The organism is Cellulomonas sp. NEAU-ZC6, assembly GCF_056844425.1.
Window position 1 is genome coordinate 171,834 of record NZ_JBXFYH010000004.1, and the last position, 57,671, is coordinate 229,504.

Genomic DNA, 57,671 nt, shown 5'->3' on the forward strand with positions numbered 1-57,671 from the left:
CTGGATCAGCGGCACGACCACGGGCTCCGCACCCGCGGCGCGCAGCGCGATCACCAGCGGGTCGGGTCCCGTCGTCTCGCGCGGGACCAGCACGGTGACGCCGGCGAGCGGTCCGGCGGGCGGCAGGCCGGTGACGTCGGTGCCGCCGGTCGTGCCCTCGGTGGCCGTCACGCGCCGAGCTCCGCCAGGTCGGCGGCACCGGCGGCCAGCAGCTCCTCGGCGAGCCGCGTGCCGAGCGCGGCGGCGGCGAGGGCCGCCCGGCCGTCGTCCGTGCCGGCGCCGCCTGCGGCGAGCGTGGTGCGCGCCGAGCGGCGCAGCGTCGCGGACCCGTCCGTCCGGGCCACGACCGCCTCCAGCGTCAGCACGTCGTCGTCACCCAGCCGCGCGTGCGCGCCGACCGGGGCGGCGCACCCGGCCTCGAGCCGGTTGAGCAGCGCGCGCTCGGCGACGACGGCGAGGTGCGTCGGCCGGTGGTCCAGGGCAGCGAGCGCCCGGGCCAGGGGACTGCCGTCGACGGCGTCCTCCGACCGGACCTCGACGGCCAGCGCGCCCTGCGCCGGCGCCGGGACCATCACGTCGAACGGCAGCGCCTCGGTGACCGCGTCCAGCCGGTCCAGCCGGGCCAGGCCGGCGCGGGCCAGCACCACGGCGTCCAGGTCGTCCTCGATCCGGCGCAGCCGGGTGTCCACGTTGCCGCGGATGTCGACCACCTTCAGGTCGGGGCGCGCGGCGAGGAGCTGCGCCGCCCGCCGGGGGGAGCCGGTGCCCACGGAGGCGCCCTCGGGCAGCGTGGCGAGCGTGCGGCCGTCGCGGGCGCACAGCGCGTCCCGGGGGTCCTGCCGCAGCGGCACGGCGGCGACGACGAGCCCGGGTGCGACGGCGGTCGGCAGGTCCTTGAACGAGTGCACCGCGACGTCGCAGCGGCCGTCCAGCAGGGCGTCGCGGAGCGCGGTGACGAACACCCCGGTGCCGCCCAGCGTGGCCAGCGAGCCGGTCAGCCGGTCACCGTCGGTGCGGACGCGGACCAGCTCGTGCGCGCCGGCGCCCAGGGCGGTCAGCGCGTCCGCCACGTGTCCCGTCTGGGTGAGGGCGAGCGCACTCGCACGGGTACCGACCCGGACCGTCTGGGGCATGCCCCCAGTCTCGGTCTTCTCCGCGCGATCTGTCGAAAGCGGTGCCCGGGACCTGGGGACGACGCCGGTCACCCGGCGTCCCGGGGGACCAGCGCGGCCGCGGTGGCCCGCGCGTCCGGCACGACGGAAGCGAGCCCGTTGCCGGCGACCCACGCCCCGACCACGGCCAGGCCGGGCACCTCCCCGACGGCCGCGCGCACCTGCTGCACGGTCCGGCGGTGCGCGGCGCTCGGCACCGGCAGCCCCTGGCGCCAGCGGACCCGGGCCGTGGCACGGACCTGGTCCGCGCGCAGCGGCACCTCGAGCACGGCCGCCGCGTCGCGCAGCGCGAGGTCGGCGAGCGCCGCGTCGTCGGCGGGCAGCGGCGCGTCCTCGCCGGCCCGGCCGTAGGACAGCCGCACGACGTGCCGGCCCGACCCCGCGGCCTCGGCCAGCCAGCCCCACTTCGCGGTGGCGTGGGTCAGGGCCTTGGCGCGGACGCCGGTCACGCCGCGCGCGACCAGCACGCCGGTGCCGCGCGGGGCGCCGTCCAGCTCGGGGGCGTCCAGCACCAGGGTCACCAGCACGATGTCCGCGCCCGGGTCGGTCTGCAGCCCGGACAGCGCCGGGGCCACGCCGGCCAGCAGGTCCAGCGCCCGCGGCGTGGCGACGACCAGCCGCCGGGCGTCCAGCTCGTGCGTGCCGGCGGCGGTCTCGACGGTCAGGCGGAAGCCGTCGGCCGTCCGTGCGACCGCGCGCGTCGTCGACCCCGTCCGCACGGTCCCGCCGTGCGCCTCGACGTCGGCGACCAGCGCGTCCACCAGCACGTGCAGGCCGCCGCGGAACCCGGCGACCGCCGACCCCGCCGGCACCAGCGCCCGCTGCGCGCGGACCGCGCGTCCCAGGGAGCCCTCCCGGAGCACCGCCGCCCGCAGCCCGGGGGCCACCGCGTCGGCCGCCACGTCGTCGGGCTCGGCGGCGTGCACGCCGGCCACGACCGGGCGGACCAGGCGGTCCAGCACCCGGCTGCCGTACCGGGCGCGCACCATGGCGCCCAGGGTGGCGCCGTCGGCCGTGCCGACGCGCGCGGGCAGCACCCGGTCGACGGCGGCGCGCAGGGAGCCGAGCGTGCCGATCGTGCGGCGCACGTCGGGCGCCCACGGGTCCGCGGGGATCCCCAGCAGCCCGGTGCGCGGCAGCGGGCCCGCGCCGCCGGGCAGCCGCACCCACGCGCCGTGCGGCTCCGGGACCACCACGCGGTCGCCCAGGCCGAGCTCGTCCGCCAGGGCCGCCACGACGCCGCCCCGCGTCGCGAAGGACTCGGCGCCGGCGTCCAGGCGCAGCCCGTCGACCTCGTGCCGCCCGACCACGCCACCCGGTGACCGCCAGGCCTCCAGCACCAGCGGGCGGAGCCCGGCCAGCGCCAGCTCGCGCGCGGCGACCAGCCCGGCGACGCCGCCGCCGACCACGACCGCGTCGTGCGTCCCGGACCCGTCGTGGTCCGCGGGTGCGCGGTCCTCGTGCTCGCTCGTGGCTGCTCCTCGGCTCGTCGGTGTCGTCGTCCCCAGCACTCTGCCGTGCCCGCCGGCGCGCTGGGTGGGGCGGCGTGCCCCTGGGTGGTCAGATGCTGTGCACCAGCTCGACCACCCGGGTCAGCACGGCGGGGTCGGTCTCGGGCGGGACGCCGTGCCCGAGGTTCACCACGTGCCCCGGCGCGACCGCGCCGCGCGCGACCACGTCCCGCACGTGCGCCTCGAGCACGGGCCACGGCGCGCCCAGCAGCGCCGGGTCGACGTTGCCCTGCACCGGCACGCGGCCGTCCAGGCGGCGCACCGCCTCGTCCAGCCCGATGCGGTGGTCCACGCCGACGACGTCCGCGCCGACGTCGCGCATCGCGGCCAGCAGCTCGCCGGTCCCGGTGCCGAAGTGCACGCGCGGCACCCCCAGGTCGGCGACGTGGGCCAGGGCGCGGGTCGAGGCCGGCGCGACGCGCTCGGTGTAGTCCGCCAGCGACAGCGAGCCCGCCCAGGAGTCGAAGAGCTGCGCCGCGCTGGTCCCCGCCAGCACCTGCGCCCGCAGGAACGCGCCCGTCACGTCGGCGGCCCACTCCGTCAGCGCGCGCCACGTGGCCGGGTCCGCGTGCATCAGGGTGCGGGCGGCCAGGTGGTCGCGGGACGGCCGGCCCTCGACCAGGTAGGCGGCGAGCGTGAACGGCGCGCCCGCGAACCCGATCAGCGGGGTGCCGCCGAGCGCGGCCGTCGTGAGGCGGACGGCCTCCGTGACCGGTGCCAGCACCTCGGCGGTCAGCGACTCGACCGGGTGCTCGGCCCGGAGCCGGGCGACGTCGTCGGCGGTCCGGACCGCCGAGCCCATCACCGGGCCGACGCCGGGCTGGATGTCCACGTCGACGCCCGCGAGCCGCAGCGGGATGACGATGTCCGAGAAGAAGATCGCCGCATCCACGCCGTGCCGGCGCACCGGCTGCAGCGTGATCTCCGACGCGAGGTCCGGCGTCAGGCACGCGTCGAGCATCGCGGTGCCCCGGCGGGCCTCGCGGTACTCGGGCAGCGAGCGGCCGGCCTGCCGCATGAACCACACCGGCCGGCGCGCCGGCGTGCGGCCGCGGTAGGCGTCGACCAGCGGCGCGTGCGCCGTGCGGCCGTCGACCAGCGGGTGGTCGGCGGGCAGCCCGGTGCCGTCCGGGAGCGACGGGAGGACGGGGGCGGGGGTCGCCGGCGCGGCCGAGGGCGCGGAGGGGCGTGACGTAGTCGACATCACCGCGATTGTGCCCCCTCTTCCCTGGAGTGATTAAATTCTGGGCGTGGTGATGCTGTCGTTGGTGGCCAGCCATCACGACCTCGACCTGTCCGTGCTGGAGCGGTTGTCCGCCGACACCCACGCCGTCGGCCGGGAGATCGTGACGGGCTCGGACTCGGTCGCGGGGGCGGTCGTCCTGGCGACCTGCAACCGCTTCGAGCTGTACCTGGACGTCGACGACGCAGCCGACGCCGAGGCCGCCCGGGACGCGGTCGCCGCCACCGTCGCCGCCCGCTCCGGCTACTCCACCCAGCGCGTCGCCGACGCCCTCGCGCCCGCCACCGGGCCCCGGGTCGTCGAGCACCTGTTCGCCGTCGCCTCCGGCCTGGAGTCCATGGTCGTGGGGGAGCGCGAGATCGCCGGGCAGGTGCGCCGCGCGCTCACCACCGCCCGCCGCGACGGCACCACCACCTCCGACCTCGAGGGCCTGTTCCAGGCGGCGTCCCGGACCTCGCGCGCCGTCGAGGGCCGCACCGGGCTGGGTGCCGCCGGGCGGTCCGTGGTCGGCGTCGCGCTGGACCTGGTCGAGGACGGGCTGCCCGACTGGGCCGACGTGCGCTGCCTGCTGATCGGCACCGGCTCCTACGCCGGAGCCAGCCTGGCCGCGCTCAAGGCGCGCGGCTGCGCCGACGTCCTCGTCTACTCCGCCAGCGGCCGGGCCGGCCAGTTCGCCGCGCAGCGCGGGGTCACCGCCGCCACCGACGACCTCGCCGCGAGCCTGGCGGGCGTCGACCTGGTCGTCGCGTGCAGCGGCGCGGCCGGCGCGGTGCTCGACGTCGACTCGCTGATCCGGGCCCGGTCCGCCGAGGCCGCGGTCGGCGCGCGCCCCCTGGCCGTCGTCGACCTGGCGCTGCAGCACGACGTCGACCCCGCCGTGGGCGACCTGCCCGGGGTGCGGCTGGTCAGCCTGACCACCGTCGCCGAGCACGCCCCGGACGGGCACTCCGCGACCGTCGCCGACGCCCGCGCGCTGGTCGCCGAGCAGGCCGACACCTTCGACCGCGAGCTGCGGACCCGGCAGTGGAACCCGCCGGTCGTCGCCGAGCGCCGTCGCGTGCACGAGGAGCTCGCCGCCGCCGTCGACGGGCTGGACGAGCGCGCCGCGCGGGCGCTGCGCCGCCGGGTCCGGTCCGCCCTGCACGGCCCGACCGTGCGCGCCCGCGAGGCCGCGCGCGACGGTGACGCGGCCGCCTACGCCGCGGCGCTCGCGGACCTCGCCGCGGTCACGGTCACCCCGGACCTGGCGCCGGCCCCCGCCCCGCGCTGACCCGACCGCCGCGTCGGCGAGGGCACGCGCGGGGGTGGGTCAGCGGTCGAGGTAGGTGACCAGGTCGCCGGCCAGGCCCGTGTACGAGGCGGGGGTCAGCGCCTGCAGGCGCGCCGCGACGTCGTCCGGGAGCCCGAGGCCGGCGATGAACTCGCGCATGTCCTCGGCCGTGAGCCGACGGCCGCGGGTGAGCTCCTTGAGCCGCTCGTACGGGTTCTCCATCCCGGTCACCCCGGCGACGGAGGCGGCGCGCATCGCCGACTGCACGGGCTCGCCCAGCACCTCCCAGTTCTGGTCCAGCTCCCGCGCCAGCAGGTCCCGGTCCACCGAGAGCGCCGCGAGCCCGCGCCGCACGTTGTCGACCGCGAGCAGCGAGTGGCCGAACGCCGGGCCGATGTTCCGCTGGGTGGTGGAGTCGGTGAGGTCGCGCTGCAGCCGGCTGGTCACCAGCGTGGCACCGAGCGTGTCGAGCAGGGCGCTGGACAGCTCCAGGTTCGCCTCGGCGTTCTCGAACCGGATCGGGTTGACCTTGTGCGGCATCGTCGACGAGCCCGTCGCGCCCGCGACCGGGATCTGCGTGAAGACCCCGCGCGAGATGTACGTCCACACGTCGGTCGCGAGGTTGTGCAGCACGCGGTTGAACCGCGCGACGTCCGCGTACAGCTCGGCCTGCCAGTCGTGCGACTCGATCTGGGTGGTCAGCGGGTTCCAGGTGAGGCCCAGGTGCTCGACGAACGTCCGGCTCACCTCGGGCCAGTCGGCACCGGGCACGGCGACGACGTGCGCGCCGTAGGTGCCGGTCGCGCCGTTGAGCTTGCCCAGGAACTCGGCGCCCTCGACCCGGCGGAGCTGACGGCGCAGGCGGTGGGCGAGGACGGCCAGCTCCTTGCCGAGCGTCGTCGGCGTCGCGGGCTGCCCGTGGGTCAGCGCCAGCAGCGGGACGTCCGCGAGGTCGTGCGCCATCGTGGCCAGGTCGTCCACCAGGCCGTGCGCGGCGGGCAGCCACACGTCCTGCACCGCGCCGCGCACCATCAGCGCGTAGGACAGGTTGTTGACGTCCTCGCTCGTGCAGCAGAAGTGCACCAGCTCGGAGACCGACGGCAGCACGGTCGACGTCCCGAGCACGTCCGGGGCCGCGGCGATCCTCTCCTTGAGGAAGTACTCGACCGCCTTCACGTCGTGCACGGTGGTGCGCTCGAGCTCGGCGAGCCGCGCGACGTCCGCGGCCCCGAACCCGGTCACGACGGCCCGCAGGTACGCCTGCTCCTCGGTCGACAGCGCCGGGGCGCCGGGCACGACCTGGTGCGTGGTCAGGTGGATCAGCCACTCCACCTCGACGTGCACGCGCTCGCGGTTCAGGGCCGCCTCCGACAGGTGGTCGACCAGCGGCGCCACCGTCCGGCGGTACCGGCCGTCGAGCGGGCCGAGGGCGATCGCCGGCTCGACGTCCGCGAGGGACGTGCGCGGCGCGGCGGGCGGGGTGCTGTCGTGCGCGGGCATGGGCCGCATCCTTCCACGCCCCGCGCCGGCCGTGCCGTCCGGGTCCTGCGGGTGGTCGACCGGGTGAACGCCGGAGCCGCCGGCGCGGGGCGGCAGGGGCGCTGACCTGCATCGACCCGCGCCGGGGGGTGACGTCCGGGTCACCGCGCCGTCCGGGCCCTCACCCGAACCACTCAGACCGCGCGGGCCGGGACCGATCGGGAGGCCACCCGAGGGGAGGTCGTGCGGAGAAGTCGCATGCCCGGGCGGGCGAGCAAGGGGAACGACATGGCGGGACTGAAGGGGCGACGGGGCCGCGCGGTCGGACCGGCGCAGGAGGACACGGACGTGCGCCGGGAGCTGCGGGCCCTCGACGAGGTCGTGCGCGTGCTCGGCACCATGGCCGGCCGGTCCGGCCTGCCCGAGCTCCTCGAGGTGATCCGCACGCGCCTGGGCTTCGACTACGCCTCGGCGTGGGTCGTGGACCCCGCCCAGGCCGACCTCGCGTTCGTCGCGCAGTCCGGCGAGCTGTCCGCCGAGCTGACCCGGATGACGCCCGGATACCGGATGGCCAAGGGCGTGGGCCTGTGCGGCATCGCCTGGCAGCAGGACGGCGTGCTGCCGGTCGCCGACCTGCGCGAGCACCCCACCAACTGCGTCCGCGGCGAGGCGTTCCTGCGCGGCGGTGCCCGCGGTGCGATGACGATGCCGCTGTGGCACGACGGCGAGGTCGTCGCGGTGCTGGACTTCCTGTCCCGCCAGGTCCGCTCCGAGGGCCCGGACCAGGTGCTCGTCCTGGACGTCCTGGCCCGGACGGTGTCCCAGGCCCTGGCGTCGCAGCGCGCGACCGAGGAGATCGCCCAGGTGGCGCGGGACCAGCAGGCCGTGACGACCTCGGTCGCCCGGGTGGGGGCCTGCCGCGACGAGGAGGAGGCGCTGCGCACCGCCCTCGACACGGTGCGCGAGGAGTTCGGCTGGGACTACGGCTCGTACTGGATCGTCGACCCGGAGGCGCGCGTCCTGCGGTTCCACGTCGAGTCCGGCACCGCGGGCGAGGAGTTCCGCCGCGTGACGCTGGCGGCGAGCTTCGCCGAGGGCGTCGGTCTGGCGGGACGCGCCTGGCGGGCCCGCGACCTGGTGTTCGTCCGGGACCTCGGCGAGCTGACCGACTGCGTGCGGGCACCCGCGGCGCAGCGGGCCGGTGTCCGGTCCGGCGTCTGCATCCCGGTCATCGTCGGCGACGAGGTGCTGGGCACGATGGACTTCTTCACCACCCAGACCATCGAGCTGAGCGACAGCCGGCGCGGCTCGCTGCGCAACGTCGCCCGGCTGGTGTCCCAGCGCCTCGACATCCTGCGCGCCGCGGCACGCGACCGCGGCGCGTCCGAGGCGCTGCTCGGCAGCGTCGCGCGGCTGTCCGAGAGCGCGTCCGAGGCCGTCCGGGTCGCCGAGGAGGCCGTCGCGCAGACCTCGGCCATGGCCGACGAGGTCCGCACCCTGGAGGCGTCGTCGTCCGCGGTCGGCGACGTGATCCGCGTGATCTCCTCCATCGCCGACCAGACCAACCTGCTCGCGCTGAACGCGACCATCGAGGCGGCGCGCGCCGGGCAGGCGGGCCGCGGGTTCGCGGTCGTCGCCACCGAGGTCAAGGACCTCGCCGGCGGCACGTCGACCGCGACCTCCCGGGTCGAGCAGCAGGTCGCCGACATCCAGGCGAACACCGCGGCGGTCTCCCGCGGCATCGAGTCGGTCAGCACCACGATCCGCCGCATGGACGAGGTCCAGGCGCGGATCGGCGAGGTGCTGGACGAGCAGCGCGAGATGGCGCGGTCCTTCCGGGCCTCCTGACCGCCCGGGCCCGGACGCACCGGAGGTCGGCGACGGACCCGCATCCGTCGCCGACCGTCGGTGATCGGGTGGTGCTCCTTTCGACGCGTCGAGCGCCTCGACGCCCCCGGCACCGGAGGGTGTGGTGCGTCGTGTCGCTCGCTGCGGGAGGTCAGGACGTGTCAGCGAGTCCATCGGCCGGCGGAGGTCCCGCACCCGCCGCCGGCCGATGGGATCAGGGGCGGGCGGTCAGCCGAGGACCACTCGCGGGAGGCGGCGGAGCAGGAGCCCCAGGCCGATCAGGCCGGCCGCCGCCAGGGACACCAGGCCGGCGGGGCTGCCGGTCGTGGCCAGAGCCGCGGGCGCCGTGACGCCCACGGAGCCGGCCTGCTCCAGAGCCGAGGCGAGCTCCGCCGCGGCGAGCACCTCCGAGCCGAGGACGGCGCCCGCCACCAGGGCGATGCCGCCGGACGCGCCGGTCGTGCCCGTCGTGCCGGTGCCGTCGCCGGTGACCGGGGAAGCGCCGATGCCGTCACCCGTGATCGGGCCGGAGCCGGTGCCGTCACCCGTGACCGGGCCGGAACCCGGGTCGGTGGTGCCGGGGTCGGTACCGGGGTCCGTCGTGCCCGGGTCGGTGCCCGGGTCCGTGGTGCCGGGGCCCGTGGTGCCGGTCCCCGGGTCGGTCACGGCGGCGTCGCCGATCACGCCGAGGGCGAGGTCGCCGATCGTGACCGGCACCGTGATCGGGAGCAGGACGCCGATGTCGGTCAGCACGCCGTCGGAGTCACCGCCCCCCACCGGGGTCCCGGGCGTGCCGGGTGTCCCGGCAGCGCCGTCGGTGGTCGACCCACCGGTGGAGGTCGCGTCGCCGATCACGCCGAGGGCGATGTCGCCGACGGTGATCGGGGCGGTGACGGGTGCGACGACGTCGGTGCCGGTGGCGATGCCGTCGGCGTCGCCGGTGCCGGCCTCGGCGGTGGGCGTGCTGCCGGACGTGCCGGTGCCGGTGCCCGCGTTCTCGGTTCCGGCGTCGCCGATGAGGCCGAGGGCGATGTCGCCGATCGTCACCGGGATGTGGACCGGCGAGGTGACGTCGGTCCCGCTGAGCACGCCGTCGGAGTCACCCGAGCCGCTCGTGGCCGTCGGCGCGGAACCCGTGCCGACGGTGTCGGAGCCGGTGCTCTCGGTGCTCGCGTCGCCGAGCAGCCCCAGCGCGACGTCGCCGACCGTGATCGGGATGCTGATCGGCGCGGCGGCACCCGTGCCGCTGAGCACCCCGGACGAGTCGCCCGAGGTGACCTCGGCGGCCGGGGTGGTGGCCGGACCGGTGCTGCCGGAGCCGCTGCCCGTGGTCGTGGTGCCGGCGTCGCCGAGCAGCCCCAGGGCCACGTCGCCGATCGTGATCGGGATGCTGATGGGTGCCGCGATGCCGGTGCCGGACGCGATGCCGTCGGTGTCACCGCCGTCGACCGTCGCGGTCGGGGCGCCCGAGGTGCCCGAGGTGTTCGGCGCGCTCGCGGACGAGCCCGTGACGCCGTCCGTCACCGTCGCGTCGCCGAGGACGCCCACGGCGACCGCGTCGACGTCCACCGGCACGGAGACCGGGGCCGCGACGGCGGAACCGGACGCGACGCCCTCGGTGGTGCCCTGCTCGACCGTGGCGGCCGGGGCAGGAGCGGCGGCGGGAGCCGCCTGCGGTGCGGTCGTCGTGCTGGCGTCGCCGAGGACGCCCACGGCGACCGCGTCGACGTCCACCGGAACCGAGACGGGAGCAGCGACCGCGGTGCCGGAGGCGATGCCGTCGGAGCTGCCGCCGCCGACCTGGGCGGCCGGTGCCGGTGCCGGGACCGCGACCGGCGCGGGGGCCGGGGCGGGTGCCGTGCCGGTGACGCTCGCGTCGCCGAGGATGCCGGCGGCGAGACCCTCGACGTCCACGGCGACGTCGACCGGCGCCTCGACGCCGAGGCCGGACAGGATGCCGTCGTTCTCCGCGGCGTGGGCCGCGACGGCCCCGGCGACGACGAGGCCGCCGGTGAGCAGAGCGGTGTGGACCGCCCGTCGGACTGTGGTGTGCATGGTCGTTCCCCTGCTGTGAGTCGGGTGCGCCGGTGTGCGGCGCGGTGGCCCTGGTGCGCCGCGACGGCAGGGATGCCGTCGGCGCGGGGGCCGGACTCAGGCAGGGGAGACGGGGACCTCGCGGGAGCGGAGGGGGAGCTCGACGCGGCCACGTGCCACGGCGAGGAGCCGGGAGCCGCCCAGGACGATCGCGGCGGCGGTGAGGACCGCCAGCACGTCGGGGCTGCTCGGCGCGCGCAGCGGGCTGCCGGAGGCGCCGCTGCCGGAGGGTGCGGGGGCCGGCGGCGCCGGCGGTGCGGGCTGGTCGTCGCCCGTGCCGGCCGCGGCGGCGGACCCCGCGGTGCGGTCGGCGGCGGTTGCGGCGGTGGTCCCGGCGGCACGGTCGTGCGCCGACCCCGCAGTCGCGGCTGCCTCGCCGGCCGGGCCGAGCGTGAGCGCGCGCCACGTCCGGTCCACGCCGGCGGGTGCGGAGCCGGTACCCCCGGCGCCACCCGGTGCGGTGGGCGCGGCGGGGACCGTGGGGACGTCCGGGACGGCGGGCGACGTGGGCACGGCGGGCGGCACGACACCGACCACGACCGGGCGCAGGACGCCGAGCACCGGGTCGAGGACCCTGCCGACCGGGGTGCCGTCCACGGCGCCGACGACGGGGTCCAGCACGCGCTCGGCCACCGGCGTCACGACGGGCAGGAGCACGGGGTGCACCGTGTCGGTGACGGGGTGCAGCACCGGCGGCAGCGCGTGGAGCAGCGGGCCCAGGAGATCGGCCACGAGCGGCGTCACGACGTCGGTGGTCAGCGGGTCGAGGACGGGCGCCAGCGGCGTCGTCGCCTCGGCGACCGGCGCGACGACGTCCTCCGCGACGGTCTCGACCAGCGGCTTCGCGGCGTGCACCACGGGCGCGACGACCTGGTCGGCGGCCGGCGTGGTGACCTGGGCGACCACGTCGACGAGGCCCGGGGCGGCGGGGGTGGCGGGAACCGGGGCGGCCGGAGCGGGCGGCGCCGGCGTCGGGGCGACCGGTGCCGCGGCGGGCGGGGCAGGCCGCGCGGGGGCGGCCGGTGGTGGCGCCACGGCCTGCACGACCGGCGTCACCACGGGCGCGACGACGTGCTCCACCACGGGCTGCGTGACCGAGCCGACCAGGTCGCCGACCCCGCCGAGCAGCGAGGTCACGGGCCCGGGCGCGGGCGGCGCCTCCTGCGCGGAGGCGGCGGGGGCGGCGACGACCATCGCGGCGCCGGCGAGCGTGAGCCCGCCCGCGGCGAGCAGGCCGCGGCGGAGCCACCGGGACGCACGGGAGCGCGCACCGCGTGCGTCGCTCGTGCTCGCCCCCATGGCGACTCCCCCCGAGGTCTCCGGCAGCCGGCCGCACCGTCGTCGGTGTGGCCCGGACCACACCGACGCTAGGAGGGTCGGCGGGCGTCGGCAACACCGGAACTGCTCCGGACGGGTGACACCCGTCCGGTGACCAGCGGGGACGTGCGGCGGATCAGCGGTCGCGGCTGCGGGGGATGGCGACGCTGAGCCCGAACGACACCACGGAGACGATCAGGGCGCCGACGAAGGCGTCGCCGAAGTCCTCGATCCGCAGCCCCCAGGACGTCTGCTCGGTGATCCACGCCGTGAGCATGAGCATGAGGGCGTTGACCACCAGCGTGAACAGCCCCAGCGTGAGGATGTAGAGCGGGATCGAGAGCACGTTCACGATCGGCTTGACGACCGCGTTGATGATGCCGAAGACGAGCGCGACGGCCAGCAGCACGCCGACCCGCCCCCAGGTGGTGTCGGCGCCGACGATCGAGATGCCCGGCAGCAGCACCTCGGCCAGCCACAGCGCGACGCCGTTGATCAGGACCCGCAGCACGAAGCTCATGCGCCGATCCTGCCATCGCGGACCACTCAGCAGCAGCCGGACCGCGGCACGTCGGCCACCCACCCCGTGGGCGGGTGCCGCGGGCCCGGGCCGCGCGGTGGCATCCTGGCGGCGTGAAGCACGTCCCCCTGCGCCCTGCCCTCGCGAGCCTGCCGCCCTACGTCCCCGGTGCCCGGGTCCCGGTCGGCGCGGCGGCGTACAAGCTGTCGTCCAACGAGAACCCGTACCCGCCGCTGCCGTCGGTCGTCGCGGCGATCACGGACGGCGCGGTGGACGTGAACCGCTACCCGGACATGTACGCCACGGACCTGACCGAGGCGATCGCCGAGCACCTCGGCGTCCAGGCCGACCAGGTGGTCGCCGGCTGCGGGTCGGTCGCGGTGCTCGGCCACGTCCTGTCGGCGTTCTGCGACGCGGGGGACCAGGTCGTGCACCCGTGGCGGTCCTTCGAGGCGTACCCGATCGCGGTGACGCTCGCGGGCGCCGTCGGCGTCCCGGTGCCGGTCGGGACCGACGGGCGGCTCGACCTCGGCGCGATGGCCGCCGCGGTCACCGACCGGACCCGCGTGGTGCTGGTGTGCACCCCGAACAACCCGACCGGCCCGGCGGTGCACGCCGACGAGCTCGCGGCGTTCCTGGCGGCCGTGCCGCGCGACGTGCTGGTGGTCCTGGACGAGGCGTACGTCGAGTTCGTCCGCGACCCGGACGCCCCCGACGGCCTCGCCGTGCTCGCCGAGCACCCGAACGTCGTGCTGCTCCGCACGTTCTCCAAGGCCTACGGCCTGGCCGGCCTGCGCGTCGGCTTCGCGGTGGCGCACCCGCGGCTCGCCGCCGGCATCCGCGCGGCGTCGACCCCGTTCGGGGTGTCGCACCTGGCCCAGCTGGCGGGGGTCGCGTCGCTGAAGGCGTCCGACGAGCTGCTGGAGCGGGTCGACCGGATCGTGCGGGAGCGCACCCGGATGCTCGCGGGTCTGCGGGCGCACGGCTGGGACGTCCCGGACAGCCAGGCCAACTTCGTGTGGCTGGGCGTCGGGGACGACGCCGCGCGGTTCGCCCGCGAGGCCGGTGGCGCCGGTGTGCTGGTCCGTCCGTTCGCGGGCGACGGCGTGCGGGTGAGCGTCGGCGAGCCGGAGGCCACCGACGTCGTCCTCGAGGTCGCACGCGACTTCCGTCACTGAGCGGCACCGGGCGGGCGGCGACGTCGCAGGTCACGCGCGTCCGCGCCGCCACGGTCCGGTGGCGCGGCACCGGGCCTCGCCTATGCTGCGACCAGCGCAGAGAGGTGGACGGGTGACCGAGAGCACGACCCCGGACGGGGTGTCCCGTTCCGGCTGGCCCGGACCCTCGGGTGACCTGGCCGACCCGGTCGACGGTCCCATCGCGCTGCTGCTGGTCGAGGACGACGACGGCGACGCCCTGCTGGTCGAGGAGCACCTGGCCGACGCCGGGCTGGACGTCCGCCTGCGCCGCGCCCGCACCCTGGACGAGGCCACCGCGCACCTCGACGTCGACTGCGTGCTGCTGGACCTGGGCCTGCCGGACTCGGTCGGCCTGGGCGCGCTGGAGCGGCTGCTGACGGCCGGCGCCCCGGCGGTCGTCGTCCTGACGGGCCGCACCGACACCGAGACGGGTCTGCGCGCCGTCGCGGCCGGTGCCCAGGACTACCTGGTCAAGGGCGAGGTCGACGGCGAGTCGCTCGGCCGGTCCGTGCGGTACGCCGTGCAGCGCCGCCGCCTGCAGGCCGTGGACCGCGAGCTCTACCGGAGCCTGGTGCGCGCGGAGGAGACGGTCCGCCTGGAGTCCGCGCTGCTGCCGCGCCCGTCGCTGCGCGACGAGCGGCTCGAGGTGTCCGTGGGCTACCGGGCCGGCCGCGACGGGGTGCTCGGCGGCGACTTCTACGACGTCGTCGAGCGGGAGGACGGCACGGTGCTGGCCGTCGTGGGCGACGTCTGCGGGCACGGCCCGGACGAGGCCGCGCTCGGCGCGGTGCTGCGCACGGCGTGGCGGACCCTGGTGCTGGCCGACGTCGCGACGGCGGACCTGCTGCCCCTGCTCGAGCGGGTGCTGCACTCCGAGCGCGCGCGCTCGGAGGTCTTCACCACGATGTCCATGGTCGAGGTGGCGCCCGACCGCGCCACCGTCGACCTCTACCTGGCCGGGCACCCCGTGCCCTTCCTGCTGGGCGGGCCGTCGGGCGACGGCGCCTCGACGCTGCTGCCGACGGACCTGCGCGGCCGGGCGCTCGGCATCCCCGTCGACGGCGCGTGGCGGCCCCGCCGGCTCGAGCTGGGGGAGCGCTGGCGCCTCATGATGTACACGGACGGGCTGCTCGAGGCCACGGTCGACGGCACGCAGGAGCGGCTCGGCAAGGCCGGCCTGCTGGAGGTCGTCGACGGGGTGCTGGGGTCCGACCCCGGGGGCCTCGTGCACGGCACGCTCCGCGAGGTGCGGCGCCGGCACGGCGGCGAGCTCGTCGACGACACCGCCGTGGTCGTGCTCGGGTGGGACGGGGACCGCCGGTGACCGCCACGACGAGCCCGCGCGCGCCGCGGACCCGCCCCCGCGCCACGCTGCGCCGCCGACTCGGCCTCGCGCTGACCGCCGCGGCCGTCGTGCTCGGGCTGGTGTTCGTCGGGTCCGGTGTCGCGCTGTGGCGGATGCTCGACGCGCAGGACCTGGTCACCGACCGCTACTTCCGGGCGATCACCGACGCCGAGTCCGCCTACACGCGGCTGGTCGACGGCGAGACGGCCGTCCGCGGCTACGCCCTCACCGGCTTCGAGGGGACGCTCGAGCCGTACGAGCGGGCGCAGGACGCCACGGCGGCGTTCGCCCGGTTCGCCGACCCGGAGGGCGGCGCGAGCGCGGCGGTGCGCGAGGCCGCCGCGGCCGCCGTCGAGGCCGCCGAGCGGTGGGACGCCGAGTTCGCGCGCCCGACGATCGCCCGGGTGCAGGCAGACGGACCCGCCGGAATCGACCCCGGTGCCGTCGAGGACGGCCAGGTGCTGTTCGACCAGACGCGCGCCGCCGTGGAGGCGTACCTGGACATCCTCGACAGCCGCCGGTCGGAGGCCGCCGCGGACCTGGCGGTCTGGACGAACGTGGTGGTCGGCTCGCTCGTCGCGCTGGTCATCGCCGGCGCGGTCGCCGGTGCGGTGCTGTGGCGCACCCTGCGCGGCTGGATCACCGAGCCCCTGGAGGCGCTCGGCGCGGACGCCCGCGCGGTCAGCGACGGCGACCTGCACCACGTCGTCCAGGTCACCGGGCCGGGGGAGATCGCCGACCTCGCGGCCGACGTCGACCGGATGCGGCTCGCCCTGGTCACCCAGGTGCAGGCGGTCGAGGAGTCCCGCGCGGAGATCGCCGACGCCCACGACCGGCTCGCCGAGCAGACCGAGGAGCTGCGCCGGTCCAACCGCGACCTGGAGCAGTTCGCGTACGTCGCGTCGCACGACCTGCAGGAGCCGCTGCGCAAGGTCGCCTCGTTCACGCAGCTGCTGCAGAAGCGGTACGGCGGCCAGATGGACGAGCGCGCCGACCAGTACATCGCCTTCGCGGTCGACGGCGCCAAGCGCATGCAGGCCCTGATCCAGGACCTGCTCGGCTTCTCCCGGGTCGGGCGGCTCGGCGGCGAGCTCGCCGACGTGCCGCTCGAGGACGCCCTGGCGGCCGCGCTGGACAACCTCGAGAACGCCGTCGAGGAGTCCGGCGTGGTGATCACGCACGACCCGCTGCCGGTCGTCCGCGGCGAGCGGTCGCTGCTGGTGCAGCTGCTGCAGAACCTGGTCGGCAACGCGATCAAGTTCCGCGACCCCGAGCGGCCGCCGGCGGTGCGGATCTCCGCCACGCAGGTGGGAGACTCCTGGGAGCTCGAGTGCCGGGACAACGGGATCGGCATCGACGCGCAGTACGCCGAGCGGGTCTTCGTGATCTTCCAGCGGCTGCACCCCAAGGACGTGTACGAGGGGACCGGCATCGGCCTGGCCCTGTGCAAGAAGATCGTCGAGTACCACGGCGGTCGGATCTGGCTCGGAGAGCCGGACGGGCCCGGCACCAGCATCCGCTGGACGCTGCCCGCCGCCGAGGAGCGGGCGCCGGGCGACCGGCAGCCCGGGACAGCCGCATCGGAATCGGAGTGAACGTGGCACGCAGCAGCAAGGTCATCGACGTCCTGCTCGTCGAGGACGACCCGGGCGACGTCCTCATGACCCGGGAGGCCTTCGAGGACAACAAGGTCGTCAACCGCCTGCAGGTGGTCTCCGACGGCGTCAGCGCCCTGACCTTCCTGCGCAAGGAGGGCGAGTTCGCGGACGCCCCGACCCCGGACCTGGTGCTGCTCGACCTGAACCTGCCCCGGATGGACGGGCGCGAGGTCCTGGAGGCGATGAAGAGCGACGAGCAGCTGCGCAGCATCCCCGTCGTCGTGCTCACCACCTCGGAGGCGGAGGAGGACGTCGTGCGCTCGTACTCGCTGCACGCCAACGCCTACGTCACCAAGCCGGTCGACTTCGACCGGTTCATCGAGGTCGTGCGGCAGATCGACGAGTTCTTCGTCGAGGTCGTCCGCCTCCCCCAGCGCTGACCTCGCCGCCGGCCCGTCGTCCCCGCCCGGGGCGGCGGGCCGTCGTCGTCCCCGGGCCCGCTGCCTCGCTGCGAGCCGGGTCCCGGCGCGCACCCGCGGGCGGGGCGGGGGTTGTCGGGTGTGCACAACGGGGGCGGGCCCGCCTTGACGGGGACCCCGGGGCGGGACCTACGGTTGCGTAGCCTACGCTGGCGTAGGTTCGACCGGCCCCCGAGGACACCGAGGGCATCCCCAGCTCGAAGGAGTACCGCGTGAGCCCCAGCGGTCCGCTCACCGACGACGGTCTGGTCCAGCTGCTCACCCCCGCGGGCGAGCGCGTCGACCACCCCGACTACGGCCCCCGGGTCGCCCACCTCGACCCCGGCGCGCTGCGCGGTCTCTACCGCGACATGGTGCTCGTGCGGCGGTTCGACACCGAGGCGACCGCGCTGCAGCGGCAGGGCGAGCTCGGCCTGTGGGCCCAGTCCCTCGGCCAGGAGGCCGCGCAGGTCGGCTCCGGCCGGGCGCTGGCCCCGCAGGACTACGTCTTCCCGTCCTACCGGGAGCACGGCGTCGCGCACACCCGCGGCCTGGAGCTCACCGAGGTGCTCCGGTTGTTCCGCGGCGTCGACCACGGCGGCTGGGACACCGAGGAGTTCAACTTCCACCTCTACACGCTGGTGATCGGCTCGCACACGCTGCACGCCACCGGGTACGCGATGGGCGTCCAGCGCGACGGCCTGGTCGGGACCGGGGACCCCGAGCGGGACACCGCGGTCGTCACGTACTTCGGCGACGGCGCGACCTCGCAGGGCGACGTCAACGAGGCCCTCGTGTTCGCCGCGGTGAACAACGCGCCCGTCGTGCTGTTCCTGCAGAACAACCAGTGGGCGATCTCCGAACCGACCACCCGGCAGGCCCGCGTGCCGCTGGCCGCCCGCGGCCCCGGCTTCGGCGTCCCGAGCGTGCGGGTCGACGGCAACGACGTGCTCGCGTGCTACGCCGTCACGGCCGAGGCGCTCGAGCGCGCGCACACCGGTGGCGGCCCGACGCTGATCGAGGCGTTCACGTACCGGATGGGCGCGCACACCACGTCCGACGACCCGTCCCGCTACCGGTCCTCCGCCGAGGAGGACTACTGGCGCCGGCGCGACCCGATCGACCGGCTCGAGGCGCACCTGGCCGCGACCGGCGAGCTGCCGGAGGCGTTCCGCGCCGAGCTGGCCGCCGAGGCCGACGCCCTGGGCGAGAAGGTCCGGACCACCGTCCGGTCGTTCGGCCGGCCGGCCACGAGCACGATGTTCGAGCACGTCTACGCGACGCCGCACTCCGTGGTGGACGCCGAGCGTGCCTGGTTCGAGCGTTACGAGGCGTCGTTCTCGGGAGGTCACGAGTGAGCCAGCGGATGACGTTCGCCAAGGCGATCAACACGGGCATGCGCAAGGCCCTGGAGCGCGACCAGAAGGTCATGCTCATGGGCGAGGACATCGGCGCCCTCGGCGGGGTGTTCCGCGTGACCGACGGCCTGGCCAAGGACTTCGGCGCCGACCGGGTGGTGGACACGCCGCTCGCGGAGTCCGGCATCGTCGGCACCGCGATCGGTCTCGCGCTGCGCGGCTACCGCCCGGTCTGCGAGATCCAGTTCGACGGGTTCATCTTCCCGGCGTTCGACCAGATCACCACCCAGCTGTCGAAGATGCACTACCGGTCCCGCGGCCGGCTGAACCTGCCCGTGGTCATCCGGGTGCCCTACGGCGGCGGCATCGGGGCGGTCGAGCACCACAGCGAGTCGCCGGAGGTGCTGTTCGCGCACACGGCCGGCCTGCGCGTGGTCAGCCCGTCCGACCCGCAGGACGCCTTCACGATGATCCAGCAGGCCATCGCGTCGCCGGACCCCGTGATGTTCTTCGAGCCCAAGGGCCGGTACTGGGAGAAGGGCGACGTCGACACCGACGCCGACCCGCTCGCCGCGCCGTCCACGCTGGACGGCGCGCGCGTGCTGCGGTCCGGCACGGACGTCACGCTCGTGGCCCACGGGCCGACCGTCACGACGGCGCTGCGCGTCGCCGACGCGGCGGCGGCCGAGGGGCGCAGCGTCGAGGTCGTCGACCTGCGCGCGATCTCGCCGCTGGACATCACCACCGTCGCGGAGTCCGTGCGCCGCACGGGCCGCTGCGTCGTCGTGCACGAGGCGCCCGTGCTGTACGGCACCGGCGCCGAGGTGGCCGCCCGGGTCACCGAGGAGTGCTTCTACCACCTGCAGGCGCCCGTCCTGCGGGTCGGCGGGTTCCACACGCCGTACCCCGTCGCCAAGCTGGAGCACGAGTACCTGCCCGGTCTGGACCGCGTCCTGGACGCCGTCGACCGCGTGCTCGCGCACTGACCCGACCCCGCACCACCCGAGGAGCACCGCTCGTGCCGTCCTACCAGCAGTTCCGCCTCCCCGACGCCGGCGAGGGCCTGACCGAGGCCGAGATCGCCGCGTGGCACGTCGCCGTGGGCGACACCGTGGCGATCAACCAGACGATCGTGGAGATCGAGACCGCGAAGTCCCTGGTGGACCTGCCCAGCCCGTTCGCCGGGGTGGTCACGCGGCTGCTGGTGGCCGAGGGCGACACGGTCGAGGTCGGCACGCCGATCATCGAGATCGACACCGACCCGGCCGGCGACGCCCCCGCCGACGCGGCACCGGGTGCCGGGCCCGAGGTCCCGGTGCACGGCCCGACGTCCGACGCGGACCCGATCCAGTCGGCGCCCGTCCCGGCCCACCGGCCGCAGGCGCCCGCGGCCGAGCCCGCGGGCGCGACGGAGGAGCCGGGCGGCGCCGTGCTGGTCGGCTACGGCACGGCGGCGGCCCCGACGGCCCGTCGCGCGCGCTTCACCTCCGCCGAGGGCGACCCCGAGGCGGGTGCCCCGCAGCCCGCGCCCGGCCGCGCGGTCGCCGCGCCCCCTGCGCCCGCCGCGCCTGCCGTGCGGCCGGGTGCGACGCCCACCGGCGAGCCCGCCGCCGCGACCGGCGGTCGGCCGCTGGCCAAGCCGCCGGTGCGCAAGCTGGCCCGCGACCTCGGCATCGACCTGGGCTCCGTCGTGCCGACCGGCCCCGGCGGGATCGTCACCCGCGAGGACGTGCTGGCGCACCAGGCCGGCTCCGAGGCCCGCACCCTGGCCACCTACCCCGGCGACGACCAGCCGTGGCTCGCGTCCGGCACCGTCTCGCCCGACGGCCGGCAGACCCGCGTGCCCGTGAAGTCGGTCCGCAAGCGCACCGCCGAGGCGATGGTCACCTCCGCCTTCACCGCCCCGCACGTCACGGTGTTCCAGACGGTCGACGTCACGCGCACCATGAAGCTGGTCGCGAAGCTCCGGCAGAACCGCGAGTTCGCCGACGTCCGCGTCACGCCGCTGCTCATCGCCGCCAAGGCGCTGCTGCTCGCGGTCAACCGGCACCCGGACGTGAACGCGTCCTGGGACGAGGCGGCGCAGGAGATCGTCTACAAGCACTACGTGAACCTGGGCATCGCCGCGGCGACCCCGCGCGGCCTGGTGGTGCCGAACATCAAGGACGCCCACCGCCTCGGGCTGCACGACCTGGCCCAGGGCCTCGCCGGGCTGACCGCGACGGCGCGCGCCGGCAAGGTCACCCCGCGCGACATGGCGGACGGGACGATCACCATCACGAACGTCGGCGTGTTCGGCATCGACACCGGCACGCCGATCCTCAACCCGGGCGAGGCCGCGATCCTCGCGTTCGGCGTCATCCGCGAGCAGCCGTGGGTGCACAAGGGCAAGGTCAAGATCCGGCACGTCACCACGCTCGCGCTGAGCATGGACCACCGCCTGGTGGACGGCGCGCTCGGCTCGCAGGTGCTGGCGGACGTCGCCGCGGTGCTCGAGGACCCGGCGCAGGCGCTGGTCTGGGGCTGACGGCGCGGATCCCGGCGGCCCGGCGGTCCGGCGCGGTCAGCCGTCCAGGCGCGCCGCGACGTCGGCCGGGAACCCGCCGGTCGCGATCGGGCTCCACCGGGTCGGCGTCACGCGGATCAGGCTCTTGCCCTGCACCCGCATCGCCGCGCGGTACTCGTCCCAGTCCGGGTGCTCGCCGGCGATGCACCGGTAGTAGTCGACCAGCGCGTCCTCGGCCTCGGGCATGTGCAGCACCTCCGCGTCGCCGTCGACCTGCACCCACGCGTCGTTCCAGTCGTCCGACAGCACGACCACGGACACCCGGGGATCGCGCTCGGCGTTGACCGTCTTCGCGCGGCCCGGGTAGGTGGAGACGACGATGCGGCCCTGCTCGTCCACGCCGCCGCTCACCGGCGACACCTGCGGGCGGCCGTCGCGCCGCGTGGTCACCAGCAGCAGGTGGTGCCGCGGCCGGACGAAGTCGAGCAGCTCGGGCAGGTCGACGGTGCGGTTCGTCGCGATGGATCGGGCCATGCCCCGACCCTAGGCCGCGCCCCGGCCGGCCGCCTGCGCCAGCAGGTCGACGGTGAGCGGGGCGAGCGGCAGCAGGGCGGCCTCGGCCGGGGTGACCCAGACCGCCTCGGCGATCTCGGCGGCGGCGACCGCGTCCGTGACGCCCTCGACGGCGAACACGTGCGCCTCGAGCCGGTGGCCGGGCTCGTTCGCGGCGGCGGCGTCCCGCACGCCGAGGTCGCGGACCCGCGCCGGGCCGACGACGACGCCCAGCTCCTCGGCGACCTCCCGGACCACCGCGTCGCGCGGGTGCTCGCCGGGCTCGATCTTCCCGCCGGCCTGCATGAACGCGGCCGTGCCGCGCTTGCGGACCAGCAGCCACCGCCCGGCGTCGTCGACGATGACCGCGGCGGCGATCCGGATCAGGGGCGGGTGGGTCACGCGCTCATCCTGCCCGCACCGGCAGCCCGGTGGTGACGCTGGTCCACGCCCCGCCCGCCAGCACGAGGTGGTCGACCAGCCGGACCCCGCAGTGCGCCGCGGCGTCGGCGACCGCCTCCGTGACGGCGAGGTCGACCGCGTGCGGGCTCGCGTCGTCCGCGTCGTGCCGGTGCGCGAGCGCGACGGTGACGCCGCCCCGGCGCAGGGTCTCGGCCAGCACCTCCCGCACCGCGAACGGGGTCGCGTGCGCGGCCGCGCCCGGCACGACCACCGCGCCGAGCAGGCGCGAGGCGCGGTCGCCCGCGACGGCGACCACGCGCCCGTCGGCCGGTCCGCGCAGCAGCGGGGCGGCGAGCCGTGCCACGTCGGCCGGCGTCCGGACCGTCTCGCGCCGGTCGCTCGACGAGCCGAACCGGCGGGCCAGCGCGAGCGCGGCCGTCACCCGGGTGGCCTTGGCCGGCCCGACCCCGGGCGTGCGCAGCAGGTCGTCGAGGCCCGCCCGCGCCAGCCCGGTCAGCCCGCCGTGCGCCACGAGCAGCTCGTGCGCGGTGTCGAGCGCGCTGGACCCCCGGCGTCCGGACCCGAGCAGCAGCGCGACGAGCTCGACGTCCGAGAGCGCGTCGGCGCCCAGGCGCAGCATCCGCTCGCGGGGTCGCCGGCTCGGGTCCAGGTCGGCGAGCATCGGGGTCCTCACCTCCTCGACCCTAGGGGCGCCGCTGCCGGCGACCGCGGTTGTCCACAGGGCCGGTCCCGCACCACTGTCCCCCCGCCCACCGACACGCACCCCGCCGGCCCGTCGGCACCAGTCCCCCGTGCCACCCGCCCCGCAGCGGTGAGGTCGTCACTTCCGTGCGAGGTCGTCACGTGCACCTGACGACCTCGCGCTGAAGTGACGACCTCGTGCCGCGACGCCGCCCACGCCCCCGGCCCACGGTGCCCGCAGGGCCCGGGTGATCCCCGCCACCCCGGGCGCGGACCGCTCGCCGCCCGGGTGATGATGGGGGAGTGATGTCCTCCGAGCACGACGTGCCCGCCCCTCCCGCCCGCCGCGCGACCGCCCGTGCCCGCGCCGCCGCGCCGCCCGCAGCGTCCACGGCCGCCGGCCGCGCGCTCGCCGTGCTCGCCGCCCTGCTGCTGGCGCTCGCCGCGCTCCTGGTCGTCGCGCCGCACGCCTCGGCGCACAACTCGCTGCTGGGGACGGACCCGGCGGACGGCAGCACCGTCGCCACCCCGCCGACGCACATCACCCTGACCTTCGACCAGCCGGCGCAGGCGCTCGGCACCGAGATCGTCGTGCTCGGCCCGGACGGGGCCACGGTCAGCACCGGTGACGCCGAGCTGGTGGACGACACGGTCGCCCAGGCGCTCGCCGCCGACCTGCCCGCCGGCGCCTACACCGTGCAGTGGCGCGTCACCTCCGCCGACGGCCACCCGCTGTCCGGCGAGCTCGCCTTCACCGCGACCGCGGGCGCCGCCCCGGCCGTCACCGCGCCGGTCACGCCGGAGCCGATCGAGCCGACGGGCGAGCCGACCAGCAGCACGCAGGCCGTCGAGCCGTCCCCCGAGACGACCGTCTCGGACGCCGAGGAGCTCGCGGAGGACGAGGGCGCCGGCCTCGCGGCGGGCGCGGTCGCCGCGGTCGTCGTCGCGGTGCTCGCCGTCGCCGCGATCACCTGGTTCGTCGTGCGCGAGCGCCGCCGCTCGAAGGACGGCCGGACGGAGGACTGATGGCCCCGAGCGTCGCAGCACCGCGGGTGCCCGCCGGACCGCGCCCGGCGCGCACCGGCCGCACCCCCGAGGGCCCCGGGCGCTCGGGGGGGCCGGCACGTCTGGCCGCGCTCGCCGTCGCCGCGCTGGCGGCGGTCGTCGCGGGCATGGCCTTCACCGGCGCGGCGGCGCCCACCGCGCTGCGCGACCCCGGCGCCCTGGTGCGCTGGGGCCTGCCAGTCGCGTCGACGGCCTCCGAGCTGGCCGCCTCGGCGACCCTCGGCGGTCTCGTGCTGCTCGCGACGGTGCTGGTGCGCCGGTCGGACGGCGCGGTCGTGCGGGCTGCGTCGGGGATCACCGCCCTCGCGGCCGCGGTGTGGACGCTGGCAGCGGTGGTGGACCTCGTGCTCACCTACGCGAACGTCGCCGGCCTGCCGCTGACCGACCCCGCGTTCGGCGGGGAGCTCGGCCAGTTCGTCACCCAGTTCGAGCTCGGGCGCGTCCTGCTGTTCGTGGCCGTCGCGGCCGCGGTCGTGACCGCGCTCGCGCTCATGACGACGTCGCCGGTCGGCGCGGCCTGGACCGCCCTGCTCGTCCTGGTGGCCCTGTGGCAGTCCGCGCAGACCGGGCACGCCGCCGGCGCGGCCAGCCACGACCTGGCGACCTCGTCGATGTTCCTGCACCTGGTCGGTGCCGCGCTCTGGATCGGCACTCTGCTCGCGCTGTCCCCGCTGGCGCACCGGCTCGGCCCGGACCTGGCGCCGGCGGTCGCGCGGTTCTCGGTGATCGCGGCCTGGTGCTTCGCCGCCGTCGCGGTGTCGGGCACGGTGAACTCGGTGGTCCGTCTGGGCTCCTGGTCCGACCTCGGCACCCGGTACGGCGTCCTGCTGCTGGTCAAGATCGTCCTGTTCGGGGTGCTGGGGCTGCTCGGGCTCGCGCACCGGCTGCGGGTGGTCGACCGGCTGCGCGGCGACGAGCGGACGCCCGCCACCTGGCTGTTCTGGCGCCTGGCGCTCGTCGAGCTGACCGTGATGGGCGCCGTGTCCGGCGTGGCCGTGGCGCTGGGCTCGTCCCCGCCGCCGGTCCCCGACGAGCCGATCGCGGACCCCACGCCCGCCGAGATCGTCACGGGTCACCCGCTGCCCCCGGAGCCGACCACGCTCAGCTGGATCACGCAGTGGCGCTGGGACGTGCTGCTCGCGTGCGCCGCCGTGGCCGGCCTGGTCGTCTACTGGCGGTGGGTGCTGCGCCTGCGCCGCCGCGGCGACGCGTGGCCCTGGGCCCGCACCGCCTCGTGGACGGTCGGCATGCTGCTGTTCTTCTGGACCACGTCGGGTGGCCCGGCGATGTACGGGCACGTGCTGTTCAGCGCGCACATGGTCGAGCACATGATCCTGGCGATGGTGATCCCGGTGCTGCTGGCGCTGTCCGCCCCGGTCACCCTGGCGCTGCGGGCGCTGCCCGCGCGTGCGGCGCGCTCCGGCGGCGCGGCACGCGGCGGCCCGGACGGGTCGCGGGGCCCGCGGGAGTGGCTGCTCGGCCTGGTGCACAGCCGGGTCGGGCGGTTCTTCGCGAACCCCGTCGTGGCCGCCGTGAACTTCGCCGGCTCGATGATCGTCTTCTACTACACCGACGTGTTCGCCTGGGCGCTGAGCTCCGGCGTCGGGCACTACGCGATGGTCGTGCACTTCTCCCTCGCGGGGTACCTGTTCGTCAACGCGCTGGTCGGCATCGACCCGGGCCCGACCCGGCCCGCCTACCCGCAGCGGCTGCTGCTGCTGTTCGCGACGATGGCGTTCCACGCGTTCTTCGGCGTCGCGCTGACCACCGGCGACGTGCTGCTCGTCCCGGACTGGTTCGGGCTGCTGGGCCGCGAGTGGGGCCCGTCGGCGATCGAGGACCAGCAGCGCGGCGGCGGCGTCGCCTGGGGCATCGGCGAGCTGCCGACCCTGGCGCTGGCCGTCGGCGTGGCGCTGGCCTGGTCCCGGGACGACGACCGCACCGCGCGGCGTCGCGACCGCAAGGTCGAGCGGGACGGCGACGTCGAGATGGACGAGTACAACGCCATGCTCGCGCGGCTCGCCTCGCGCGACGGCGCCCCGGCCCGGCCCGCCGCGGACCGCCCTGCCCCCGACGCCGGCACCGAGCGCCTCGAGCCGTGATAGGACGGCGGGGTGACTGACGCCGCCGCAGAGCCCACGCCGCCACCGACCCCCTTCCACGACCTCGACGCCTACGTCGCGCTGCCCCGGGTGTCCGGGCTGGCGCTGTCCCCGGACGGCACCCGCCTCGTCACCGCGGTGCAGACGCTGGACGCGAAGCGCACCAGGTACGTCACCGCGCTGTGGGAGGTCGACCCCGCCGGGGACCGCCCCGCGCGCCGCCTGACCCGTTCCGCGAAGGGCGAGTCCGCCGCGCGGTTCGCGGCCACCGGCGACCTGCTGTTCACGTCGGCCCGGCCCGACGCCGACGCCGAGCCGGACGACGACCAGCCCGCCGCGCTCTGGCTGCTGCCCGCCGACGGCGCCGAGGCCCGCGTCGTCGCGAGCCGCCGGGCCGGGATCGACGGCGTCGTCGTCGCCGAGGACGCCCCGGTCGTCGTGCTGGCGTCCGACGTCCTGCCGGGCGCCGCGGACGACGCCGAGGACGAGCGCCTGCTCGGGGTCCGCAAGGACACCAAGGTGGCCGCGATCCTGCACACGTCGTACCCGGTGCGGTACTGGGACCACGACCTCGGCCCGGCCGCCCCGCACCTGTTCGCCGCCGACCTCACCACCGTGACCACCGCGGCGGCCGCGCCCGGGGCCGGTGCCCCCGCGCCGCGCCTGGAGCTGCGGGACCTCGCACCCGACGCCGGCCCCGCGCTGCAGCACCAGGACGCCGTGCTGTCCCCGGACGGCCGCACCCTGGTCACGTCCTGGACCCGGCCGGGCGCGCGGGGCGCGCTCCGCCAGCAGCTGGTCGCGATCGACGTCGCGACGGGTACCCGCCGGGTCCTGGTCGACGACACGGCTGCCGACCTGTCCGCGCCGGTCGTCTCGCCGGACTCCCGTCGCGTCGCCTACGCCCGCGAGACGATCAGCACCCCGACCGCCGCACCGCGGGTCGAGCTCTGGGTGGCGGACCTGGAGGGCGACGGCCCCGGCACCCGCGTGGCCGCCGGCTGGGACCGCTGGCCGCACGAGGTCGTCTGGACCCGGGACGGTGCCGGCCTGCTCGTGCAGACCGACGACCTCGGCCGGGGGCCGGTCTTCCACGTGGCGCTGGGCACCGACGCGGTCACGCGCGTGACCGCCGACGACGCCGTGTTCGGCGACCTGCGGCTGAGCCCGGACGGGCGGACGCTCTACGCGCTGCGCACGTCCTACGCCGCGCCCGCGCACCCGGTGCGGATCGACCTGGCGGCGGCGCTCGCGTCGGGCGCGCCGGTCGAGGCCGTGGCCCTGCCGGCCCCGGCCCCGCTGCCGGAGCTGCCCGGCACGCTCACGGAGGTGACCGCGACGGCCGAGGACGGCGCCGAGGTCCGGGCCTGGCTCGCGCTGCCCGAGGGCGCGTCCGCGGCGTCCCCGGCCCCGCTGCTGCTGTGGATCCACGGTGGTCCCCTCGGCTCCTGGAACGCGTGGTCGTGGCGCTGGAACCCGTGGATCATGGCCGCGCGCGGCTACGCGGTCCTGCTGCCCGACCCGGCGCTGTCGACCGGCTACGGGCAGGACTTCGTCCAGCGCGGCTGGGGTGCGTGGGGCGCGGCGCCGTTCACCGACCTGATGGCCGTCACCGACGCGGCCGAGGCCCGACCCGACGTCGACGCCTCGCGCACGGGCGCGATGGGCGGGTCGTTCGGCGGCTACATGGCCAACTGGGTCGCCGGCCACACCGACCGGTTCCGGGCGATCGTCACGCACGCCAGCCTGTGGGCGCTCGACCAGTTCGGGCCGACCACCGACCACGCGTTCTACTGGGAGCGCGAGATGACGCCGGAGATGGCGCTCGCGAACTCCCCCCACCTGTCGGTCGAGAAGATCAGCACCCCGATGCTGGTCGTGCACGGCGACAAGGACTACCGCGTCCCGGTCGGCGAGGGCCTGCGGCTCTGGTACGAGCTGCTGTCCCGGTCCGCGCTGCCGGCCGACGAGGACGGCCGCACGCCGCACCGGTTCCTGTACTTCCCGGACGAGAACCACTGGGTGCTGACGCCGCAGCACGCGAAGGTCTGGTACCAGGTGGTCGACGCCTTCCTGGGCGAGCACGTGCTGGGCCTGAGCGGGGACGACCTGCCGCCGCTGCCGGAGGCGCTGGGCTGAGCAAGCCACCTGGACAACCCCGGGGTTGCACGACCGTACGGTTGCGCGACCCCGGGGTTGTCGTCGTTCAGGGCAGCTCGAGCAGGAACCGGAACGGGGCCAGCAGCGCCCGCCCGAGCGTCCGGGGGACCGACGTGCCGGTGTCCCGCGAGACGACGACGGTCGTCACGACGGCGGCCGTCATGCCGAGCACGACCAGCACCACGCCCGCCCAGGCGAGGGCGACGGGGACGCCCACGACGAGCTCGGCGCCACCGACGGCGGCGGCCGCCACGAGCAGCACGAAGGTGACGAGCAGCCACCGCGTCCCGCGACGGCTCGGCGACCCCGCGGGGAGGCTCCGGTCATCGGGCACGCGGCATCGTCGCACGCGCGGCGGCGCGCCCGGGCGGCGCGCCGGTGCCGTCACCCGTTCGGGCGGGTACGGCGCTCGACGCGCGTGATCAGGGCGTCGCCGCCAGACTCGGTGCTCAGACCCGGGCACCCCGGCCCCGGGCGGTGGAAGGAGTCCGGCATGGGCATCGGCGGCGGCATCGTCCTGATCGTGATCGGCGCGGTCCTCGCGTTCGGCGTGAGCGACAACCTGGCGAACGTGGACCTCACGGTGATCGGGTACATCTGCATGGGCGCGGGCGTGCTCGCGCTGATCCTCGCGCTGGTCCTGACCCGGCAGCGGGCGAACACCTCGCACCGCGAGGTCGTCGAGCGCTACGACGGCCGCACCCCGCCCCCCGCGGCCTGAGGCGCACCGGGCCCGTGCGGCCCGTGTGGGTGGTCGGCGTGACCATGGGTCCGCCGGCCACCGAGGGCCCGGCCCCGGGGGAGGACGCATGGACCAGGACGAGGCACGCCGGCTCAAGCAGCAGCTGGTCGGCTACCTGCAGGACCTCGCGCAGCACGGCGTGGTCGCCGCGGCGGCGGACGACGGCGAGCCCGGCCGGGCGGCCGTCGCGCTCGGCCTCGCACCGCGCACCGACGGCTCGTACGGGGTCGCGGTCCGGTACCGGCTGGGTCTGCCCGGCGTCCGGAGCGTCGCGCGACGGGTGGCGGAGCAGGTCGGACCCGCGGCCGACGTGCGGCGCACGGGGCGGATCCGCCCGCTGCGGACCGTCCCCGCGCCCCGCCCGCCGGTCGTGACGGCCCAGGCGCTCGGGGAGACGGGCCGGGTGCGCCCGCTGCGCCCCGGCGTCTCGATCGCGCACGTGGACGTCAGCGCGGGCACCCTCGGTGCGTTCGTCACCGTCGACGGCGCGGTGCACGCCCTGTCGAACTACCACGTGCTGGCCGGCTCCCCCCGGGCGCACGCCGGCGACGCCGTCCTGCAGCCCGGCCCCGCGGACGGCGGCACGGCACCGGCCGACCGCGTCGGCGTGCTCGCCGCCACCGTGCCCCTGGCCCCGGGTCGGGTCGGCACCGTCGACGCGGCGGTCGCCCTGCTCGACGACCCCGAGGTGGACCCGACGTACCCGGTCGGCGCCATCACCACCACGGCGGTCGCCGTGGGCGGCGAGCAGGTGGCCAAGATCGGGCGGACCACCGCCGTCACGCAGGGCCGGGTCACGGCGATCGAGCTGGACGAGGTCGTGGTCGGCTACGGCGAGGAGCTGGGGGAGCTGCGGTTCGACGACCAGATCGAGGTCGAGTCCACCGGCACCGGCCCGTTCTCCCGCGGCGGCGACTCCGGCTCGCTGGTCTACCGCGCCGACGGCGTGGCCCTGGGCCTGCTCTTTGCAGGCTCGGAGACCGGGGGCGAGAATGGCACCGGGCTGACGTACGTCAACCCCATCGACGCCGTGCTGACGGCGCTCGGCGCCCGGCTGCTGGGTCCGCCCGCCTCCTGACGCGCCGGCCGCGCCGGTGCCCGGCACGAGGCGCGGAGGCGGTGGCGCACGTGGTCGACATCGACCGGGCCCGCTCGGCCAAGCAGCACCTGCGACGGGACCTCGACGGCCGGTCCGGGGTGCGCGGCATCGGCCTGGCCCGCGGGGAGGACGGCTACCGGCTGCAGGTCAGCGTCGCCTCGGCCGCGGACGCCGCGGCGGTCCCGGCGGCCGTCGACGGGGTCGCGGTCCGCGTCCGCGTGGTCGGCGCCGTGCACGCCCAGGCCTGACGGTCCCGGACGGCGGACGCGGCGGCATACCGCGGCGCCGCGTGCTGTTCACTACTCCCGTGACCACCAGCAGCGCCCGTCTCCCCAAGGTCCGCGCGTCCGAGCTCGTCGGCCGCGGCTGGCTGAACACCGGCGGCCAGGACGTCGCCCTCGCCGACTTGCGCGGCAAGATCGTCCTGCTCGACTTCTGGACGTTCTGCTGCATCAACTGCCTGCACGTCCTGGACGAGCTGCGCGCCCTCGAGGAGCAGTACCGCGACGTGCTCGTCATCGTCGGCGTGCACTCGCCGAAGTTCGTGCACGAGGCCGACCCCGTCGCGCTGGCGGCCGCCGTCGAGCGCTACGAGGTGCACCACCCCGTGCTGGACGACCCGGAGCTCGTGACCTGGTCCGCGTACACGGCGCGCGCCTGGCCGACGCTGGTCGTCATCGACCCCGAGGGCTACATCGTCGCCCAGATGGCCGGCGAGGGGCACCAGAGCAACGTCGAGCGCCTGGTCCGCGACCTGGTGGCCGAGCACGAGGCGAAGGGCACGCTGCACCGCGGCGGCGGCCCCTACGTGCCGCCGGAGCCGACCGCGGGCACCCTGCGGTTCCCGGCCAAGGCCGTCGCGCTCCCGGGCGGCTCGCTGCTGGTCGCCGACGCCGGGCACCACGGGCTCGCGGAGCTGGACGCCGACGGCGAGACGCTGCTGCGCCGGATCGGCTCCGGGGAGCGCGGCCTGGTCGACGGCGGTCCCGCGGACGCGCGGTTCAGCGAGCCCAACGGCCTGGCGCTGCTGCCGGACGACGTGGCGGCGGCGGTCGGCTACGACGTGCTGGTCGCGGACACCGTCAACCACGCGCTGCGCGGCGTGCGGCTGTCGGACGGGCACGTCACCACCGTCGCCGGCACCGGCACGCAGTACCTGGTCGGCGAGCCGACCGTGCCGTCCCCGCTGCCCGGCCGCCCCGACCTGTGGCGGGCCGGCGGCACGCCGCGTCGCGGCACCGAGGTCCCGCTGTCCTCCCCGTGGGACGTCGCCTGGTCGCCGCAGACCGGGACCGCGCTGGTCGCGATGGCGGGCAACCACCAGCTCTGGGCGTTCGACCCCCGCACAGGCGTGGTGGAGCCCGTCGCCGGCACGATGAACGAGGGCCTGACCGACGGCGACCCGCGCGAGGCGTGGTTCGCGCAGACGTCCGGCGTCGCGCTCGGCGCCGACGGCCGGCTGTGGCTGGCCGACTCCGAGGTGTCCGCGCTGCGCTGGATCGACCCCGGCACGACCGAGGCCCCCGCCGTGCCCGCTGTGCCCGACCTCGCCCTGGTCGGCGCCGCCGCGGCCGTGCGCGCGGCGGCCGGCCCGGCCCGGCCCGCCGGCCCCGCGGACGCGTGGTCCGGCGCGACGGTGGGCACCGTCGTGGGTGCCGGGCTGTTCGACTTCGGCCACCGCGACGGCCCGGCCGACCAGGCCCTGCTGCAGCACCCGCTCGGCGTGGCGGTGCTGCCCGACGGCTCCGTCGTGGTCGCCGACACCTACAACGGCGCGATCCGCCGCTGGGCCCCGGCCGCCGACGGCGACGGTCCCGGCGAGGTCAGCACCCTGGCCACGGGGCTCGCCGAGCCGAGCGGCCTCGTCGTGCAGGCGGACACCGAGGCCGGCGGCGTGACGCTGCTGGTCGTCGAGTCCGCGGCGCACCGCCTGACCCGGGTCGCCCTGCCCGCGACGCTGGCGGGCGAGGTGCTGGACTCCGGCGCGCACCGCACGCAGCGCCCCGTCACGGACATCGGCCCGGGCGAGCTCGCGCTGGACGTCGTGTTCACGCCCGCCGCCGGGCAGAAGTACGACGACCGGTTCGGTCCCTCGACGATGCTGCGCGTGTCCGCGACGCCCCCGGGGCTGCTGCTGGACGGGTCGGGCGACGACGTGCCGCTCACCCGGACGCTGCGGATCAACCCGGAGGTCGCCGAGGGCGTGCTGCACGTGACCGCGCGTGCCGCGAGCTGCGACGCCGACCCGGCGATCGAGTTCCCGGCCTGCCACCTCAACTCGCAGGACTGGGGCGTGCCGGTGCGCGTTGTGGCCGGCGCCCCGGCCGGGCTCACCCTGCCGCTGCACGGCTGACCCGCCCTGACCCGCCGGGGTCCGGCGGGTCAGCCGGGCCGCCGGGGGTCGGCGGCCCCGTCAGGACGCGCCGACGACCGCCAGCGACATCAGCGTCTCGAGCGTGGTCGCGGCCGTGGCGTCGTCCGCGGGCAGGGTCGACTCCAGGGTGAGGAGCCACGGCTCGCGCAGCAGCGTGACCTGGCGCATGCCGCTGACGTGCAGCGAGGACGTGCCGCCACGGGCGACGACCACCGAGCCGTCCGCGCCGTCGTCGTGCGCGACGGACCAGCCCGACCCGCCCATCGCCTCGGTGGCGGCGGCCGCGAGGGCGCACAGCCGGGACAGCGCGGTGGGGCCGGTGCCGGCCAGGGCGGTCACGGCGGCGGCGACGGTGCGGCCGACCACAGCCCCGGGGTCGTCGGCGCGGTACTGCCGGGCGCGCGCCGCGGCGTGGCTCCGCTTGGCGTGGTACTGGGCGGCGTCGGCCCGGCGGAACAGCGAGCGCGGCGTCGGCGCGGCCCCGAGCGAGCCGCGGGCGGACGAGGCGATGCCGTAGGAGATCGACGCGCCGTGCGGGAGCGCGCTGTCCCCGACCACGGCGTCGACCACCTGCACGACCGTCGACCGCGGGATGCCGCAGGTGACGATGCAGAACTCGTCGCCGCCGATGCGTGCCGCCGTCGACCCGGGCAGGCTGCCGCTGGCCCGGCGCAGCACGCCGGCCACGCTGCGCAGCAGCTCGTCGCCGGCGTCGTGGCCGAGCTCGTCGTTGACCCGCTTGAGGCCGTCGACGTCGCACATCACGATGCACGTCTCGTCGCCGGAGGCGATCGCGGACTGCGCGGCCTCGTCGGCGACCCGGCGCGTGCTCAGGCCGGTCAGGGCGTCGTCGGAGACCAGGTGCCGCACCTGCTCGGCGAGGTCCAGGCGCGCGACGTGCGCGCCGACCAGGGCGCCCAGCACCTCGCCGCGGGCGGCGTCGTCGGGTCCGAACGGGGTGGCCCGCTCGTCGCGCACGGCGCACAGCACGCCCCACAGGTCGCCGTTGACGACGACCGGTGCCACCAGCGCGGGCCGGGGTCGCACCGGGTCGTCGCCGGGGGCGGACAGCCAGGTCTCGCGGCGCCGGACCAGCGCGCGGACCGCCTCGCCGTCCTTGAGGGCGTCCTCGGCCGCGTGCAGCTCGTCCGTCGGGTCGGCGGCCAGCACGTGCCAGTCGTCCTGCTCCAGCCGGGCCACCGCGGCGACGGTGACGTCGAGCAGGTCCCGGGCGGCGACGACGCCGGCCTCGTGGACCTCGCTCAGGGTGGTGCAGCCGCTCAGGCGGTGCGCGAGCAGCGCGAAGTGCCGGGCGTCGTCCCCGTCGTCGCGAGGCGTGCTCTCCCGGGCCGGCGGCGGTGCGTCGGTCACGGGCCCATCATCGCCCGTCGGGACGCTCCGCACACCCGCTGCTCACGCAGCGGTTCGGCCGAGCGGGTGAACGCCCGCTCGTGGTGCGCCCCGCCGGGGTCAGGCGGGCACGGCCTCGGGGGCACGATCGCTCGACTCGGCGGCCTCGGCGCGGTGACCCGCCCCGACGGCGCGCAGCACGAACAGCACGGTGGACTCGATCGCGCGGTCGCGCTCCGGCCCGTCCTCGGGCAGCGCGCGGCTGCTCAGGCACGCGTTGACCAGCGACACCGTCGTGCCCAGGTCCTGCTCGGGGAAGTCGCCCGACTCGATGCCCGCGGCGAGGATCCGGCGCAGCATCGCCTCGACGACCACGACGTGCTCCCGCACCCGCTGCTGCGTCCCGCGGGACAGCACCGACCGCAGGTCCGGCCCGGGCGCGAGGTGGTAGTCCCGCTTGAGCACGCACTGCGCGCGCACGTACGCGCGGAGCTGCTCGGTGGGGTCGTCGACGTCGGAGATCTCGGCCTCGAGCGCGGCGATGTACTGGCCGGTCTCGTGCATGATGAAGCCGACGAGCATCGACTCCTTGTCGGCGAAGTGGTTGTACACCGCGGTGCGGCCGACGCCGGCCGCCTGCGCGATGTCGGCGAGCGTGATCGCGTCGAACCCGCGCTCGCCCATCAGGCGGGACATCGCGCCGAACAGCCGCAGGCGGGTCTGCTCGCGGTGCTCGTGCAGCGAGCCGCCGATGATCTTGGGCATGCTGACATCCTGGCACGAAGCGTCAGCACGTGGGGCCCCGTCGCGTGCCGGACCTGTGGAGGTCCGGCACAGGGTGGTCCGGCACAGGCTGGTCCGGCGTGGTCGGGGTCAGGCGGGGCGGTGCACCTCGGCGAGCGCGGCGAACAGCGCACGGTTGTGCCGGAACGCGGCCCGCGCCTCCTCGACCACGGCGTCCCGCTCGGCCGGGGTGAGCGCGAGGGCGTCCACCCGGGCGCGGTAGAGGTCCTTGAACGGCTTCGGCTTCGGCACCGCGGGGAACGCGTAGAAGTGCACGCCGGCGTCGGCCACGCCGTAGTGCCGCTGCACCATCCGCCCGATCACCTGCCCGCCCGACAGGTCCCCGAGGTACCGGGTGTAGGAGTGCGCGACGAAGCGGCCGACGTCCGGCCCGCCCGCGCGGATCCGGGCGGCGTACGCGACGGTGGCGGCCGCGGGCACGGCCTGGTCGCGCCAGCCCGGGCCGACCAGGTGCTCGAGGTCGGCCTCGATGGCGGGCACGCGCCGCAGCTCGTCGAACACGACCCCGGCGCCGCCGGGTGCGCGGCGCACGAGCTCGGCCGTCTCCTCCAGGGCGACGTACACGGCGTGCAGCTGCAGGGCCAGGTCGACGTACGCGCGGACGGTGAGCCGGCCGCCGAGCAGGTCCTCGACGAACGAGGACCCCTCCGCCGCCTCGTGCTCGGGCCGGGTCCCCTCGCGCAGCAGCAGCGACAGGGGCGCGGGGCCGGTCGGTGCGGCCTCGACGGCCGCGGCCGCGACGGGGTGCGGTGCGGCGGGCAGGTCGTGCGTGGTGGTCATCGAGGCTCCCGGGAGGACCGACGGTTCGACGACGATATGACGTCGCGTCAGAACGTACCGGACGAAGTTAGGCTTGCCTACCCTCTGCGGGAATCGTACGCCTCCGGGCGTCCCACGCGTTAGCGTGCGGTGCGTGAGCGCACCCGCCCCCGAGCCCCGGCCTGCCCCCGCAGACGGCTACGCGCCGGCCGCCCCCGACGCGAAGGACTGGACCTGGGTCCTGACCGAGCGGTGCGGCGAGTGCGGCTTCAGCGGCACGGACGTCGCCGGACCGGACGTCGCCGGCACCGTCCACGACCTGGTGCCGCGGTGGCGCTCGGCGCTGAACCGGCTCGACGTGCGGGAGCGCCCGCGCCCGGAGGTGTGGTCCGTGCTGGAGTACGGCGCCCACGTCCGCGACGTGCACCGCGTGTTCGCCGAGCGCCTGCGGCTGATGCTGGAGCAGGACGACCCGCAGTTCGCCAACTGGGACCAGGACGCCACCGCCGCCGCCGAGCGGTACGACCTGCAGGACCCGGGCCGCGTGGCGGACGAGCTGGCCGACGCCGCCGCGACGCTCGCGGCCGGGTTCGCCGCCGTGCGGCCCGACCAGTGGGCGCGCACGGGGCGGCGGTCGAACGGCTCGGCGTTCACGGTGGAGACGCTGGCGCAGTACTTCCTGCACGACGTGGTGCACCACCTGCACGACGTCCGCGCCTGACGCGGCGCAGCAGGCACGACGAGGCCCCTCGGACGCTTACTCCGAGGGGCCGGTCGTCGCCGACGCTAGGTGCTCCTCCACGCGCTGCGGCTGAGGCGCGCCGGGCCGGCGGTCGTCCACAGATGTTGTGCACAGCCCTGTGATTTCCGCGCGATCACACGGGACCCGCTGTGGACAAGGTGTGCACGGCGCGGTGGACGAGGATCGGGTGGGCCCGACCCCTTGCGGCTCGGACGGGGGCAGGACTAGAACTTCTGCAACGACCACGGCGGACCCACCGCCACCGCAGGAGGACCCGCCCCGCGGGGGTCCTGCGGTGCGGAGCCGCCGCGGCCGGACCCGAGGGAGAACGACGGACCACCTCGGCGGGGAGACCTGCCGGGCTGCGGCTGACGACGCAGTGGCACCGTGGGAACCCGACGGTCGGATCGTCGCCGTCCCGCCCGTGGCGGGCGTCCCCTCGGGGTCGCCACCCGGAGCCGGGGCGGAGCCGCACCGTCAGGGCGGTGGCCGGTCCCCGACCCGTCGGGGACGGTGGGACGACGATCAGGGGAAGGCCCCTCGGACGCTTACTCCGAGGGGCCTTCCTCGTGCCCGGACCCGGTTTCCCACAACCTTGCCCACATGTCCACAGGCTCGCGGCGCCCGAACGGGTGCCTCGACCACCCGGTCGGGCGGTATGTCCGGTTCAATCCACAGAAGTTGTCCCCACCTTGTGCACGGCGACGCGATCCGCGCGGGGGACGAGCCGGCCTGCTGTGGACAGCGTGTGCACGCCACGGTGGACGACGGGACGAGGCCCGGAGCGGCCGCCGTGCCGCCGCGGGGCGGGCCGGATCGCGAGCGACGGGTCACGCGCCCGAGCCGAGCAGCGGCAGCCTCCGGACCACGCGGTCCACGCGGTTGCGGGGCCCGACCAGGCTGACCGCCAGGTAGTCGAGGTCGTCCGCGGGCCGGTCCGCCACCGCGGCGAGGTACTCGGCGTAGACCCGGGTGCGCTGCGCCGCGGCCGGTGCGTCCGCGACGTACGTCCCGGGCGCCGTGAGCGCCGCCGCGCGGATCCGGGCCAGCTCGGCGCGAGGTGCGCCCAGCACGGTGCACCCCGCCCAGGGCAGGCCGGGGTGCGCGCCGCCGCCGGCGTCCGTCGCGGCGGGTCCCAGCAGCCCGGGCACCGCGGCCGCCGTCGCCGCGGTGACGCACACGACGGCGTTCGCGGCCTGGCCGGCGGCCAGCGCCTCGTCCACGACGACGACCCACTTGAGCCGCGCGGACCGGGTCGGCTGGTCCAGCCGGAGCTCGTCGGGGTCGTAGCCGACGGCGGCCGGGGGAGCGGAGGGGGGAGCGGGGCTGGCGGTCACGGCTGCTGCCTTCCTTGGGGGCGATGGCGGTCGTCGTGCGACGACGGAGCACGACGCTAGGCAGTCGTGCGACCAGCGCACAACAAGTCCGTACGACATACGGATACGCTGGCGGTATGACCGATCTCGACGCACTCGACACGGCGATCCTGCGGGAGCTGCAGGACGATGCACGGCGCACCAACCGGGACGTCGCGGCCGCGGTCGGGGTCGCGCCGACCACGGCTCTCGACCGGACGCGCGCGCTGCGGGACCGCGGCGTCATCCGGGGCGCGACGCTGGACGTGGACCTCGCCGCGATCGGCCGGCCGGTGCAGGCGCTCGTCGCGGTGCGCATCCGCCCGCCGTCCCGGCGCAACATCGAGGGGTTCCGGTCCTGGGTGATCGACCTGCCCGAGACGCTGGGGGTGTTCGTCACCAGCGGCACGGAGGACTTCCTGGTGCACGTGGCGGTGCCCGACAACGAGAGCCTCTACGCCTTCGTCATCGACCGGATGACCGAGCGGCCGGAGATCGCCGACGTCCGCACGTCCGTCGTCTACGAGCACCTGCGCCGGCGCCGGGTCGACCCCGTCAGCCGGGCGACCCCGTCGTCGGCGACGCGACCGACGGGACCCGGTCGCCGGCCCGGGGCGTGACCGTCGCGGGGCGGGGTCGGGCGACGGTCACGCGCAGCCCGTGCGCGATGGCCTCCGCGTGCGCGATGAGCTCCTGGTACCGCTCCGGGTCGCGGGTGTCGAACCGGAGCTCGACCGCCTCCTCGGCGCCCGGGGCGAACACGGTCCAGATCACCTCGTGCCGCTGCACCCCGTGGCTGCGCAGCGTCACGACCGCCTGGCCCGCCGGCACCGCCCGCAACGAGGCCGCGTGGTACGCGGTCCGGGTCGCCGTCGCGCGGGTGCGGTAGATCTTCCGCTGCACCCGGCCCAGGTGCAGCTTGGCCGCACCGGGGGCGCCCGACGCCCCCGCGAGCAGCTCGCACGCCAGGGTGCCGACGACGTCACCGGTCGGGCCGGGCACCCAGGCCGCCGCCCGCACGTGCCGCGTGTTCAGGTCGACCACCGCCCGGTCGACGGCACCGAGCGCGGCGCGCAGCCGGGCCGCGGCGACCGGGCCGGCGGTGAGGTCGGCCGCGAGCCGGGCGGCGACGCGCGGAGAGTCCCCGGGCCGCCACCCGCACCACCGCTCCGGCAGCCGGAGGTCGATCCGGGCGATCTGGTGGTTCATGCGGTCCCTCCGTCGGCGCTGGCGTCGGCACGCTAGGCACGGTCGGGAGGGGTCCTGCGCCCTCAGAGGGCGGGTCGGGCGGCGCTGGGGGCCGGAACGGGGCGGCCGGCGCCGCGGAGGCGCAGAAGTGAGTGCTGCCGAGCGGCACTAGGTGCTGCGCCTAGGTGGACGCGGCCGGTGACGCGCGAGGGGGACGAGGAAGGGCCAGGCGCGGACGTACCGGCCTGGCCCTCGAGGGAGCGGGTGACGGGAATCGAACCCGCGCTATCAGCTTGGGAAGCTGAAGTTCTACCATTGAACTACACCCGCGCGACCACCGCGGGCGCTGCCGCGACGTGGTCGTGGCGTCCCCGTCGCCGGGAACGCCCGCCCAGCATAGCGGGTCCGCGGCCGAGGTCGAGGCGACGTCCCGCCGCCCGTCCGTCGCTGCGACCGCCGCGCCCGCGCGTCCGCGCCCGCCGCCGCGGCCGGTCCGTCGCGTCCGCCGCCCCGAGGACCCCCGCCCGCGCACGGGCGGGGGTCGGCCCGGGACGCTCGGGGGTCAGACGGTGACCTCCACGCGGACGGTCGTGCCCGCCGGCGCGTACGGGACGGTCGCGCCCTCGACCGGGGTGCCGTCGACGACCAGCCGGCCACGGGCGCCGGGGGCCCCCGAGTTCGTCACGCTGATCTCGTACCGCGCGCCGCGCGCCACCCGGGTCACCGTGAACGACGGCACGTCCGGGCCGATCTGCGGGTCGACCACCAGGCCGTCGTGCTCGGGCCGCACGCCCAGGAGGTACTGCGAGACGGCGACGAAGTTCCAGGCGGCGGTGCCGGTCAGCCAGGAGTTCTTGGCCTCGCCGTGCCGCACGGCCTCCTTGCCCGCGATCATCTGGGCGTACACGTACGGCTCCTGCCGGTGCACGTCCGAGATCTCCTCGCGGTACGCCGGCGTGATGCGGCGGTAGTAGTCGAACGCCTGCGCGCCGCGGCCGACCACCGTCTCCCCGATGACCACCCACGGGTTGTTGTGGCAGAAGATGCCGCCGTTCTCCTTGTACCCCGGCGGGTACGTCGAGACCTCGCCGAGCTCGATCTGGTAGCTCGTGTACGCGGGGTGCTGCAGGACCATCCCGTGCGGCGTCGCGAGGTGCTCGCGCACCGAGTCCAGCGCGCGCACCGCGGGGCTCGCCGCGTGCTCGGGGGCGGCCGGGTCGGTGGACTCGACGCCGATGCCCGCCATGACCGCGAAGCCCTGCGGCTCGATCCAGATCTTGCCCTCGGGCGTCGCGTCGGTGCCCACGGGGTTGCCGTAGAAGTCGTACGCGCGCAGGAACCACTCACCGTCCCAGCCGTGCTCCAGCACGGCCGTGCGCATCGCCTCGATCTCGGTCCGGGCCCGGGCGGCGACGTCGGCCAGCCCGCGGCGCTCGGCCAGCTCGGCGTACTCCGGCCCGATGTGCGCGAACATCGCGGCGATGAACACCGACTCGGCCACGCCGCCGGCCTGGTTCTCCGTCGTCTGGAACGACTCGCCCGGCTCCGTCGAGAAGCAGTTGAGGTTGAGGCAGTCGTTCCAGTCCGCGCGCCCGATCAGCGGCAGCCCGTGCGGGCCGCGGTTGGCCACGGTGAACTCGAACGACCGGGTGAGGTGCTCGAACAGCGGCACCTCGGTGCCGGGCTCGTTGTCGAACGGCACGGGCTCGTCCAGGACGGCCCAGTCGCCGGTCTCCTTCACGTACGCGGCCACCCCGAGGATCAGCCACAGCGGGTCGTCGTTGAAGCCCGAGCCGATGTCGTCGTTCCCGCGCTTCGTCAGCGGCTGGTACTGGTGGTAGGCCGACCCGTCCGGGAACTGCGTCGAGGCGATGTCGATGATCCGCTGCCGGGCGCGCTCCGGGACCAGGTGCACGAACCCGAGCAGGTCCTGGTTCGAGTCCCGGAAGCCCATCCCGCGGCCGATGCCGGTCTCGAAGTAGGACGCGGACCGCGACATGTTGAACGTGACCATGCACTGGTACTGGTTCCAGATGTTGACCATCCGGTCGAGCTTCTCGTCCGTCGAGGTCACCGAGTAGGTCGAGAGCAGGCCGGTCCAGTACGCCCGCAGCGCGTCGAACGCGGCCAGGGTCTGCTCGGTGGTCGCGAACCGGGACAGCAGCGCGTGCGCGCGCTCCTTGTTCACCACCTGCAGGGCCTGGACGCCCGCGGCCTCGTCGGCCGGCGCCCACTTCTCGTCGTGCGGGTTCTCCACGTAGCCGAGCACGTACGTCAGCGACCGGCTCTCGCCCGGGGCGAGCGTGACGTCCACCTGGTGCGACCCGATCGGGTACCAGCCCGAGGCCACCGACCCCGTGGCCTTCCCGGCGCGCGGCACCACCGCCTCCCCGAGCCCGTTCCACGGGCCGACGAAGGTGTCCCGGTCGGTGTCGAAGCCGTCGGCCCGCGTGTTCACCCCGTAGACCGCGTAGTGGTCGCGGCGCTCGCGGTACTCGGTCTTGTGGAAGATCGCCGACCCGCTCGGGCCGTCCAGCTCGACCTCGACCTCGGCGAGCGACAGGTTGCGCTGGTAGTTGGTCTGGTCGTCCTGCGCGTTCCACAGGCAGAACTCGACGAACGAGAACAGGCTGACCGTCTTCTCGGCGTCCGAGGTGTTCGTCAGCGTGACGTGCTGCACCTCGGCCGTCTCGCCCAGCGGCACGAACAGCAGCGTCTCGACGCGCAGGCCCCCGCGCTCGCCGGTGATGCGCGAGTAGCCCAGGCCGTGCCGCGCCTCGAAGTGGTCCAGCTCGGCCTTGACCGGCAGCCAGCCGGGCGTCCACACGTCGCCGCCGTCGTTGACGTAGAAGTACCGGCCGCCGGAGTCGGCGGGGACGTTGTTGTACCGGTACCGGGTCAGCCGGCGCATCTTGGCGTCGCGGTAGAACGAGTACCCACCCGCGGTGTGCGACACCAGCGAGAAGAACTCCTCCGAGCCGAGGTAGTTGATCCACGGGGCCGGGGTGTGCGGCGTCGTGATGACGTACTCGCGTGCCTCGTCGTCGAAGTGGCCGTACCGCATCGTTGCGCCTCTCGGTCTGGTGAAACCGCTGCGGGAGCGCTCCCACGCGGCTGGCGTCGGCCAGCATAGCGGGCACGCGGGGGCGTCCGGTGCCGCCTGCCGGGCGGCCCGGCGGGCAGGCGTCCGGCAGGCACTACCGTGGTCCCGTGCTGCTCTCCGACCGCGACATCACCGCCGAGCTCGACTCCGGCCGGGTGGTCCTCGACCCGTACGACCCGGCGATGCTGCAGCCCTCCAGCATCGACGTGCGGCTGGACCGGTTCTTCCGGCTGTTCGACAACCACAAGTACGCGGTGATCGACCCCGCCCAGGACCAGCCCGACCTCACCCGGCTGGTCGAGGTCGAGCCCGACGAGGCGTTCGTCCTGCACCCCGGCGAGTTCGTGCTCGGGTCGACCTTCGAGCAGGTCACGCTGCCCGACGACGTCGCCGCGCGGCTGGAGGGCAAGTCCTCGCTGGGCCGCCTGGGGCTGCTGACGCACTCGACCGCCGGGTTCATCGACCCGGGTTTCTCCGGGCACGTGACGCTGGAGCTGTCGAACGTCGCGACCCTGCCGATCACGCTGTGGCCGGGCATGAAGATCGGCCAGATGTGCTTCTTCCGGCTGTCGTCGCCGGCGCTGCAGCCCTACGGCGCGGGGGCCAGCGGCTCCCGCTACCAGGGTCAGCGGGGGCCGACGGCGTCGCGGTCCTGGCAGAACTTCCACCGCACCGAGGTCTGACGGGAGCGGACGTGACCAGCCTGCTGCCCCCGCTGCCCGAGGCGCCCGCCGCCCGGCCCGGCGCCGTGCCGCCGCCGGGCCGGCACCTGCTGGTGCTGCCCGAGGGCGTCGCGCCGGACGAGGTGGAGGTCCTGGCGGCGAGCCGGTTCGTCAGCGCCCGCTGGGAGCGGCCGCCGCGCGTGCCGTCCGGCCGGCGGGCGACGGGGGCCGCGCGGGGTGCCGCACCGGCCCCGTCCGCGGGCGTGCTGCGGCTCGGCCGGCTGTCCACGCTCACCGGGCCGTACGCCCTCGAGCCCGGTCAGGTGGCCCGCTGGGGCCTGCCGACCGACGCCCGCGTCGCCTGGGTGGTGGACTGCCCGCGCGAGCGCGCCACGTCGCCCGCGTTCGGCGGGGACCGCGACGGGCTGCGCCGGGCGTTCGGCACCGACGGCCCGGTCCGCGAGGAGCTGCGCGTCGTGCAGTGGCTGGTCGCGGCCGCCCGGCGGCTCGGCGGCGCGCTGCGGGTCGAGGGCGGCGTCGTGCTCGAGCCCGAGATGGACGCGGCGCTCGACCTGACGGTCTACTCCGGCCGGTGGGTGGAGCCGGAGGCCGTGCTCGCCGCCGCCCGGCGCGTGGACTCGCGCGCGCGGCTGGACGTGCCGACCGTGCCGGCCGACCCGGCGGACCCCGCGGGACCGGCCACGCCGCAGCAGACGGGGGCCGCCCTCGTCGCCCGGGACCGCGTCGGGGCCGGGGTCGCGGACCGCGAGGAGCGCCGCCGGCTGCACGCCGAGGGCGACGCGTTCGACGCGCACATGCGGCAGAACCCGCCGCCGTCGGAGGCCTTCGGGCTGCAGATCGACCTCGGGGTGGACGGCGTCGTCGTGGTCGAGGTCGCCGTGGAGGCCGATCCGCCGATGGTGCTCGGTGCGCTGGACTGGGCCCGGGGCGAGGTCGTCGCTTACCAGGTCCGCTGGGCGGCGCCGGACGTGGAGGAGCTCGAGTCGGAGCGGCCGTCGCTGCCGCACCGGGTCGCGCGCGGCCGGGCGGCTCGCGCCGTGCGCAGCGTGGCGCGGGAGGTGCACGCCGAGGTGGGCGGCGAGATCGCGGACCTGGCCGGCTTCCTGGTGGACCCGGCGGACCTCTAGGGGTCAGCCGGCGGCGGCGACCGCCACGCCCCCGGGTGCGCTGCGCAGCGCGTCGACGCGCGCCGCGACCCGGCCGACCGCGTCCACCGGCCCGACCAGCGCACGGAGCACGACGACGCGCCGGGGCCCGCGCTCGATCGCGAGCACCGCCAGGCGGCGGCGCGCCGCGCCGGTCGGCGGGTACCCGATCGCGCGGACCCGCGTGACCTCGTCGAGGGGCACGCGGTGGGTGACCCACCAGGTGGCGCAGCGCAGGTCGGCGCGCTCCACGTAGACGCCGGCCCGGGCCGTCCGGACCGCGAGCACGAGCGCGAGCACGCCGGCCAGCGCCGTGGCGGTCGGCCACCGGTGGGCCGAGGTGCCGATGAACAGCGCGGCCAGGCCGAGCCCGCCGCCGGCCAGCGCCCACGCCACGGCGCCCGCGCGGGCGACGCGCCGCGGCACGCCCGGTCCGCGGTCCGTGGCGGTGGTCCCGAGCATCGGCGCCTCCGTCCGGTCGTGGTGCGCGGGCCGCGCCGAGGCGGCCGCTGGGCGTCACGGTAGGTCCCCGGGCCGCGCCTGTCGACGCGGACGGCCCGGTTGCGGCACCCCCGGCCCCGTCCGACCATGACGGAGGACGACGCCCGCCGTGCACCACGGCGGGCGTCGCCGTCTCGCACCCGATCGGAAGACGGAGGTGGCCACGTGGCCGACCAGTACACGTTCCAGGACCCGATCTCGCAGTACCCGACGCCCGAGCCGCCGGAGCAGAGCCAGGACGGGCCCGGTCTCGACGCGGACCTGCAGCCGCTCGCCGACCACGGCCAGGACACCTACCGCGGCACCGGCCGGCTGACCGGGCGCAAGGCGATCGTCACCGGCGGCGACTCCGGCATCGGCCGCGCCGTCGCGATCGCGTTCGCCCGCGAGGGCGCCGACCTCGTGCTCAGCTACCTGCCCGAGGAGCAGGAGGACGCCGAGGCCGTGGCGCAGCTGGTCCGCGACGCGGGCCGGAAGGTGGTGCTGGCGCCGGGCGACGTGTCCGACGAGGCCTACTCGCGCTCGCTGGTCCGCACCGCGCTGGACGAGCTCGGCGGTCTGGACACGCTCGCGATCGTCGCCGGCCGGCAGCAGTTCGTCGAGGACATCGCCGATCTGACCTCGGAGTCCTTCGACCAGACCTTCCGGACCAACGTGCACGCGCTGTTCTGGCTGGTCCAGGAGGCGGTGCCGCACCTGCCGAAGGGCGCCAGCATCATCACCACCTCGTCGATCCAGGCGTACCAGCCGGCGCCGATCCTGGTGGACTACGCGACGACCAAGGCCGCGATCAACACGATCTCGAAGGCGCTCGCGCAGCAGCTCGCGCCCAAGGGCATCCGCGTGAACGTCGTCGCGCCGGGCCCGATCTGGACCCCGCTGCAGACCGCGGGCGGCCAGCCGCCGTCGGCCCTGCCCGACTTCGGCAAGCAGACGCCGTACGAGCGCGCGGGCCAGCCCGCCGAGCTCGCGCCGGCGTACGTGTTCCTCGCGTCGCAGGAGTCGAGCTACGTGAGCGGCGAGACGCTCAACGTCAACGGGGGCATGCCGACCCCGTGACGGTGACGACGGCGACGACGGTGCGGGGGCGCGCGTGACGGAGCAGCCGGGCCTGGAGAACCTGGACGGCGACGCCGGCACGCGCACGCAGGGGTCGGGTCACGCGGACGCGGAGGCGTTCCGCGACCCGACCCCCCGCACCGACGGGTACGCGGACCTGCGGTCCTACGCCGTGCTCGGCGACGGGCGCACCGTCGCCCTGGTCGCGGACGACGGGCGGGTGGACTGGTTCCCCGTGCCGGACCTGGACACCCCGCCCGTGTTCGCGGCCCTGCTCGACTCCGACGGCGGCGGGTACGTGTCGCTGGCGCCGACCGTGCCGTTCCGGCTGCGCCGGCAGTACGTGGTCGGCACCAACGTGCTGGTCACCACCTACGACACCGACGGTGGCCAGGTGCGCGTCACCGAGGCGATGAGCACCGGGGTGGCCGGCCGGCTGCCCTGGAGCGAGCTCGCGCGCCGGGTCGAGGGGCTGTCCGGGTCGGTGCCGATGGCCTGGCGGGTGGCACCCGGCACGGTGCTCGGCTCGGCGTCGCCCTGGGTGCAGCAGACCGTGCAGGGGCCCGTGCTGCGCGCCGACGGCGTGACGCTGACCGTCCGGACGCTCGGGGAGATGACCTCGGTCGTCGACGACCAGGCGTGCACCGGCGCGTTCGAGGCCACCGCGGGCTCCCGGCACCTGGTCGCGGTGATCGGTACCGAGCGCGAGCCGGTGATGCTGCCGGACCCGCACGACGTGGACGCCGGCATCGACCGCACGATCGAGAACTGGCGGGCCTGGACCCGCGAGTTCCACTACGACGGGCCGTGGGGCAAGGCGGTGCAGCGCAGCGCGCTCGCGCTCAAGCTGCTGCTGCACGAGCCGACCGGCGCGATCGCCGCCGCCGGCACCACCTCGCTGCCGGAGAGCATGGCGGGCGGCAAGAACTGGGACTACCGGTACGCCTGGGTGCGCGACACCGCCTACACGCTCGACGCGTGGATCGGCTTCGGCCTGCGCGAGGAGGTGCACGCGGCGATCTCGTGGGTGCTGCGCACCCTCCGGCAGCACGGCGTGCAGATCTTCTTCGCCCTCGACGGCGCGCTGCCGCCCGGGCCGGAGCGGCACGACGTGCCCGGCTGGCGCGGCATCGGCCCGGTCGTCACGGGCAACCGCGCCGACGGCCAGCTGCAGCTCGGCGTGTACGGCGACATCCTCGGGGTGGTGCGCGGCTACGTCGACGCGGGCAACCTGCTCGACGCGGAGACCGGCCGGCTGCTCGCCGCGGTCGCCGACGAGGCCGCCGACGCCTGGCACCGCCCCGACGCCGGGATGTGGGAGCTCCGGGAGGAGCGGCACTACACGTCGTCCAAGCTGGGCTGCTGGCAGGCGCTGCGGTGCGCCGTGCACCTCGCGGAGCTGGGTCAGATCCCGGGCGACCCGGACCGCTGGCGCGCCGAGGCCGACCGGATCGCGCGCTGGGTCGCCGAGCACGGCTGGTCGGAGGAGCGGGGCGCCTACGTCATGCACCCCGGGTCGACGGACCTGGACGCCTCGATCCTGCTGCACGCCCGCAGCGGGTTCGACACCGGCGAGCGGATGAGCCGCACGGTCGACGCGCTGCGCGCCGAGCTCGGCTCCGGCCCGCTGCTGCACCGGTACTCGGGGATGCCCGAGGAGGAGGGCGCCTTCGTCGCCTGCGCGTTCTGGGGCGTCGCGGCGCTCGCGCTCGTGGGCCGCACGGACGAGGCGCAGGACTGGATGACGGAGCTGCTCGACGTCGCGAACGACGTCGGCATCTGGCCGGAGATGGTCGACACCGGCTCCGGCGCGTTCCTGGGCAACCTGCCGCAGGCCCTGAGCCACCTGGCCCTGGTGCAGGCCGCGCTCACCCTCGCGCCCGCCGTGCGGGACGACGACCCCACCACCTGAGAGGACCCCTTCATGGACCTGGGCATCACCGACCGCGTCGCGCTGGTCACCGGCGGTGACTCCGGCATCGGCCTGGCCACCGCGCGGTCGCTGCTGGCCGAGGGCGCGCGCGTCGTGCTGACCGACCAGGACGCGCCCGAGCTGGAGCGGGCCGTCACGGAGCTCGGCGCGGCGCCGGACCGGCTGCTGCCCGTGCTCGCCGACCTCACCGTCCCCGCCGAGGTCGAGGCGCTGGTCGCCCGCGCGACCGACGCGTTCGGCCCGCCCGAGATCCTGGTGCACGCCGCCGGCGTCACCGGCGCGCAGGGCGCGTTCCACGAGATCGACGACGCCGGCTGGGCCAGGACGATCGAGGTCGACCTGCTCGCCGCCGTGCGGGTCGTCCGCGCCGTGCTGGGCCCGATGCGCGCGGCCGGGCGGGGACGCGTGGTGCTGATCGCGTCGGAGGACGCCGTCCAGCCCTACGTCGACGAGCTCCCGTACTGCGCGTCGAAGGCCGGGGTGCTGGCGCTGGCCAAGGGCCTGTCCAAGGCCTACGGGCCGGAGGGCGTCCTGGTGAACGCCGTGTCGCCGGCGTTCATCGCGACGCCCATGACCGACGCCATGATGGACGCCCGGGCGCAGCAGCGCGGCACCGACCGCGACGAGGCCATCACGTCGTTCCTCGCCGAGGAGCGGCCCCACATGGCGCTGGGCCGCCGCGGCGAGGCGGACGAGGTCGCCGCGGTCATCGCGTTCCTGGTGTCGGAGCGGGCGAGCTTCGTCAACGGCGCGAACTACCGCGTGGACTCCGGCTCGGTCGCCACGGTCTGAGCCCGCGCGCCGCCCGGGGCGTCAACCCCGGGCCGCCGGTGGGGTGGAGTCCGGGTCGTCGACCTGGTCGAGGCGCTCGGTCGGCGTGGACGTGCTCCGGCGCGAGCGGCGCCTCGGCGGGGTGTCCGCGCGCGGCTCCGGCGGGGCCCCGAGCGGGTCCACCGGGTCGAGCAGGATCGTCGCGTCGGTGGACGCCGTCGGCTCGCCCGCCGCCGTCCGCGCCGCGCCCGTCGCCGGCTCGGCCGCGGGCTCCGCGCCGGACACGGGCCCCGCGCCGGATACGGGCCCCGCGCCGGACACGGGCTCGGCACCGGACGCGGACGCGGGCTCGGCTGCCGGCTCCCGCCGGCCCGGCCCGGTCGCCGGGCCGCCCGGGGGCGGCAGCTGGATCGACGTGGTGTCCGCCGGCGCGGCACCGGCGGGGCCCGCACCGTGCCCCCGGCCGCTGGTCCGCCGCGCCACGCCCGGCGCCGGCACGAGCCGGGCCACGGGCCGTCCGTCGCGGGTCAGCGTGACCTCCTCGCCCTGCTCCACCGCGCCGACCAGGGCGGGCAGCCGTCCGGCCGCCTCGTCCAGGTCGACGGCGCCGGGCACGGGTGTCGCGGACGTCGACGCCGCGACCGCGTCCGGCCCGCCCGCCGGGTGGGCCCGCCGCCGCGCGTCCCGCACGCGGGTGATCGCCTTCATCGCCTCGACGAGCAGGAACACCAGCACGGCGAACCCGAGGGTCAGCGCCCACTCGCGCGGCCCGATCGGGGCGGAGTCGAACAGGTCGTTCATGAACGGCACGTAGGTGAAGAACAGCTGCAGCACGATCAGGCAGCCGGTCGCGATCCAGACGACCTTGTTGCCGCGCAGCACCCGCAGGGTGAGGCTCGACTCGCCCAGGAACCGGCAGTTGAACAGGTAGGCGAGCTGCCCGAGGGCCAGCATCGTCACCGCCGTGGTCTGCGCGGTCGCGTAGTCGGAGCGGCCCCGCTCGAGGAAGAACACCGCCAGCGTGGCGCCACCGATCAGCAGCGAGACCACGACGACGTGCTGCAGCGACTGCCGGGAGATCACGGACCCGCCGGGCGCGCGCGGCGGACGTGACATCACCCCGGGCTCGGCCGGCTCGTAGGCCAGGGCCAGCGACAGCGTGACGGCCGTGACCAGGTTGACCCAGAGGATCTGCACCGGCGACAGCGGCAGCGTCAGGCCGAACAGCACGGCCACGAGGATCACCAGCGACTGGGCGCCGTTGGTCGGCAGCAGGAAGACGACGGACTTCGCGATGTTGTCGTAGATCCGCCGCCCCTCCTCGACCGCGCGCTCGATGGTCGCGAAGTTGTCGTCGGCCAGGACGATCTCCGCGGACTCCTTGGTCGCCTCGGTGCCCTTGATGCCCATCGCGATGCCGACGTCCGCGCGGGTGAGCGCCGGGGCGTCGTTGACGCCGTCGCCGGTCATGGCGACGACCTCGCCGTGCGACTGCAGCGCCCGCACGATCCGGATCTTGTGCTCGGGGCTGGTGCGCGCGTAGACGTCGACGTCGCGGACCCGCGTGCGCAGCTGCTCCTGCGTCATCGCCTCGAGCTCGGCACCGGTCAGCGCGGCGACGTCGCCCTCGCCCCGGACGATGCCGAGCTCGCGGGCGATGGCGGTGGCGGTGCCGACGTGGTCGCCGGTGATCATCTTGACCCGGATGCCGGCCCGGTGGCAGTCGGCGATCGCGGCCACGGCCTCGGGCCGGGGCGGGTCGACGATGCCGAACACGCCCAGGAACGTCAGGCCGTCCTCGACGTCGTCCGCGTCGAGGGTCGTCGTGCCGTCGGCGACCGGGCGCTCGGCGGCGGCGAGCGTGCGGAGCCCCTGGCCGCCCAGCTCGTCGATGACCGCCTCCCACCGGAGCCGGTCGATCGGCTCGGCCCGGCCGTCCGCGCCGCGCTGGTGCGTGCAGCGGTCCAGCAGCCGGTCGGGGGCGCCCACGGCGCGGATCCGGGTGCCGGCCCCCGGGACGGCGTCGAGCGTGGCCATGTACTTGGTCGCCGACTCGAACGGCAGCGTCGCGAGCCGCTGGACCCCGGTCAGGTCGGCGCCGGCCTTGAGGGCGAGCGTCGCGATCGCGCCCTCCGTCGGCTGCCCGACGACGCGCCACAGCCCGCCCTCCTGCACGACGCGCGCGTCGTTCGCGGCCGCGGCCGCCGTGACCAGCGCGGCCAGGTCCGGGTGCGCCTCGAGCGGTGCCGCCGCGCCGTCCCGGGTGACCCGGCCCTCCGGCGCGTACCCCAGGCCCTCGACGGCGTACGTCCCCGCCGCCGTGACGACGGTGCGGGTGGTCATCTCGTTCTTGGTGAGCGTGCCGGTCTTGTCGGAGCAGATCGTGGTCACGGAGCCCAGCGCCTCGACGGCGGTGAGCTTGCGGGTGATCGCGTTCTGCCGGGCCATCTGCTGCACGCCGAGCGCGAGCGTCACGGTGACCAGCGCCGGCAGGCCCTCGGGCACCGCCGCGACCGCGAACCCGATCGCGGCCGACACCAGGTCGGGCAGGTCCCAGTCGTGGATGACGCGCCCGATGACCAGCATCACGGCCGCCATCGCCAGGATGCCGAGCGACAGCGCCTTGCCGAACGCCGCGAGCTTCTTGGACAGCGGGGTGTCCAGGTGGTCGACCTCGGCGATCATCGACTGGATCCGGCCGATCTCCGTGCCGGTGCCCGTGGCGGTGACGACGCCGACGCCGGTGCCGACCGCGACGATGGTGCTGGAGTACAGCATCGACGCGCGGTCGCCGATGCCCGCGTCCCCGCCCACCGGGTCGACGTGCTTGGTGGCCGGCACGGACTCGCCGGTCAGCGCCGCCTCCTCCACCTGCAGGTTGGTCGACTCGATCAGCCGCAGGTCCGCCGGCACCCGGTCGCCGGACCGCACGCGCACGACGTCACCCGGCACGAGGGTCTCGGCGTCCACGACGCGCCACTCGCCGTCCCGGCGCACCTGCGCGTCGAGCGAGAGCATCGTGCGGATGCCGTCCAGCGCGCGCTCGGCCTGGCCCTCCTGCAGGAACCCGACCGCGGCGTTGATCACCGCGACCGCCAGGATGACGGTGAAGTCGACCCAGTCGCCCAGGATCGCCTTGAGCACGGCGGAGGCCAGCAGGATGTAGATGAGGATGTCGTCGAAGTGCCCCAGCAGCCGGCGCAGCCAGCTGCGCCGCGGCGGCGCGGGCAGGCGGTTGTGGCCGTGCGCGACGAGGCGGCGGTCCGCCTCCGCCCCGGGCAGGCCGTCGGGCGCGCTGCGCAGCTCGGCCAGCACCGCCTCGGGCGGCTCGGCGTAGGGGCGCTCCGCGGCAGGGGCGCGGGTCGCGGGCGAGGGCGTCGTGAGGGCTGAGGTCGACATGTCACCACCTGAGGTGTTCGGCGTCCGGCCCATGGTGGCACGCCGGGTCCCCGGGCACCGAGGCGGGCGGGACCCCCGGAGCCGCTGATCGGCCGGTCGCGCGCGTGATGCCACGACCCCCGACGCGCACCCGCGGGACGTGGGTCCCACCGGGCCGTGCCGGGTGGCGCCGGGGGTCGCACCCGGCAGCGGGTGAGTGGCGATGGCCACGTTTTACGTGGAATTCACCCGGTACGGGTGCGCGCCGCCGTGTTCACAGCGCAAGATGACACTCCGTAAGTCGATCGAGGGGGGCGAGTCATGGAGATGACCACGAACGACCAGCAGACGTCCGAGAACCGCGAGGACGCGCCCTGGAGCAGCGTGAGCAATCCCCGCCGCGTGCGCATCTGACGCGACGGACCCGTCCCGCCCGGTGACCTCCGCACCGGGCGGCACATCCTTCCCGACGGCCCCGCGGCCCCGTGCTGCGGGGCCGTCGGCGTCCGCGGATCAGGCGCCGCGGAGCCGGGCGAGGACGGTGCGGGCGTCGGCGAGCGCGCCCTCGTCCCGGACGCCCGTGACCGCGTTGTAGTACATGCCGTCGCCGACCAGCTGGACCACGTGCGCGAGCGCGGGGTCGCCCAGCTCCTCCAGCAGCGCCGCGTACCAGCCGTCCCGCAGCTCGCCGAGCACGGTGGTCGCGTCCCCGTCCGACTCCTCGGCCAGCCGGGCCGCGGCGACCAGCGCCCGGTCCAGCGGGCCGCCGGACTGCTCGGACTCCCGCAGGTAGTACTCCGCCGCGCCCTCGGGGGCGGCGCGCATCGCGGCGAGGTCGGCGGCGCCGAGCGCGGCGAGGCGCTCGCGCTGGCCCTGCACGAGGGCGGCCTTGCTGGGGAAGTGGTAGAGCAGGCCGCCCTTGGAGACCTCGGCGGCGGCGGCGACGGCGTCCAGGGTCGCGGCGCGCGGGCCGTGCGCGATCAGCAGGCCCTCGAACGCGTCGAGCAGCCGGTCGCGGGTGGCGGACATGGGAATGAACCTACCGGCCTCGACGCTGAACCGTCCAGACGGTACAGTTCCCGTCGATCCAGATCGCCGCACGCCCACGAACGAGGTCCGCACCATGTCCGCCCCCACCACCGCCCGCTCGCCGCAGCCGACCGCGGCCGTGCCCGTGCTCCTGCACCGGGGGCGGCCGGTCCGCCCGTGGGCGGTGCTGGTCGTGCTGATGCTGCCGGTGCTGCTGATCTCCGTGGACAACACGGTGCTGAGCTTCGCGCTGCCGTCGATCACGGCGGCGCTGGGCGCCTCCGGGTCCGAGCTGCTGTGGATCGTCGACGCGTACCCCCTGATGCTGGCCGGCCTGCTGGTGCCGATGGGCAGCCTGGGCGACCGCGTCGGGCGCAAGCGGCTGCTGCTGGTCGGCGCGACCGGGTTCGCCGTCGTGTCCCTGCTCGCGGCCTGGGCCACCACCCCGGCGATGCTGATCGCGTCCCGGGCGCTGCTCGGCGTCTTCGGCGCGACCCTGATGCCGTCGACGCTGTCGCTGATCCGCAACGTCTTCCTCGACCGCGCGCAGCGCCGCCTGGCCATCGCGATCTGGGCGTCCGGCTTCGCGGGCGGCGCGGCGCTCGGCCCGGTCGTCGGCGGCGCGCTGCTCACGCACTTCTGGTGGGGCTCGGTGTTCCTGCTGAACGTGCCGGTGCTGCTGGTGCTGCTCCCGCTGGCCGTCGCGCTGGTGCCGGAGTCCAGGGACCCCGCGCCGGGCCCGCTCGACCCGTGGAGCAGCGTGCTCGCGCTCGCGACGATGCTCCCGCTGGTCTACGCGATCATCGCGACCGGCGAGCACGGCGTCACGGGCACCACGGTCGCGTGCGTCGTCGTCGGCCTCGCCGCGGGGTGGGCGTTCGTCCGCCGCCAGCGCCGGCTCGCCAGCCCCATGATCGACGTCCGGCTGTTCCGGAACCCCGTGTTCTCCGGTGCGGTGTCGGCCAACCTGCTCTCGGTGCTCGGGTTCTCCGGCCTGCTGGTGATCGTGTCCCAGTTCCTGCAGCTCGCCGCCGGGCTCAGCCCGATGGACGCCGGCCTGGTGCTGGTGCCCGGGCTCGCCGCGTCGGTGGCGGCCGGGCTGCTCGCGGTGCGGCTGGTGCGGTACGTCCGTCCCGGCGTCCTGATCGGGTCCAGCTTCCTGCTCGCGGCGGCCGGCTACGGCGTGCTCACGCTGGTCGGCGACGTGCCGACGCCGGTGACCGTCGCGGTGACGTTCGTGGTGATGGGCATCGGGGTCGGTCTCGCGGAGACCTTGACGAACGACCAGATCACCACGGCCGTCCCGCCGGAGAAGGCCGGCGCCGCCTCGGCGATCTCGGAGACGGCCTACGAGCTCGGCACCACGCTCGGCGTCGCGGTGCTCGGCTCCGTGCTGAACGCGACGTACCGCGCCCGCGTCGTGGTGCCGGAGACGCTGACCGCCGACCAGGCGCACGCTGCCGGGGACACCCTGGGCGGTGCGGTGTCGGTCGGCGGCGAGGTCGGCGGGGGCGCGGGGGACGCGCTGCTCGAGTCGGCACGCCTGGCGTTCGACGCCGGCACCCAGCACGCCGCCGCCGTGGGCGCGGTCGTGGCGATCGCGGCCGCGCTGGTCTCGTTCGTCACCCTCCGCCGCGCCACGGCGCTGTAGCCCGCGAGGTCGAGGGGTTGCCGCGCTCCGGCACCCGCAACCCCTCGACCTCGCCGCAACCCCTCGACCTCGGCCGGGTGCGCCGCCGGGGTGCGCCGCTAGGCGCCCGCGCGGACCCGGTCCAGCAGGAGGAGCGCGATGTCGGTGACCTCCGGGACGCCGACCGCCGTGCGGTCCACGCCCGCGCCCGCGCCCGCGGCGGCCGTCGCCGCGGCGACGCCGTCGGTCAGCATCACCGTGCAGTAGGGGCACGCCGTCGCGACGACGTCGGCGCCGGTGGCGACGGCCTCCTCGGCGCGGGCGGTGCCGATCCGGGTGCCGATCGACTCCTCGAGCCACATCCGTGCGCCGCCCGCGCCGCAGCAGAACGAGCGCTCGCGGTTCCGCGGCATCTCGACGGCCTCGACGCCGGGCAGGGCGGCCAGGAGCTCGCGCGGCGGCTCGTACACCTCGTTGTGCCGGCCGAGGTAGCAGGGGTCGTGGTAGGTCACCCGCTGCGGCTCGGCACCGTCCGGCGCGACCGGCGTCAGGCGGCCCTCGCCGACCAGGCGGTCCAGCAGCTCGGTGTGGTGCACGACGTCGTACCGTCCGCCCAGCTGCGGGTACTCGCGGGACAGCGTGTTGAAGCAGTGCGCACAGGTGACGACCACCGCGCGGGCCCCGGCGGCGGCCAGCGTCTCCACGTTGGCGGACGCGAGCATCTGGTACAGCACCTCGTTGCCCGCGCGCCGGGCCGGGTCGCCGGTGCAGCCCTCGCCGTCGCCCAGCACGGCGAACGTCACGCCGGCGGTGTGCAGCAGCTCGGCCACCGCGCGGGTGGTGCGCTTCGCCTTCTCCTCGTACGCGCCCGCGCACCCGACCCAGAACAGGTAGTCGACCTCGGCGGCGGTGGCGACGTCGGCCCCGACGACCGGGACGTCGAACGGCAGGCCCTTCGCCCAGTCCAGCCGCTGCCGCGCGGGCAGGCCCCAGGGGTTGCCCCGGCGCTCCATCTTCGTGAACGTCGCGCCCAGCTCGGCGGGGAACGCCGACTCCATCAGCGTCTGGTACCGCCGGATGTCGACGATGGTGTCGACGTGCTCGATGTCCACCGGGCACTGCTGGACGCACGCGCCGCAGGTGGTGCACGCCCACAGGGCGTCGGCGTCGATGATCCCCGAGGCCACCAGGTCGACGTCCACGTGGCCCGTCCCGACGTCGCCCGCCGCCCCGGCCCGCGCCGCCTGCAGGTACGGCGCCGTGGCGGCCGCGTGGTCCCGCAGCGCGAGCGTGACCAGCTTCGGGGACAGCGGCTTGCCGGTGGCCCAGGCGGGGCACTGGTCCTGGCACCGCCCGCACTCGGTGCACGTCGAGACGTCGAGCAGCTGCTTCCAGGTCAGGTCCTCGACCGCCCGCACGCCCAGCCGGGCGTCCGAGGGCAGGTCCTCCAGCGCGGCCACGTCGAGGTCGCGGTCGCCCACCCGCACGGGCGCGAGTGGCCCGAGCGCGACGGCGCCGTCGGGGGAGCGCTGCGCGTAGACGTTGAGCACGGCGAGGAACCGGTGCCAGGCGATGCCCATCGTCGGCTGCAGCCCGACCACCACGAACCAGGCCGTCGACACCAGGATCTTGACGGTCGCGCACAGCACCACCGCCTGCTCGACCGCCGCCGTCGGTGCCCCCGCCCACAGCCCGCCGATCCAGGCGGTGGTGGGGAAGTGCCAGGCGCTCGCCAGGGCCGACCCGTCGCGGACCGCGAGCTCGTGCTCCAGGCCGCGCAGCAGCAGCACCGCGAGCACCACCAGCAGGACCGTCGCCTCGACGACCACGGCCTGCCCGGTGTGCGACCCGAAGAACCGCGACCGGCGCGCGGGCAGCGCACCCGGGTCGGCGACCGGGCCCGTCCCGTCGCCCGCGCCGGCGCCGACCGCGGCGATCGCCCGGCCCGGCGTCGGCGGCAGCCCGCGCGGGGTGCGCCGGGCCCGGACCACGATCAGCGCGACGATGCCGGCGAGCGACAGCCAGGCGATGCCCTCGGTCAGCCACTCCCACGGCGCGAGGTGCCCGAGCACCGGGAGCACGGCCCGCGGGTCCACCACCTGCGCGTACCCCGTGACCAGCGTGAAGAACAGGACGGGGAACGAGACCATCACGGTCCAGTGCGCGACCCGGACGACGGGCGTGTGCTGGAACCGGCCGTGCCCGACCATCTCCCGCAGCACCAGCAGCGTGCGGCGCCCGACCGGCCGCAGCCGGCCCGGCGCGGGGCGGCCCGCGCGGACGGTGCGGGTGATCCGCAGCACACCGCGCGCGAACGTCGCGACGCCGACGACGGTGGCCGCCGCGACCACGACGAGGCAGGTCACCTGGAGCGCGTCCACCCGCTCACGCTAGCCGCCGCGGCAGCAGCCGCCGGCGCCGGAGGTCCCGGGCTCTGCGTGGGTGGTCGTGCTCGTCCGGCAGGGGTTGGCCATCACTTGATAGAGTCCAGGTAATCCCTCGACCACGGTCGGCGCCCGCGCGCTTGCGCACGGGTCGCCCGCCGTGCGTCCCTGTACCTGCCCGTCCACAACACCACACCTGCCGGCCGCCGGGTCGGTGCGACCGACCGACCGACCACCCGCCCACCACAGGACGGAGCGGACGTGCTGCAGCTCTTGACGGTGCACCTCGTCGCGGCCCTGATCGCGCCCGCGCTCGTGGCGTGGCTCGGCCGCAAGGCCTTCTGGGTCCTCGCCCTCGCGCCGCTGTCGGCCGCGGTCTGGGCGCTCTCCCTCACCGGCGAGGTGCTGGCCGGCGACGGCCCCACCCAGGTCGTCGAGTGGGTCCCCGGCCTCGGCCTGGAGCTCGCGTTCCGCCTGGACACGCTGTCCTGGCTGATGACCCTGCTGGTCGGCGGCGTCGGCGCCCTGGTCCTGGTCTACTGCTCGGCGTACTTCAAGCAGCACGCCAGCGGCCTCGGCCGGTTCGGCGCGGTGCTGGTGGCGTTCGCCGGCGTGATGCTCGGCCTGGTGACGGCGGACGACACGCTGCTGCTGTTCGTGTTCTGGGAGCTGACGACGGTCTTCTCCTACCTGCTCATCGGGCACTACCACGAGCGCAAGGCCAGCCGCCGGGCCGCGATGCAGGCCATCGTCGTCACCACGGCGGGCGGCCTGACGATGCTCGTGGGCGTGATCCTGCTGGGCGAGAGCGCCGGCACGTACCGCCTGTCCGCGATCCTCGCGGACCCGCCGCAGGGGCCGCTGGTCACCGCCGCGGTCGTCTGCCTGCTGATCGGCGCGGCGAGCAAGTCCGCGCTGATCCCGCTGCACTTCTGGCTGCCCGCGGCCATGGCCGCGCCGACCCCGGTCAGCGCCTACCTGCACGCCGCGGCGATGGTGAAGGCGGGCGTCTACCTGGTCGCGCGGTTCGCGCCCGCCTACTCGGACCTGTCCGCCTGGCGCTGGTTGGTCATCGCGCTCGGGTCGGGCACGCTGCTGCTCGGCGGCTACCGCGCGCTGCGCCAGCACGACCTCAAGCTGGTGCTCGCGTTCGGCACCGTCAGCCAGCTCGGCCTCATCGTGCTGCTGGTCGGCTACGGGACGCGGGCGACGGCGCTCGCGGGCCTGGCGATGGTCGGCGCGCACGCGATGTTCAAGGCCGCGCTGTTCCTCGTCGTCGGCGTGGTCGACGCGGCGACCGGCACCCGCGATCTGCGCCGGCTGTCCGGCGTCGGCCGCGCCCTGCCGGTGACCGCGCTGGCCGGCGGCCTGGCCACGCTGTCGATGATCGGCTTCCCGCCGTTCGCGGGGTACGTGGCTAAGGAGGCCGCGCTCGAGGCGCTGAGCCACGGCGGGCACCCGGAGGACCTCGTGGTCCTGGTGGTCGTCGCGGTCGGCTCGGCGCTGACCGTCGCGTACGGCCTGCGGCTGTGGTGGGGCGCCTTCGCGACCAAGCCGGTGCTGTCGCCCGCGGCCGTCAAGAACCTCACCGCGGCCCGCGAGGCGAAGGCCGCGCAGCGGGAGCCCGCCGCCCGGGTCGAGCGGAGCGCCGCGGAGCCCGACGCGCACGCCGACGACGACCGAGCCGAGCCCGCACCCGTCGGCCGCCCCTCGCTGACCCTGGTGTGGCCGGCGCTGCTGC

At 76.1% G+C, this 57,671-nt stretch carries 46 protein-coding genes, 1 tRNA gene and 1 pseudogene (2 of these 48 cut by a window edge); 25 read left to right on the forward strand and 23 right to left on the reverse strand.

The features are described from left to right. The 4 genes from AC1050_RS16830 to hemE form a co-directional block, all read right to left on the reverse strand. Positions 1-171, reverse strand: partial view of a uroporphyrinogen-III synthase gene (locus tag AC1050_RS16830; protein ID WP_482388558.1) — the start only. 768 nt of this gene lie to the left of the window's left edge; 171 of the gene's 939 nt are visible here — the first part of the coding sequence; it begins with the start codon at positions 169-171; the stop codon falls past the left edge of the window. Further along, positions 168-1,133: a hydroxymethylbilane synthase gene (gene hemC, locus AC1050_RS16835; RefSeq protein ID WP_482388559.1), complete on the reverse strand. Its 966-nt coding sequence runs from the start codon at positions 1,131-1,133 to the stop codon at positions 168-170. The genes AC1050_RS16830 and hemC overlap by 4 nt, the downstream gene beginning before the upstream one ends. A gap of 68 nt (positions 1,134-1,201) precedes the next feature. Further along, a complete protein-coding gene (locus AC1050_RS16840; RefSeq protein WP_482388560.1) occupies positions 1,202-2,683 on the reverse strand; it encodes a protoporphyrinogen/coproporphyrinogen oxidase in 1,482 nt (493 codons plus the stop codon). Positions 2,684-2,732: 49 nt separating this feature from the next. Beyond that, positions 2,733-3,887, reverse strand: coding sequence for a uroporphyrinogen decarboxylase (gene hemE / locus AC1050_RS16845; protein WP_482388561.1), 1,155 nt, complete (start codon positions 3,885-3,887; stop codon positions 2,733-2,735). A gap of 52 nt (positions 3,888-3,939) precedes the next feature. Here hemE and AC1050_RS16850 point away from each other — a divergent pair, with 52 nt between their 5' ends. After that, the gene (locus AC1050_RS16850; protein ID WP_482388707.1) at positions 3,940-5,196 is read left to right on the forward strand and encodes a glutamyl-tRNA reductase; all 1,257 of its coding nucleotides are present in this window, start codon (positions 3,940-3,942) and stop codon (positions 5,194-5,196) included. Positions 5,197-5,235: 39 nt separating this feature from the next. Here AC1050_RS16850 and purB read toward each other — a convergent pair whose 3' ends face one another. After that, positions 5,236-6,696 carry an adenylosuccinate lyase gene (gene purB, locus AC1050_RS16855; RefSeq protein WP_482388562.1) on the reverse strand — a complete coding sequence of 487 codons (1,461 nt, stop codon included), beginning with the start codon at positions 6,694-6,696 and terminating at the stop codon, positions 5,236-5,238. 267 nt (positions 6,697-6,963) lie between these two features. On the opposite strand from purB, the gene AC1050_RS16860 reads away from it, so the two are divergent. Beyond that, positions 6,964-8,523 carry a GAF domain-containing protein gene (locus tag AC1050_RS16860; RefSeq protein WP_482388563.1) on the forward strand — a complete coding sequence of 520 codons (1,560 nt, stop codon included), beginning with the start codon at positions 6,964-6,966 and terminating at the stop codon, positions 8,521-8,523. A gap of 228 nt (positions 8,524-8,751) precedes the next feature. On the opposite strand, the gene AC1050_RS16865 is transcribed toward AC1050_RS16860, so the two are convergent. The 3 genes from AC1050_RS16865 to AC1050_RS16875 all read right to left on the reverse strand — a co-directional run bounded on the left by AC1050_RS16865 (position 8,752) and on the right by AC1050_RS16875 (position 12,454). Next, positions 8,752-10,578, reverse strand: a complete 1,827-nt coding sequence (locus AC1050_RS16865; RefSeq protein ID WP_482388564.1) for a hypothetical protein — start codon at positions 10,576-10,578, stop codon at positions 8,752-8,754. Positions 10,579-10,674: 96 nt separating this feature from the next. Beyond that, on the reverse strand, positions 10,675-11,916 hold the full coding sequence (locus tag AC1050_RS16870) for a hypothetical protein (protein ID WP_482388565.1): 1,242 nt from the start codon (positions 11,914-11,916) through the stop codon (positions 10,675-10,677). Between the two features lie 154 nt (positions 11,917-12,070). Next, entirely contained in the window at positions 12,071-12,454 is a 384-nt protein-coding gene (locus tag AC1050_RS16875) for a phage holin family protein (protein ID WP_482388566.1), read from the reverse strand. Positions 12,455-12,567: 113 nt separating this feature from the next. Here AC1050_RS16875 and hisC point away from each other — a divergent pair, with 113 nt between their 5' ends. The 7 genes from hisC to AC1050_RS16910 all read left to right on the forward strand — a co-directional run bounded on the left by hisC (position 12,568) and on the right by AC1050_RS16910 (position 20,939). Continuing rightward, positions 12,568-13,632: a histidinol-phosphate transaminase gene (hisC, locus tag AC1050_RS16880; RefSeq protein WP_482388567.1), complete on the forward strand. Its 1,065-nt coding sequence runs from the start codon at positions 12,568-12,570 to the stop codon at positions 13,630-13,632. A gap of 112 nt (positions 13,633-13,744) precedes the next feature. Further along, positions 13,745-14,977, forward strand: a complete 1,233-nt coding sequence (locus AC1050_RS16885; RefSeq protein ID WP_482388568.1) for a PP2C family protein-serine/threonine phosphatase — start codon at positions 13,745-13,747, stop codon at positions 14,975-14,977. Further along, a complete protein-coding gene (locus AC1050_RS16890; protein ID WP_482388569.1) occupies positions 14,974-16,593 on the forward strand; it encodes a sensor histidine kinase in 1,620 nt (539 codons plus the stop codon). Before AC1050_RS16885 ends, AC1050_RS16890 begins: the two co-directional genes overlap by 4 nt. Before the next feature lie 2 nt (positions 16,594-16,595). Next, positions 16,596-17,036, forward strand: a complete 441-nt coding sequence (locus tag AC1050_RS16895) for a response regulator (protein ID WP_482388570.1) — start codon at positions 16,596-16,598, stop codon at positions 17,034-17,036. Between the two features lie 251 nt (positions 17,037-17,287). Then, positions 17,288-18,412 (forward strand): pyruvate dehydrogenase (acetyl-transferring) E1 component subunit alpha, encoded by a 1,125-nt coding sequence (gene pdhA, locus AC1050_RS16900; RefSeq protein WP_482388571.1) that lies wholly within the window; start codon positions 17,288-17,290, stop codon positions 18,410-18,412. A gap of 8 nt (positions 18,413-18,420) precedes the next feature. Then, complete coding sequence (locus tag AC1050_RS16905) at positions 18,421-19,398, forward strand: alpha-ketoacid dehydrogenase subunit beta (RefSeq protein WP_482388708.1); 978 nt, start codon at positions 18,421-18,423, stop codon at positions 19,396-19,398. A gap of 32 nt (positions 19,399-19,430) precedes the next feature. Next, positions 19,431-20,939, forward strand: coding sequence for a dihydrolipoamide acetyltransferase family protein (locus AC1050_RS16910; RefSeq protein ID WP_482388572.1), 1,509 nt, complete (start codon positions 19,431-19,433; stop codon positions 20,937-20,939). Positions 20,940-20,975: 36 nt separating this feature from the next. Here AC1050_RS16910 and AC1050_RS16915 read toward each other — a convergent pair whose 3' ends face one another. From AC1050_RS16915 to AC1050_RS16925, 3 genes are read right to left on the reverse strand one after another with little or no spacing between them, the layout of a single operon-like run. Further along, positions 20,976-21,452: a PPOX class F420-dependent oxidoreductase gene (locus tag AC1050_RS16915; protein WP_482388573.1), complete on the reverse strand. Its 477-nt coding sequence runs from the start codon at positions 21,450-21,452 to the stop codon at positions 20,976-20,978. Between the two features lie 9 nt (positions 21,453-21,461). Continuing rightward, on the reverse strand, positions 21,462-21,872 hold the full coding sequence (locus AC1050_RS16920; RefSeq protein ID WP_482388574.1) for an NUDIX hydrolase: 411 nt from the start codon (positions 21,870-21,872) through the stop codon (positions 21,462-21,464). A gap of 4 nt (positions 21,873-21,876) precedes the next feature. After that, positions 21,877-22,566, reverse strand: coding sequence for a JAB domain-containing protein (locus tag AC1050_RS16925; protein WP_482388575.1), 690 nt, complete (start codon positions 22,564-22,566; stop codon positions 21,877-21,879). Positions 22,567-22,880: 314 nt separating this feature from the next. Between AC1050_RS16925 and AC1050_RS16930 the strand changes: the two genes are divergently transcribed. Genes AC1050_RS16930 through AC1050_RS16940 form a run of 3 tightly spaced genes read left to right on the forward strand, consistent with a single transcriptional unit; the run spans position 22,881 to position 27,880 of the window. Further along, positions 22,881-23,600: a copper resistance CopC family protein gene (locus tag AC1050_RS16930; protein ID WP_482388576.1), complete on the forward strand. Its 720-nt coding sequence runs from the start codon at positions 22,881-22,883 to the stop codon at positions 23,598-23,600. Further along, on the forward strand, positions 23,600-25,741 hold the full coding sequence (locus tag AC1050_RS16935; protein ID WP_482388577.1) for a bifunctional copper resistance protein CopD/cytochrome c oxidase assembly protein: 2,142 nt from the start codon (positions 23,600-23,602) through the stop codon (positions 25,739-25,741). Before AC1050_RS16930 ends, AC1050_RS16935 begins: the two co-directional genes overlap by 1 nt. Positions 25,742-25,753: 12 nt before the next feature. Then, positions 25,754-27,880, forward strand: coding sequence for a S9 family peptidase (locus AC1050_RS16940; protein WP_482388578.1), 2,127 nt, complete (start codon positions 25,754-25,756; stop codon positions 27,878-27,880). Between the two features lie 67 nt (positions 27,881-27,947). Here AC1050_RS16940 and AC1050_RS16945 read toward each other — a convergent pair whose 3' ends face one another. Next, positions 27,948-28,235, reverse strand: a complete 288-nt coding sequence (locus AC1050_RS16945) for a hypothetical protein (RefSeq protein WP_482388579.1) — start codon at positions 28,233-28,235, stop codon at positions 27,948-27,950. Positions 28,236-28,394: 159 nt separating this feature from the next. Between AC1050_RS16945 and AC1050_RS16950 the strand changes: the two genes are divergently transcribed. The 4 genes from AC1050_RS16950 (at position 28,395) to AC1050_RS16965 (ending at position 32,095) form a co-directional block, all read left to right on the forward strand. Continuing rightward, positions 28,395-28,622, forward strand: a complete 228-nt coding sequence (locus tag AC1050_RS16950) for a DUF6458 family protein (protein WP_482388580.1) — start codon at positions 28,395-28,397, stop codon at positions 28,620-28,622. A gap of 88 nt (positions 28,623-28,710) precedes the next feature. Beyond that, positions 28,711-29,721: a chymotrypsin family serine protease gene (locus AC1050_RS16955; RefSeq protein WP_482388581.1), complete on the forward strand. Its 1,011-nt coding sequence runs from the start codon at positions 28,711-28,713 to the stop codon at positions 29,719-29,721. Positions 29,722-29,762: 41 nt separating this feature from the next. Then, positions 29,763-29,990 carry a hypothetical protein gene (locus AC1050_RS16960; RefSeq protein ID WP_482388582.1) on the forward strand — a complete coding sequence of 76 codons (228 nt, stop codon included), beginning with the start codon at positions 29,763-29,765 and terminating at the stop codon, positions 29,988-29,990. 59 nt (positions 29,991-30,049) lie between these two features. Further along, complete coding sequence (locus tag AC1050_RS16965) at positions 30,050-32,095, forward strand: NHL domain-containing thioredoxin family protein (RefSeq protein WP_482388583.1); 2,046 nt, start codon at positions 30,050-30,052, stop codon at positions 32,093-32,095. Between the two features lie 60 nt (positions 32,096-32,155). Here the strand turns inward: AC1050_RS16965 and AC1050_RS16970 are convergent, their stop codons facing one another. The 3 genes from AC1050_RS16970 to AC1050_RS16980 form a co-directional block, all read right to left on the reverse strand. Then, positions 32,156-33,487, reverse strand: coding sequence for a GGDEF domain-containing protein (locus AC1050_RS16970; protein WP_482388584.1), 1,332 nt, complete (start codon positions 33,485-33,487; stop codon positions 32,156-32,158). A 99-nt stretch (positions 33,488-33,586) separates the two neighbouring features. After that, complete coding sequence (locus tag AC1050_RS16975; protein WP_482388585.1) at positions 33,587-34,231, reverse strand: TetR/AcrR family transcriptional regulator; 645 nt, start codon at positions 34,229-34,231, stop codon at positions 33,587-33,589. Positions 34,232-34,339: 108 nt separating this feature from the next. Next, positions 34,340-35,050, reverse strand: coding sequence for a biliverdin-producing heme oxygenase (locus AC1050_RS16980; RefSeq protein WP_482388586.1), 711 nt, complete (start codon positions 35,048-35,050; stop codon positions 34,340-34,342). Positions 35,051-35,183: 133 nt separating this feature from the next. On the opposite strand from AC1050_RS16980, the gene AC1050_RS16985 reads away from it, so the two are divergent. After that, complete coding sequence (locus tag AC1050_RS16985) at positions 35,184-35,750, forward strand: DinB family protein (protein ID WP_482388587.1); 567 nt, start codon at positions 35,184-35,186, stop codon at positions 35,748-35,750. A gap of 851 nt (positions 35,751-36,601) precedes the next feature. Here AC1050_RS16985 and AC1050_RS16990 read toward each other — a convergent pair. After that, positions 36,602-37,108 carry a DUF2000 domain-containing protein gene (locus AC1050_RS16990; protein ID WP_482388588.1) on the reverse strand — a complete coding sequence of 169 codons (507 nt, stop codon included), beginning with the start codon at positions 37,106-37,108 and terminating at the stop codon, positions 36,602-36,604. 116 nt (positions 37,109-37,224) lie between these two features. Between AC1050_RS16990 and AC1050_RS16995 the strand changes: the two genes are divergently transcribed. After that, complete coding sequence (locus AC1050_RS16995; protein ID WP_482388589.1) at positions 37,225-37,746, forward strand: Lrp/AsnC family transcriptional regulator; 522 nt, start codon at positions 37,225-37,227, stop codon at positions 37,744-37,746. Here the strand turns inward: AC1050_RS16995 and AC1050_RS17000 are convergent. The 3 genes from AC1050_RS17000 to AC1050_RS17010 form a co-directional block, all read right to left on the reverse strand. Continuing rightward, entirely contained in the window at positions 37,682-38,335 is a 654-nt protein-coding gene (locus AC1050_RS17000; protein WP_482388590.1) for a hypothetical protein, read from the reverse strand. The two genes, AC1050_RS16995 and AC1050_RS17000, sit on opposite strands and share 65 nt — an antisense overlap. A gap of 238 nt (positions 38,336-38,573) precedes the next feature. Then, positions 38,574-38,644, reverse strand: a tRNA-Gly gene (locus AC1050_RS17005). Between the two features lie 232 nt (positions 38,645-38,876). After that, on the reverse strand, positions 38,877-41,378 hold the full coding sequence (locus AC1050_RS17010; protein ID WP_482388591.1) for a glycoside hydrolase family 94 protein: 2,502 nt from the start codon (positions 41,376-41,378) through the stop codon (positions 38,877-38,879). 146 nt (positions 41,379-41,524) lie between these two features. On the opposite strand from AC1050_RS17010, the gene dcd reads away from it, so the two are divergent. Together dcd and AC1050_RS17020 are read left to right on the forward strand one after the other, a co-directional pair. Then, on the forward strand, positions 41,525-42,100 hold the full coding sequence (gene dcd, locus AC1050_RS17015) for a dCTP deaminase (RefSeq protein WP_482388592.1): 576 nt from the start codon (positions 41,525-41,527) through the stop codon (positions 42,098-42,100). A gap of 11 nt (positions 42,101-42,111) precedes the next feature. Continuing rightward, complete coding sequence (locus AC1050_RS17020; protein WP_482388593.1) at positions 42,112-43,227, forward strand: hypothetical protein; 1,116 nt, start codon at positions 42,112-42,114, stop codon at positions 43,225-43,227. Between the two features lie 3 nt (positions 43,228-43,230). Here AC1050_RS17020 and AC1050_RS17025 read toward each other — a convergent pair whose 3' ends face one another. After that, the gene (locus tag AC1050_RS17025) at positions 43,231-43,707 is read right to left on the reverse strand and encodes a hypothetical protein (protein WP_482388594.1); all 477 of its coding nucleotides are present in this window, start codon (positions 43,705-43,707) and stop codon (positions 43,231-43,233) included. A 204-nt stretch (positions 43,708-43,911) separates the two neighbouring features. Here AC1050_RS17025 and AC1050_RS17030 point away from each other — a divergent pair, with 204 nt between their 5' ends. The 3 genes from AC1050_RS17030 to AC1050_RS17040 are packed head-to-tail and all read left to right on the forward strand — an operon-like array spanning position 43,912 to position 47,530. Beyond that, positions 43,912-44,805, forward strand: coding sequence for an SDR family oxidoreductase (locus AC1050_RS17030; RefSeq protein WP_482388595.1), 894 nt, complete (start codon positions 43,912-43,914; stop codon positions 44,803-44,805). A gap of 34 nt (positions 44,806-44,839) precedes the next feature. Continuing rightward, the gene (locus tag AC1050_RS17035; RefSeq protein ID WP_482388596.1) at positions 44,840-46,717 is read left to right on the forward strand and encodes a glycoside hydrolase family 15 protein; all 1,878 of its coding nucleotides are present in this window, start codon (positions 44,840-44,842) and stop codon (positions 46,715-46,717) included. 12 nt (positions 46,718-46,729) lie between these two features. Continuing rightward, positions 46,730-47,530, forward strand: a complete 801-nt coding sequence (locus tag AC1050_RS17040) for an SDR family NAD(P)-dependent oxidoreductase (protein WP_482388597.1) — start codon at positions 46,730-46,732, stop codon at positions 47,528-47,530. A 654-nt stretch (positions 47,531-48,184) separates the two neighbouring features. Here AC1050_RS17040 and AC1050_RS17045 read toward each other — a convergent pair. Beyond that, positions 48,185-50,908, reverse strand: a pseudogene (locus AC1050_RS17045) (cation-translocating P-type ATPase); the annotation flags it as partial. Between the two features lie 492 nt (positions 50,909-51,400). Continuing rightward, positions 51,401-51,916, reverse strand: coding sequence for a TetR family transcriptional regulator (locus AC1050_RS17050; protein WP_482388598.1), 516 nt, complete (start codon positions 51,914-51,916; stop codon positions 51,401-51,403). Between the two features lie 94 nt (positions 51,917-52,010). Between AC1050_RS17050 and AC1050_RS17055 the strand changes: the two genes are divergently transcribed. Further along, positions 52,011-53,567 carry an MFS transporter gene (locus tag AC1050_RS17055; RefSeq protein ID WP_482388599.1) on the forward strand — a complete coding sequence of 519 codons (1,557 nt, stop codon included), beginning with the start codon at positions 52,011-52,013 and terminating at the stop codon, positions 53,565-53,567. 98 nt (positions 53,568-53,665) lie between these two features. Here AC1050_RS17055 and AC1050_RS17060 read toward each other — a convergent pair whose 3' ends face one another. Next, entirely contained in the window at positions 53,666-55,927 is a 2,262-nt protein-coding gene (locus AC1050_RS17060; protein WP_482388600.1) for a (Fe-S)-binding protein, read from the reverse strand. Between the two features lie 264 nt (positions 55,928-56,191). Between AC1050_RS17060 and AC1050_RS17065 the strand changes: the two genes are divergently transcribed. After that, positions 56,192-57,671, forward strand: the start of a protein-coding gene (locus AC1050_RS17065; protein WP_482388601.1) for a Na+/H+ antiporter subunit A. It continues 1,622 nt past the right edge of the window; the window shows 1,480 of its 3,102 coding nt (coding positions 1-1,480); the start codon lies at positions 56,192-56,194; the stop codon falls past the right edge of the window.

What these genes read in the sequence shown, in the direction of transcription:
- hemC (WP_482388559.1), bottom strand. Translation starts at nt 1,133, where the DNA reads ATGCCCCAGACGGTCCGGGTCGGTACCCGTGCGAGTGCGCTCGCCCTC.
- hemE (WP_482388561.1), bottom strand. Translation starts at nt 3,887, where the DNA reads ATGTCGACTACGTCACGCCCCTCCGCGCCCTCGGCCGCGCCGGCGACC.
- AC1050_RS16850 (WP_482388707.1), top strand. Translation starts at nt 3,940, where the DNA reads ATGCTGTCGTTGGTGGCCAGCCATCACGACCTCGACCTGTCCGTGCTG.
- purB (WP_482388562.1), bottom strand. Translation starts at nt 6,696, where the DNA reads ATGCCCGCGCACGACAGCACCCCGCCCGCCGCGCCGCGCACGTCCCTC.
- AC1050_RS16860 (WP_482388563.1), top strand. Translation starts at nt 6,964, where the DNA reads ATGGCGGGACTGAAGGGGCGACGGGGCCGCGCGGTCGGACCGGCGCAG.
- AC1050_RS16865 (WP_482388564.1), bottom strand. Translation starts at nt 10,578, where the DNA reads ATGCACACCACAGTCCGACGGGCGGTCCACACCGCTCTGCTCACCGGC.
- AC1050_RS16870 (WP_482388565.1), bottom strand. Translation starts at nt 11,916, where the DNA reads ATGGGGGCGAGCACGAGCGACGCACGCGGTGCGCGCTCCCGTGCGTCC.
- AC1050_RS16875 (WP_482388566.1), bottom strand. Translation starts at nt 12,454, where the DNA reads ATGAGCTTCGTGCTGCGGGTCCTGATCAACGGCGTCGCGCTGTGGCTG.
- AC1050_RS16905 (WP_482388708.1), top strand. Translation starts at nt 18,421, where the DNA reads ATGACGTTCGCCAAGGCGATCAACACGGGCATGCGCAAGGCCCTGGAG.
- AC1050_RS16915 (WP_482388573.1), bottom strand. Translation starts at nt 21,452, where the DNA reads ATGGCCCGATCCATCGCGACGAACCGCACCGTCGACCTGCCCGAGCTG.
- AC1050_RS16930 (WP_482388576.1), top strand. Translation starts at nt 22,881, where the DNA reads ATGTCCTCCGAGCACGACGTGCCCGCCCCTCCCGCCCGCCGCGCGACC.
- AC1050_RS16935 (WP_482388577.1), top strand. Translation starts at nt 23,600, where the DNA reads ATGGCCCCGAGCGTCGCAGCACCGCGGGTGCCCGCCGGACCGCGCCCG.
- AC1050_RS16950 (WP_482388580.1), top strand. Translation starts at nt 28,395, where the DNA reads ATGGGCATCGGCGGCGGCATCGTCCTGATCGTGATCGGCGCGGTCCTC.
- AC1050_RS16955 (WP_482388581.1), top strand. Translation starts at nt 28,711, where the DNA reads ATGGACCAGGACGAGGCACGCCGGCTCAAGCAGCAGCTGGTCGGCTAC.
- AC1050_RS16975 (WP_482388585.1), bottom strand. Translation starts at nt 34,231, where the DNA reads ATGCCCAAGATCATCGGCGGCTCGCTGCACGAGCACCGCGAGCAGACC.
- AC1050_RS16980 (WP_482388586.1), bottom strand. Translation starts at nt 35,050, where the DNA reads ATGACCACCACGCACGACCTGCCCGCCGCACCGCACCCCGTCGCGGCC.
- AC1050_RS16995 (WP_482388589.1), top strand. Translation starts at nt 37,225, where the DNA reads ATGACCGATCTCGACGCACTCGACACGGCGATCCTGCGGGAGCTGCAG.
- AC1050_RS17000 (WP_482388590.1), bottom strand. Translation starts at nt 38,335, where the DNA reads ATGAACCACCAGATCGCCCGGATCGACCTCCGGCTGCCGGAGCGGTGG.
- AC1050_RS17010 (WP_482388591.1), bottom strand. Translation starts at nt 41,378, where the DNA reads ATGCGGTACGGCCACTTCGACGACGAGGCACGCGAGTACGTCATCACG.
- AC1050_RS17025 (WP_482388594.1), bottom strand. Translation starts at nt 43,707, where the DNA reads ATGCTCGGGACCACCGCCACGGACCGCGGACCGGGCGTGCCGCGGCGC.
- AC1050_RS17040 (WP_482388597.1), top strand. Translation starts at nt 46,730, where the DNA reads ATGGACCTGGGCATCACCGACCGCGTCGCGCTGGTCACCGGCGGTGAC.
- AC1050_RS17050 (WP_482388598.1), bottom strand. Translation starts at nt 51,916, where the DNA reads ATGTCCGCCACCCGCGACCGGCTGCTCGACGCGTTCGAGGGCCTGCTG.
- AC1050_RS17055 (WP_482388599.1), top strand. Translation starts at nt 52,011, where the DNA reads ATGTCCGCCCCCACCACCGCCCGCTCGCCGCAGCCGACCGCGGCCGTG.